This is a genomic window from Pseudomonas sp. PA-1-3F (assembly GCF_021609665.1).
GTDB lineage: Bacteria > Pseudomonadota > Gammaproteobacteria > Pseudomonadales > Pseudomonadaceae > Aquipseudomonas > Aquipseudomonas paracarnis.
Genome location: NZ_WJZD01000014.1, coordinates 110,788 through 152,286, shown reverse-complemented (window position 1 = coordinate 152,286; position 41,499 = coordinate 110,788). Strand labels below are relative to the sequence as shown.

At 54.9% G+C, this 41,499-nt stretch carries 42 protein-coding genes, 1 tRNA gene and 6 pseudogenes; 33 read left to right on the top strand and 16 right to left on the bottom strand.

Annotated features, from left to right (window positions below):
• Positions 1-100: 100 nt before the first annotated feature.
• Together GIV26_RS12575 and lldD are read right to left on the bottom strand one after the other, a co-directional pair.
• Complete coding sequence (locus GIV26_RS12575; RefSeq protein WP_014719251.1) at positions 101-1,027, bottom strand: GGDEF domain-containing protein; 927 nt, start codon at positions 1,025-1,027, stop codon at positions 101-103.
• 410 nt (positions 1,028-1,437) lie between these two features.
• Positions 1,438-2,568: an FMN-dependent L-lactate dehydrogenase LldD gene (lldD, locus tag GIV26_RS12570; RefSeq protein ID WP_236280876.1), complete on the bottom strand. Its 1,131-nt coding sequence runs from the start codon at positions 2,566-2,568 to the stop codon at positions 1,438-1,440.
• Positions 2,569-2,668: 100 nt separating this feature from the next.
• On the opposite strand from lldD, the gene GIV26_RS12565 reads away from it, so the two are divergent.
• The 4 genes from GIV26_RS12565 (at position 2,669) to GIV26_RS12550 (ending at position 4,926) form a co-directional block, all read left to right on the top strand.
• A complete protein-coding gene (locus GIV26_RS12565) occupies positions 2,669-3,592 on the top strand; it encodes a LysR family transcriptional regulator (protein ID WP_236280873.1) in 924 nt (307 codons plus the stop codon).
• 33 nt (positions 3,593-3,625) lie between these two features.
• Positions 3,626-3,701, top strand: a tRNA-Asn gene (locus GIV26_RS12560).
• 121 nt (positions 3,702-3,822) lie between these two features.
• The gene (locus GIV26_RS12555; protein WP_236280870.1) at positions 3,823-4,443 is read left to right on the top strand and encodes a ParA family protein; all 621 of its coding nucleotides are present in this window, start codon (positions 3,823-3,825) and stop codon (positions 4,441-4,443) included.
• Positions 4,444-4,536: 93 nt separating this feature from the next.
• The gene (locus GIV26_RS12550) at positions 4,537-4,926 is read left to right on the top strand and encodes a hypothetical protein (protein WP_236280887.1); all 390 of its coding nucleotides are present in this window, start codon (positions 4,537-4,539) and stop codon (positions 4,924-4,926) included.
• A gap of 38 nt (positions 4,927-4,964) precedes the next feature.
• Here the strand turns inward: GIV26_RS12550 and GIV26_RS12545 are convergent.
• A pseudogene (locus GIV26_RS12545) lies at positions 4,965-5,206 on the bottom strand (recombinase family protein); the annotation flags it as partial.
• Positions 5,207-5,293: 87 nt separating this feature from the next.
• Between GIV26_RS12545 and tnpA (GIV26_RS12540) the strand changes: the two are divergent.
• Both tnpA (GIV26_RS12540) and GIV26_RS12535 read left to right on the top strand, forming a co-directional pair.
• Positions 5,294-5,611, top strand: coding sequence for an IS66-like element accessory protein TnpA (tnpA, locus tag GIV26_RS12540; RefSeq protein WP_236280867.1), 318 nt, complete (start codon positions 5,294-5,296; stop codon positions 5,609-5,611).
• Positions 5,608-5,829 carry a hypothetical protein gene (locus tag GIV26_RS12535; protein ID WP_236280848.1) on the top strand — a complete coding sequence of 74 codons (222 nt, stop codon included), beginning with the start codon at positions 5,608-5,610 and terminating at the stop codon, positions 5,827-5,829. The genes tnpA (GIV26_RS12540) and GIV26_RS12535 overlap by 4 nt, the downstream gene beginning before the upstream one ends.
• A 409-nt stretch (positions 5,830-6,238) precedes the next feature.
• Here GIV26_RS12535 and GIV26_RS12530 read toward each other — a convergent pair whose 3' ends face one another.
• Positions 6,239-7,516 (bottom strand): outer membrane protein transport protein, encoded by a 1,278-nt coding sequence (locus GIV26_RS12530; protein ID WP_442962905.1) that lies wholly within the window; start codon positions 7,514-7,516, stop codon positions 6,239-6,241.
• A gap of 160 nt (positions 7,517-7,676) precedes the next feature.
• On the opposite strand from GIV26_RS12530, the gene GIV26_RS12525 reads away from it, so the two are divergent.
• Positions 7,677-8,042: a hypothetical protein gene (locus GIV26_RS12525; RefSeq protein ID WP_236280845.1), complete on the top strand. Its 366-nt coding sequence runs from the start codon at positions 7,677-7,679 to the stop codon at positions 8,040-8,042.
• A gap of 51 nt (positions 8,043-8,093) precedes the next feature.
• On the opposite strand, the pseudogene GIV26_RS12520 reads toward GIV26_RS12525, so the two are convergent.
• Positions 8,094-8,234 (bottom strand): annotated as a pseudogene (locus GIV26_RS12520) (IS3 family transposase); the annotation flags it as partial.
• Positions 8,235-9,372: 1,138 nt separating this feature from the next.
• Between GIV26_RS12520 and GIV26_RS12515 the strand changes: the two are divergent.
• Together GIV26_RS12515 and GIV26_RS12510 are read left to right on the top strand one after the other, a co-directional pair.
• Positions 9,373-9,612, top strand: a complete 240-nt coding sequence (locus GIV26_RS12515) for a hypothetical protein (RefSeq protein ID WP_236280843.1) — start codon at positions 9,373-9,375, stop codon at positions 9,610-9,612.
• A gap of 177 nt (positions 9,613-9,789) precedes the next feature.
• Positions 9,790-11,163, top strand: a complete 1,374-nt coding sequence (locus tag GIV26_RS12510; RefSeq protein WP_236280841.1) for a transposase — start codon at positions 9,790-9,792, stop codon at positions 11,161-11,163.
• Between the two features lie 250 nt (positions 11,164-11,413).
• Here the strand turns inward: GIV26_RS12510 and GIV26_RS12505 are convergent.
• The 3 genes and pseudogenes from GIV26_RS12505 to GIV26_RS12495 form a co-directional block, all read right to left on the bottom strand.
• Positions 11,414-12,328 (bottom strand): annotated as a pseudogene (locus GIV26_RS12505) (alpha/beta fold hydrolase).
• Positions 12,329-12,606: 278 nt separating this feature from the next.
• A complete protein-coding gene (locus GIV26_RS12500) occupies positions 12,607-12,918 on the bottom strand; it encodes a putative quinol monooxygenase (protein ID WP_236280839.1) in 312 nt (103 codons plus the stop codon).
• A gap of 124 nt (positions 12,919-13,042) precedes the next feature.
• Positions 13,043-13,549 carry a TetR/AcrR family transcriptional regulator gene (locus GIV26_RS12495; protein WP_329610235.1) on the bottom strand — a complete coding sequence of 169 codons (507 nt, stop codon included), beginning with the start codon at positions 13,547-13,549 and terminating at the stop codon, positions 13,043-13,045.
• Positions 13,550-13,786: 237 nt separating this feature from the next.
• On the opposite strand from GIV26_RS12495, the gene GIV26_RS12490 reads away from it, so the two are divergent.
• The 13 genes from GIV26_RS12490 (at position 13,787) to GIV26_RS12425 (ending at position 27,615) form a co-directional block, all read left to right on the top strand.
• Positions 13,787-14,479, top strand: coding sequence for a Crp/Fnr family transcriptional regulator (locus GIV26_RS12490; protein WP_236280835.1), 693 nt, complete (start codon positions 13,787-13,789; stop codon positions 14,477-14,479).
• 127 nt (positions 14,480-14,606) lie between these two features.
• Positions 14,607-16,172 (top strand): long-chain-fatty-acid--CoA ligase, encoded by a 1,566-nt coding sequence (locus GIV26_RS12485; protein ID WP_236280833.1) that lies wholly within the window; start codon positions 14,607-14,609, stop codon positions 16,170-16,172.
• Between the two features lie 72 nt (positions 16,173-16,244).
• Positions 16,245-17,033 (top strand): crotonase/enoyl-CoA hydratase family protein, encoded by a 789-nt coding sequence (locus GIV26_RS12480; protein WP_236280831.1) that lies wholly within the window; start codon positions 16,245-16,247, stop codon positions 17,031-17,033.
• Between the two features lie 82 nt (positions 17,034-17,115).
• Positions 17,116-17,904 carry an enoyl-CoA hydratase/isomerase family protein gene (locus tag GIV26_RS12475; protein ID WP_236280829.1) on the top strand — a complete coding sequence of 263 codons (789 nt, stop codon included), beginning with the start codon at positions 17,116-17,118 and terminating at the stop codon, positions 17,902-17,904.
• 10 nt (positions 17,905-17,914) lie between these two features.
• Positions 17,915-19,687, top strand: a complete 1,773-nt coding sequence (locus GIV26_RS12470; protein WP_236280827.1) for an acyl-CoA dehydrogenase — start codon at positions 17,915-17,917, stop codon at positions 19,685-19,687.
• An 11-nt stretch (positions 19,688-19,698) separates the two neighbouring features.
• Positions 19,699-20,478 carry an SDR family NAD(P)-dependent oxidoreductase gene (locus tag GIV26_RS12465; RefSeq protein ID WP_236280824.1) on the top strand — a complete coding sequence of 260 codons (780 nt, stop codon included), beginning with the start codon at positions 19,699-19,701 and terminating at the stop codon, positions 20,476-20,478.
• 11 nt (positions 20,479-20,489) lie between these two features.
• Entirely contained in the window at positions 20,490-20,951 is a 462-nt protein-coding gene (locus GIV26_RS12460) for a MaoC family dehydratase (protein ID WP_236280822.1), read from the top strand.
• 16 nt (positions 20,952-20,967) lie between these two features.
• Complete coding sequence (locus tag GIV26_RS12455; RefSeq protein WP_236280812.1) at positions 20,968-21,894, top strand: SDR family NAD(P)-dependent oxidoreductase; 927 nt, start codon at positions 20,968-20,970, stop codon at positions 21,892-21,894.
• A 17-nt stretch (positions 21,895-21,911) separates the two neighbouring features.
• Complete coding sequence (locus GIV26_RS12450; RefSeq protein ID WP_236280809.1) at positions 21,912-23,096, top strand: acetyl-CoA C-acyltransferase; 1,185 nt, start codon at positions 21,912-21,914, stop codon at positions 23,094-23,096.
• Between the two features lie 139 nt (positions 23,097-23,235).
• Entirely contained in the window at positions 23,236-24,621 is a 1,386-nt protein-coding gene (locus GIV26_RS12445) for a DUF1329 domain-containing protein (RefSeq protein WP_442962904.1), read from the top strand.
• A gap of 53 nt (positions 24,622-24,674) precedes the next feature.
• Entirely contained in the window at positions 24,675-25,478 is an 804-nt protein-coding gene (locus GIV26_RS12440; RefSeq protein WP_236280806.1) for a crotonase/enoyl-CoA hydratase family protein, read from the top strand.
• Between the two features lie 17 nt (positions 25,479-25,495).
• Positions 25,496-26,065, top strand: a complete 570-nt coding sequence (locus GIV26_RS12435; protein ID WP_236280803.1) for a TetR/AcrR family transcriptional regulator — start codon at positions 25,496-25,498, stop codon at positions 26,063-26,065.
• A 578-nt stretch (positions 26,066-26,643) separates the two neighbouring features.
• A complete protein-coding gene (locus GIV26_RS12425) occupies positions 26,644-27,615 on the top strand; it encodes an alpha/beta fold hydrolase (protein ID WP_236280800.1) in 972 nt (323 codons plus the stop codon).
• A gap of 211 nt (positions 27,616-27,826) precedes the next feature.
• On the opposite strand, the gene GIV26_RS12420 is transcribed toward GIV26_RS12425, so the two are convergent.
• Positions 27,827-28,075, bottom strand: a complete 249-nt coding sequence (locus GIV26_RS12420) for a GGDEF domain-containing protein (protein WP_236280798.1) — start codon at positions 28,073-28,075, stop codon at positions 27,827-27,829.
• A gap of 194 nt (positions 28,076-28,269) precedes the next feature.
• Between GIV26_RS12420 and tnpA (GIV26_RS12415) the strand changes: the two genes are divergently transcribed.
• The 5 genes and pseudogenes from tnpA (GIV26_RS12415) to GIV26_RS12395 all read left to right on the top strand — a co-directional run.
• Positions 28,270-28,602, top strand: coding sequence for an IS66-like element accessory protein TnpA (gene tnpA / locus GIV26_RS12415; RefSeq protein WP_236280782.1), 333 nt, complete (start codon positions 28,270-28,272; stop codon positions 28,600-28,602).
• A complete protein-coding gene (tnpB, locus tag GIV26_RS12410; protein ID WP_236280779.1) occupies positions 28,599-28,934 on the top strand; it encodes an IS66 family insertion sequence element accessory protein TnpB in 336 nt (111 codons plus the stop codon). The genes tnpA (GIV26_RS12415) and tnpB overlap by 4 nt, the downstream gene beginning before the upstream one ends.
• 83 nt (positions 28,935-29,017) lie before the next feature.
• Positions 29,018-30,366, top strand: a pseudogene (gene tnpC / locus GIV26_RS12405) (IS66 family transposase); the annotation flags it as partial.
• Between the two features lie 513 nt (positions 30,367-30,879).
• Entirely contained in the window at positions 30,880-32,109 is a 1,230-nt protein-coding gene (gene ltrA / locus GIV26_RS12400) for a group II intron reverse transcriptase/maturase (RefSeq protein WP_236280778.1), read from the top strand.
• Between the two features lie 82 nt (positions 32,110-32,191).
• Positions 32,192-32,365 (top strand): annotated as a pseudogene (locus GIV26_RS12395) (transposase domain-containing protein); the annotation flags it as partial.
• A gap of 80 nt (positions 32,366-32,445) precedes the next feature.
• Here GIV26_RS12395 and aac(6') read toward each other — a convergent pair.
• Entirely contained in the window at positions 32,446-32,883 is a 438-nt protein-coding gene (gene aac(6') / locus GIV26_RS12390) for an aminoglycoside 6'-N-acetyltransferase (protein WP_236280775.1), read from the bottom strand.
• Positions 32,884-33,109: 226 nt separating this feature from the next.
• Here aac(6') and GIV26_RS12385 point away from each other — a divergent pair, with 226 nt between their 5' ends.
• From GIV26_RS12385 to GIV26_RS12375, 3 genes are all read left to right on the top strand, one after another.
• On the top strand, positions 33,110-34,597 hold the full coding sequence (locus tag GIV26_RS12385) for a SulP family inorganic anion transporter (protein WP_236280773.1): 1,488 nt from the start codon (positions 33,110-33,112) through the stop codon (positions 34,595-34,597).
• Positions 34,598-34,608: 11 nt separating this feature from the next.
• Entirely contained in the window at positions 34,609-35,460 is an 852-nt protein-coding gene (locus GIV26_RS12380) for a universal stress protein (protein ID WP_236280771.1), read from the top strand.
• 92 nt (positions 35,461-35,552) lie between these two features.
• Positions 35,553-36,080 (top strand): NUDIX hydrolase, encoded by a 528-nt coding sequence (locus GIV26_RS12375; RefSeq protein ID WP_236280769.1) that lies wholly within the window; start codon positions 35,553-35,555, stop codon positions 36,078-36,080.
• Between the two features lie 51 nt (positions 36,081-36,131).
• On the opposite strand, the gene GIV26_RS12370 is transcribed toward GIV26_RS12375, so the two are convergent.
• The 5 genes from GIV26_RS12370 to GIV26_RS12350 all read right to left on the bottom strand — a co-directional run bounded on the left by GIV26_RS12370 (position 36,132) and on the right by GIV26_RS12350 (position 38,419).
• Entirely contained in the window at positions 36,132-36,869 is a 738-nt protein-coding gene (locus GIV26_RS12370; RefSeq protein ID WP_236280766.1) for a hypothetical protein, read from the bottom strand.
• 164 nt (positions 36,870-37,033) lie between these two features.
• The gene (locus GIV26_RS12365; protein WP_236280763.1) at positions 37,034-37,603 is read right to left on the bottom strand and encodes a type 1 glutamine amidotransferase family protein; all 570 of its coding nucleotides are present in this window, start codon (positions 37,601-37,603) and stop codon (positions 37,034-37,036) included.
• Between the two features lie 155 nt (positions 37,604-37,758).
• Complete coding sequence (locus GIV26_RS12360; protein ID WP_155290827.1) at positions 37,759-37,917, bottom strand: hypothetical protein; 159 nt, start codon at positions 37,915-37,917, stop codon at positions 37,759-37,761.
• Positions 37,918-38,265, bottom strand: coding sequence for a hypothetical protein (locus tag GIV26_RS12355; protein WP_054896305.1), 348 nt, complete (start codon positions 38,263-38,265; stop codon positions 37,918-37,920). It abuts the gene before it with no gap.
• Positions 38,246-38,419, bottom strand: coding sequence for a hypothetical protein (locus GIV26_RS12350; protein WP_167514240.1), 174 nt, complete (start codon positions 38,417-38,419; stop codon positions 38,246-38,248). The genes GIV26_RS12355 and GIV26_RS12350 overlap by 20 nt, the downstream gene beginning before the upstream one ends.
• A 135-nt stretch (positions 38,420-38,554) precedes the next feature.
• Between GIV26_RS12350 and GIV26_RS12345 the strand changes: the two genes are divergently transcribed.
• Together GIV26_RS12345 and GIV26_RS12340 are read left to right on the top strand one after the other, a co-directional pair.
• Positions 38,555-39,229: a response regulator transcription factor gene (locus tag GIV26_RS12345; RefSeq protein ID WP_034126172.1), complete on the top strand. Its 675-nt coding sequence runs from the start codon at positions 38,555-38,557 to the stop codon at positions 39,227-39,229.
• The gene (locus tag GIV26_RS12340; RefSeq protein WP_236280760.1) at positions 39,222-40,550 is read left to right on the top strand and encodes a sensor histidine kinase; all 1,329 of its coding nucleotides are present in this window, start codon (positions 39,222-39,224) and stop codon (positions 40,548-40,550) included. The genes GIV26_RS12345 and GIV26_RS12340 overlap by 8 nt, the downstream gene beginning before the upstream one ends.
• Before the next feature lie 10 nt (positions 40,551-40,560).
• Here the strand turns inward: GIV26_RS12340 and GIV26_RS12335 are convergent, their stop codons facing one another.
• Positions 40,561-40,935, bottom strand: coding sequence for a hotdog fold domain-containing protein (locus GIV26_RS12335; protein ID WP_236280758.1), 375 nt, complete (start codon positions 40,933-40,935; stop codon positions 40,561-40,563).
• Positions 40,936-40,954: 19 nt separating this feature from the next.
• On the opposite strand from GIV26_RS12335, the pseudogene GIV26_RS12330 reads away from it, so the two are divergent.
• Positions 40,955-41,170: pseudogene (locus tag GIV26_RS12330) on the top strand (TetR/AcrR family transcriptional regulator); the annotation flags it as partial.
• Between the last annotated feature and the right edge of the window lie 329 nt (positions 41,171-41,499).

Here is a 41,499-nt window from a genome sequence, read left to right as displayed (position 1 = left end):
CTTCCTCCCGTTGGACTGCGTAGCAGCCCCATTTTTTTAAAAAAAAAAAGGGGGCCGCTTCGCGCCCCGGGGGGAGAAAGCCCCCTCGCCACAACTGGCCTTATCCCGCCATCGCCAAGCGGTTGCGACCTTCGCGCTTGGCCACGTACAACGCATTGTCGGCCCGGCGCAGCAGGCTTTCAGCCGACTCGGCCGCCAGCAGCGTAGAACAGCCGAGGCTCACGGTCAGTTCGATTCGCGTGCCCTCCACCCAGTAGTCCTGGGCTTGCGCCGCCTGGCGCAGGCGTTCTCCCACCATTCTCGCGGCATCGCGACCGGTGTTGGAGAGCAGGATCAAAAACTCTTCCCCGCCAAACCGAAACACCATGTCCACGTTGCGCAGCTGGCGTTTGATCGCCCCGGCTACGGCACGCAGCACGCTGTCGCCCGCAGCATGCCCATGGGTGTCGTTGATTTTCTTGAAGTGGTCGATGTCCAGCATTAACAAAGAGAGCGGGTGCAAATGCCGGCGTGCCATGTCGATTTCTCGCTGCAGCGTCTGGTCCATGGCCACACGGTTGCCAGTTTCGGTCAACGGGTCACGCAGGGCGCTGCGGGTGGCGGCGCGGTAGAGCAGGGCGTTGCGCATCGGATAAAGCAGGGTCACCAGCAGGAGTTCGAGTTGGCTCAGTTCTTCTTCAAGCAACCGCTGGTTGCGACGAAAGACCAGTTCCCCCAGGTGTTCGCCTTCATGGCTCAGGGTGTAGCTGACGGAGTGATGACCCCGGTGGCCAAACTCCAGGCGCAGGTCGCTGGCGGCGTGACGGTATTGCAACGCGTCCAGCGGCACCAGGCGCTGAACCTCACGAAAGAACAGGCCCAGGATGCGCTCCGGCTCCAGGCTGGTCTGCAACTGCTGGTTCAGTTGCTGGCGAAGTTCGGCGAGGGTGGCGGGGCGGCGTGGGCGCAAGGATGGCTGGCCAAATCCCAGGCGTTGCAATTTGGCACTGTCAAAGTCAATTGCGTTGGTCTGGGTGGGGGTTTTCATAAGCGCGTGGCCTCTAAGCACTGGGCTGTCTTACAGGCGGGATGAGGGTGGCGAGTGCCAAGCGTCTTACTGATCCTTCAGTTCCGTAAAACATTGGAAACAGTTTAAACCGCTTTTCATTGGGTTATAACCCCATGGCACTGCCGCACGTCTTGTCATCGCCGAACCTGCTTGAACAGTACTAGAGCGAGATTCATGCCAAGTGTCTTTAGTTGGCAAAAATCCTTATAAATCAATTAACTAATTTTAAATAAGAAAAGTCCGTTAAAGCATGGCGCCAGTTATTTGGCTGATTTGGGCCAGCGTTGCCGCCGGCCCGGTTGACGTAACTGTTTCGGTGGGGCGAGTTGCTTGTCGCAAATAAACAACGCTTCGTTATTCGTGAACAAAGTACACCGCACCCATCACCACTAGACCAAGGTGGTACGGTCGATTTGCGCGATGGAGGTGACCCCGGTCAGGGTCATGGCCACGCGCATTTCCTTGGCGAAGATGTCCAGCAGATTCTCTACCCCATGCTGGCCCTCGGCGGCCAGCGCGTAGGCGGTGGCGCGCCCCAGCAGGCACGCCTTGGCGCCCAGGGCGAGCATGCGCACCACGTCGAGCCCCGAGCGAATGCCGGAGTCCACCAGCACGGTCAAGTCATCGCCCACCGCTTCGGCAATCGGCGGCAACGCCTTGGCCGTGGACAGCACCCCGTCGAGCTGGCGGCCGCCATGGTTGGAGACCACGATGCCGTCGGCACCGAAACTCACCGCGTCCTTGGCATCCTGGGGGTCGAGGATGCCCTTGATGATCATCGGGCCTTTCCAGAATTCGCGGATCCACTCCAGGTCTTTCCAACTGATGGACGGGTCGAAGTTGTTGGCCAGCCAACCAATGTAGTCCTCCAGGTGGGTGGGTTTGCCCAGGTACTTGGAAATATTTCCCAGGTCGTGAGGGCGGCCCATCAAGCCCACATCGAAGGCCCACTGCGGCTTGGTCACCGCCTGCAACATGCGTCGCTGCGCTGCGTAGGGGCCAGACATGCCCGAGTGCGCATCGCGGTAGCGTGCGCCGGGTGTGGGCATATCCACCGTGAACACCAGGGTGGTCACGCCAGCTGCCTGCGCCCGCTCCAGAGCGTTGCGCATGAAGCCGCGATCCTTGAGCACATACAGCTGGAACCAGATCGACTGCGGGCTTTGCGAGGCCACCTCCTCAATCGAACACACCGACACTGTCGACAGGCAGAAGGGGATGTGTTTGTTGGCCGCCGCCTTGGCTGCTTGCACTTCACCGCGTCGCGCATACATGCCGGTCAGCCCGACCGGGCTAATGATGACCGGCATCGCCAGTTCGGTGCCGAACAGCTGGGTGGTAAGACTCAGGTCGTCGACATTGCGCAGGATGCGTTGGCGCAGGCTGATCTCGGCCAGGTCCGAACTGTTGGCGCGCAGCGTGTGCTCGGCGTAGGCGCCGCCGTCGATGTAATCGAACAGAAAGCGCGGCAACTTGCGCTTGGCCGCAGCGCGGTAGTCGGAAGCGGACGAGATGATCATCGACGGTGTCTCCACAGGGCAAAGTGCTACACCCTAAGCAAAGTTATGCCATGATGAAAACAACTTTTATCACTGCCATCCAGTCGTTATAGGAATACTGATGAACCTACGAACACTGCGTGCGTTTGTCGAAGTGGTGCGCCAGGGCGGGTTCTCCCAGGCGGCCGAAGTGGTTGCCCTGACTCAGTCCACCGTCAGCAAAGCGGTCAAGACCCTTGAGGACGAATTAGGCATGCCGCTGCTCAATCGCCTTGGCCACAAGAACGAACTCACCGCCGCCGGCGAAATTGCCTACCGCCGCGCCTTGGTAATGCTCGCCGAACGCACCGACCTGATGGCTGAAATCAACGACCTGCGCGGCCTCCAGCGCGGCGTGCTGCGCATCGGCCTGCCGCCGGTAGGGTGCGGAGTCTTGTTTGCGGCGATGTTCGCCACTTACCGCAGCCGTTACCCGGGCATCGACATCGAACTGACGGAGTACGGCAGTAAAAGGCTGCGCGAATGCCTGGAAGCAGGGGAGGTGGACCTCGCCGCCTTGCTGCTGCCGGTTGATGAAGGTTTTGACTACCAACCGGTGCGCAACGAGCCATTGATCGCCGTATTGCCCATAGGTCACCCACTGGCCCAGCGCGAGCGCATCGACTTCACCGACCTGGCCGACTCACCCTTCATCCTGTTCGAGGCCGGCTTTGCTCTCAACGCCAAGATCCTCAGCGCCTGCGAACGCAAAGGCGTGACACCCAAAGTCACCGCTCGCAGTGGGCAAATAGACTTTATCGTCGACCTGGTCACCGCCGGGCTGGGCGTCGCCTTCCTGCCCCGGATGCTGGCGCACAAACACCAACACCCCGGCATCGCCTTGATCCCCCTGGACGAGCCTCATACCGATTGGCACATCGCCCTGGCCTGGCGCGCCAGCGCCCACTTGCCACCGGCAGCGCGGGCCTGGTTGGATCTGGCCAGGGAACCGTCGTATTCAAGCGAGCAGGGGGGCGATTTACAGAAAGTTTCCGAGAGCGCTTGACTTCTCCTTTTTAATCAGTAACATACGGCGCATTCCGCGATAGCTCAGTTGGTAGAGCAAATGACTGTTAATCATTGGGTCCCTGGTTCGAGTCCAGGTCGTGGAGCCAGATAGAGAAAAGCCTGTAGAGATACGGGCTTTTTTTTGCTTGGGATTTGACCCAGCAATCCAAACGCTTAGCGCGCTTAGCATGACGCCATCTCTAATCCTTCGATTCAGAGGTAAGGCCAATGAAAGTCGCTGCAGTCGTTTCAACCAAAGGCGGACCGGGGAAAACCACGGTTGGCGCCAATCTAGGCGCCTTCTGCGCCGACGCGGGTCTTCGGACCTTACTCATCGATCTCGATACCCAGCCGTCACTGTCCTCGTTCTATACGCTAACGCATGAGGCGCCGGGCGGGACCTACCAACTGATCGCCAATAACGAGACGCGTACCGATCAGGTCATTTCCAAGACCTGCATCCCTAATCTCTCACTGATCCATTCGAATGATCCGTTAAATCAGCTTGGAAGTTTGTTGCTTCATGCTGCTGATGGGCGCTTTCGCCTCAAAAATCTAATACCGGCGTTCGCTCAAGATTTCGATTTGATCCTTGTAGATACCCAGGGTGCACGCTCCATTGTCCTTGAAATGGCGTTGCTAGGCGCTCAGATGGCTATTTCTCCTATCACTCCCGATATGCTGACTGCGAGGGAGTTTCAGCGCGGAATGCTCCAGCTTTATAGAGATGTGGAGCCTCTGGCAGCGCTGGGCGCTACGACACCCTTGCTCAATATCGTGATCAATAAGCTTGATGCTACTAATGACGCAAATCTGATTTACCACACGCTAGCCGAGACCTTTTCTTAGCCCGTAGAAAGTGATTCCAGTGGAATCATGCTGACCGGTCGAAGAGGGTGATTCCACTGGAATCACTGAGATAACGAGAGGTGGGGCGATTCAGTGCAACCTATCAGCAGAGCTGAGGTAGTTACCCTCGCTGATGGCAGCGAGCAATTGCTGTACTTCTTTGACTACCTCGGGATTGATCCGCCGGCTGAAGTGCCTAAGTTAGACGCTTTGACTGTGTGTGCAATTCATATGGGGACCACAACAAACCTGGTGGATAGATTCTTTCGACAGTTTGAAAGTCAAATCCATCGGCCCGACGAGGATGTCACACTGTCTCTTTCTTGGGTGGGGGTTGTGACCGATAAATTAGTCAGTCAGGGCTATCCTCGCGAGCTTTTCGGCAATGCGGCTCTCATCAGCGCTGTTGAGGCTCACGCAGCTATTACTCCGCTTGAAAAGATTGCGGAGCTAATAAATAAGCACCCAAAACCGGTCAATTGACTAACTTCGCGTCTGCATTGGCGTGATCTCTTACTGTGTAGATCTCTTATGCGGAGTACTGTGGTAGTGGAGCAGTTCGCGTGGCGTGCAATCGCGCGAATGCCAAGGCCTCCCAGTAGCTCGATGACTCGTTTGTGAAGGTTGGTCTCATCGGCCGGCCTTGGTACTTGCCTGCGGCTTTGGCCTTTTTAATTCCTTGAGCCTGGCGATCACGGCGCTGCTGGTAGTCCTTGCGCGCGATGGCGGCCATCATTTCCACCAGCATCGAATTGATTGCTCCGTAACCGTCCGGGCAACACACCTTCCTGACATCGTCGCTTGAGGCGATGGTGCCCTCCTACGTTTAAGCGGACGCGATAGCACTCAAATGCGCCAACGTAGCTCTTACCCCAAGTCCTTCAAGGCCCAGGTTGTTCAGGAATGCCTGCAACCTGGCGTATCCATCTCCAGCGTTGCCATCAGCTACGGCATCAATGCCAACGTTATCCGCAAGTGGCTACTGCTTTACCACGATCAACCACCCGCACCGTTGCCGGCGTTTGTTCCGGTCAAAGTCGCGCCGAAGAGGCCGGCCGAGGGCTCCGTCATCATTGAGCTGCCATTTTGCGAGCAGGCCATCACGGTGAAATGGCCATCTTCCGATCCCGAGGGTTGCGCCCGGTTTGTACGTGAGTTAGCGCAATGACCCGTATCGACTTGATCTGGCTGGCCACTGAACCTATGGATATACGAACCGGCACCGAAGAAGCGCTCGCCCGAGTCGTCGACTCCATCTGGCTCGCCACCGGGCCCATGGACATGCGCGCCGCACTGAAACCGCGCTGGCGCGAGTTGTCGCGGTATTCGGTGCGGCGAAGCCGCACTGTCCTTATCTGTTTGCCAACCGTCGTGCCAATCGCATGAAAGTGCTGGTGCATGATAGCTTGAGGATGAGGCCTTCGATTTTAACTACTTTGCCTAGAAGACACTGTTGAGGTTTTCCGCAGCTCAAACGCCCTGAAATTCTGTCAATTTTTTATAAGATAGTTCACGGCGATGCTGTTGTGGCTGCGGCGTTGACAATATTATTTCCGAAAAATTAGCTTTCGTAGATGCGTCGGCACAGGCAAAAATAAGCACTATGAAGGGGCAATTCTGCTTTCGCTGGTTCTTAACGAAACGGCTTCCATCGGCAGAGTGAGTGATCGTTGGGTTGGCATCTCGGTATAGGTCGCATTGTTCATCCCAACAAAAGGGTCATGGCTAGTTTAATAGAAATACAGTCTTCCTATGCCGGATGGCGTTGATATTGCGCCATCCGCCATTAAGTTACCTAAAAACGGTGAGTAAGTTGAGCGCTAAGAGCATGACCACTATTGTCATAATTTGCACTGTAGGCTGGCTGGAGACCGGAACTATTTCCTTGATTGACTGAACTTTCATTTTCCCAAATGTAGGCATAGGCAATGTCAATCGTAATATCCTTATCCGGCGAATATGCCGCCCCTAGCGTGACTGACCTTCGGATGCCTACAGGGATGCGTACGTTTCGGTCTGCATTCGTGGTAGGGGAAGGGTCGTATGCAAATCCTGAGCGCAGTAACCATTTGGGGCTAAATTGGTAGGCCGCTCCAATGGCGACAGACCAAGTGTCCTCCCAGTTCAGGGGTTCTCCTATCTTGTTAAACCCCAATCGTTGCCCAAGCGGCGGCACACCACTGTTCTGGGCTTCGATCTTCTGCAGACGGCTCCAGCGTGTCCAAGTTGCCCCCAAGTAGCCTGTCCACCGCTCATTGAAGTGATGGGTAAAAGAGGTGTCTACTGTCTCCGGTAAAGTGATATCTAATTTTGTGTCATATTTTCCATTGAGCGCGAATACCGCAGGAGAGTTCTCTACCCGAGTATGCCCTTCCAATTTGTACTTGACTTTTGAGTGATAACTTAAGCCCCACGTTGTTGAAGGTGCTAAGTCTATTAAAACGCCCAAGTTGTAGCCCAGCGCAATGTCATCGCCTTTGATCGTTATGTGAGTGTCGCCGCGTCCATTATTAAGTGCCCCGGTAGATAGATCGTTTTGAAGCTTGCCGCTGATTCTATTAATTGTCGGGCCACCCCCGATGGCAATGGAGTCATTAATTCGATAACTGAACGTAGGCTGCAGAGTAACCACTTTTACCATGCTATAATCGCCGTGATAGCGGCCTTGGAAACCATCCTCATAGTCGTTGATAAGTCCATAAGGTGCGTATATTCCAGCGCCGACGCTCCAGAGATCGTCTAACGGAGTTGATAAATAACCAAATGGAACGACAGTAAAAGGGACGGAATCCCCTTTGTTTGTGCCCGTCGCGCTACTGGAGGGAGAGTGGATATCATCGCTTGCATCGATGACTGCAAAGCCTCCAGAAATCTCGGTTTGCTTAAGCTTTGATAAACCCGCGGGGTTCCCGTAAATCGTGCTTGCATCTAACGCCGAGGAAGCTCTGCCAGCGTATGCAGTTCCTGCGCTGCTAGCGCTTTGTTCGTTAATTGCGATTCCGTTAGCCAGTACCTCAATAGAAAGTGCACTCATCGCAATCGCAAATATCGAGTTCAATAATTTTTTTTTCATTTATACCTCGGTGAAGACATTTATTGTTTTAATAATCCGCATCCATAGGCTGGATGTCACGCTGCATCGTCAGGCACGGCAATGCTAGGAGGTCTAGTGCGCCAACAGTGTCGGATAGATTACGTTTGCGAAGATTTTTTGGTTGTATGGAAGAGAAACGTTGGGTCATTCACTCGTGCCGTTTCATTTGCCTTGGGGGGTGCCGGACCGTATAAAGGATGGCAGTGATAAGACGGTGAAGGACACTCTGCTTAACGTGGAGATCTTATACGCACACTGGCAAGCTTCGCTCATCTGGCATTGTTTAATGCGGTATGGGCCGGTAGTGACGAAACTAATCAGTGTCGAGGGGAGATATGGTTTTCTGCGTAAACGTGACATGGATGGTGATATCAGGGCCCTTGCTGAGACGCCAAAAAATCGTGAACAAGTCATTTTGAACGACGCTAAGGCATCCAGCCGTGGTGTGTTCGGTGTTCCATCATTTTTTATTGGGGACGAACTTTTTTTGGTAATGACCGCTTAGATTTTGTTCGCATTAAGTGGTACTACCGCTATAGGAGGCCGTGTGTAGTGGTCAGCTGATCCCGGACACGACGTTAAGTTTTTTCTCTGCCTGAGCGGGCGTTAGCCCGCCACTAAATATATAAGGCCGTATTCAGTTGTAGCGATGCGTCAAATAATGGCTGATGTCCCGTTGAGCCTGCTGCACCGACATATTGATAAGGCAGAAACGCATGAGAATATGTTGCGAGTCAAGTCAGCCATTGGGGCTGTCTCCTCGTAAACGCCTGATTATTGGTTGATTGGCGCTTTCCAAACCGATACTAGGAGACCTTCGATTTTAACAACGTCGCCTAGAAGACACTTTTGAGAGTTTTTCGCAGTTCAAACGCCCTGAAACTTTGTCAATTGTTTCTAAGGTAGTTCACGGCGATGCTGTTGTGGCCGCGGCGTTGGCAATATCCTTTGCGAAAAGCTAGCTTTCGTAGAGGCGTCGGCACAGGCAAAAAAAGAACTATGAAGGCGCAATTTAGCTTTCGCGGGTTCTTAACGAAACAGCTTCCATCGGCAGAGTGAGTGATCGTTGGGTTGGCATTTCGGTCTAGGTCGCATTGTTCATCCCAACAAAAGGGTCATGGCTAGTTTAATAGAAACACAGTCTTTCCTATGCCGGATGGCGTTGATATTGCGCCAACCGCCATTAAGTTACTTAAAAACGGTAAGTGAGTTGAGCACTAGGCCCATGAGCGCTATTGTCATAATTTGCGCTGCATGCTGGCTGGAGAGCGGAACTATTTCCTTGATTAACTGAGCTTTCATTGTCCCAAATTTAGCCATAGCCATAGGCATAGGCAATGTCAATCGTAATTTCTGGAAGTAACGGGACTCGCTAAAAAACCAGAGGCCATCCTCGCTTACAGCGCCATGGTTGGGGCAATTAGTTTATCTCGAGCAGTCGAGGAACCGGATTTTTCCGAAGCTATTTTGATAAATGTCCGTGATTATCTGATGAAGAATTTTTCTGCGAAAAACGCTACTCGTGATGTTAGCCTGATAAAAAGCTAACATGCTGACGCTATTAAAATAAGATAATACTTAGTTCTTTTGATCAGTGTGCTTGCATTGCATTCTGTTTTTTCACCGCCTTAGACTCTAAGGCGGATGTTGATGCTTTACGCCGTTCGACACCATTTACTTAGAACCAATAATTGAATTGCACTAACACAATGTCCAAAATGTTTTACACAGCCTCGGCTGATAGCTGCCTGCCGAGCAGGGGAGCTATCGGCCAAGAGTCGCCACTCCATCTGCTGTTCGGGCACCATATAGCCGGGTAAAAACGAGCTGTGAATATGAAACATGAACTTTGGCTGGAACCCGATGGTTGCCAGACTTTCTGCCTAGCGGGTGTTCACGGTGATGACGCGCGCAATCTTCCTTCAGCAAACTCCAAGCTGATCTGGATGGTCGAAGCTGACAGTCACTTCGAAGCGATGACCAAATACTATTCCTTCATGGCATGGGGTGAATGCCAGGCCGACTTCCCCGCACAAGACCAAATAACCTACGCAGAGCTGGGATGGGGTGAGTAACGGATGCCAAGCGAAAGGATGAGCAGTCCTGCGTTTTGAGTTCTAGACCCATCGTGCGCTTTGGGCTGACAGCGGTCGTTCGTGAGTGGCAGCTATCGGCCGATTCTGTTGAAAAAGTAGCTCCCCTGTCTGGCCTGCGGCAAAATCTCGGCATTGGCCAGCAGGGAAACACGCAGCATGATGGGACAGTTATCGAGTGGGCAGGAGCGGCTGTTTTACTCGTTCAACCTTGAAGATCACATTCCAGCCAATCACCTTCTGCGCAGCATTGATCGGTGTCTCGATCTGAGCGACCTGCGCCATTACCTCACCGATTTCTATAGCCCGATTGGGCGTCTGTCGATTGATCCTGAACTGATGATCCGCATGCTGATCGTGGGCTGTTGCTACGGCATTCGCTCAGATCGGCGATTGTGCGAAGAGGCCCATTTGAACCTGGCGTATCGTTGGTTTTGCCGGTTGAGCCTTGAAGATGAAGTACCCAATCACTCGACGTTTTCCAAAAATCGACATGGCCGTTTTCGGGACAGCGATCTGTTTCGCTGGTTGTTTAATGAAGTGCTGCGTCGCTGCATGGACGCAGGTCTGGTCAAGGGCGTAGGCTTTGCCGTGGACGCCAGCATTATCAAAGCGGATGCGAGTCGGCATCGCGGCGTACCGGGAGATGAACAGGTCAACTGGAGCGATACGTTTCTGAGCACCCGCGCCGTGCGTGAGTACCTTGAGGCACTCGATGAAGAGGCTCTGGCCGAAACGCTACCGAAGCGCCTATCGCTGACTGATCCTCAAGCCCGCTGGACCGCTGCTCCAGGAGGCCCAGCGTTCTTCGCCTATTCCACGAACTATCTGATCGATACCGAGCACGGCGTAATCGTGGATGTGGAACCCACACCAGCTCATCGAACGGCGGAGGTCGAGAGCACCAAGACAATGGTTGATCGTGTCGAAGAGCAGTTCGACATCAAGCCGGAACGCCTCATTGGCGACACCGCTTACGGTACAGCGCCGATGCTGGTTTGGATGGTGGAGGAAAAAGACATCGAGCCGCATGTGCCGGTATGGGACAAAACCGAGCGCAAGAACGACAGTTTCTCGAGCAACGATTTTCGCTGGAATGAAGAGGCTGAGGAATACCGCTGCCCGGCCGGCAACGCATTGCGCAGCGAATGGCGAGCCTTCAAGAATGAACGTTCGCACGTCACCAAAGCCAACACCATCATCTTCCGATCCAGGCAGACCGACTGCGTAACGTGCCCGATGAAAGCCAAGTGCTGCCCGAACACTGCGTTCCGCAAGATTGCTCGCAGCGTCCATGAAGCCGATCGCGATGTGGCTCGGCGCATTGCAGCAACGCCTGCGTATCAGCGCTCTCGCCATGAGCGTAAGAAGGTCGAAATGTTGTTTGCCCACCTCAAGCGCATCCTGAAATTGGATCGCTTGCGACTACGTGGCATGAGTGGCGCGACCGATGAATTCACGCTGGCCGCTGCGGTGCAGAACCTGCGGCGGCTGGCCAAATTTACATCTCAAGGGCCACCAGCTACGGGATAGGTGCGCCTGCACTAAGCAAAAACCTCAAACTAACCCAATAACAGAGCAGTAAAGGTCAACGAAGGGCCGGGTAACCACTCAATGTGGTGAGGAGGTTCTCCGCTGATGGCCGTGCCTGAGTTCAGGTGATCTGAAAATCCCACTTTTTCAACAGAATCGGCCAAAAACTGACGGTCGGTGACCTGCAAGCACAGCAACGAATCCTATGCCCTTTAACGGCAATTCATCACTCTAGCAAACCCGCTGTCGCTCACGGGTTCAGATACTTGATGACAGCACCGGCAAACAATTCTGGCTGATCAAGCATGATGAAGTGAAAACTGCCGTCAATGCGCCTGAAGCTGATGTTTGGGGTTGAGGCATAGGCGTTACGAAACATTGCATCAACCTGGGACGCCTCTACGCCGTAATGCGAGTCGTAGGCATAAACGACCTCGACAGGCACCTTGATGCGTCCAAGCTCAGGCCGGAGATCGGTAACCATCAGTTCATACATGGCATCGGCCATAGTCTTTCGGTCCGAGTTTATCCCCGCTGCCACCAGGCCTGGTCTGGCCGCTTCGGTTTTGGCAAGACGGGCGATGGAGGCATGCTGCATTAGCTTCCACCTGTTCAGGCGTTGCCGCTAACATTGCATCGCGCATCGCGCATCGCGCATCGCAGCAGCATGCGGCCCCGCTGTTTCACTGGTCGCTGAGGGGTCAAACAGCAACGTATAAAAGGGCATCGCATCGACAATCATAAGGCGTCCCACTTGATCGGGATGACGAGCACCTAACATCAGCGCCACCTCACCACCCAAGGAATGACCGATGATGACAGGCGCCTCGATGCGCTGGCTGCGGATGTATTCAGAGATAGCCTCGACCGTCGACGCGACTACCCGACCGTCTGGATTGGTTACAGCAGGCGAGCCGGCAAAACCAGCTACCTGTACGAGATGGAGGCGGTGGCTCTGCCGTAATCTAGAGGCCAAATCAGCCCATACTTCGTAGGACGACGCAAACCCGGGGATCAAGATGATATCTGTTCCCGAGCCTTGTGCCAGAACCGAGATGCCATGTTGGTTGACGGTGACTGGCGGCAAAGGTGCAGGCTGGGCTGGCGATGCAGACAGCAGCGCCAGCGTGGTGCCAATCCCGGCAAGGATCATTCCTGCACGCATGGCGCTCCCCTTTTCGTGCAATGCGAAGTGGCATTTACGATCTCGAGATCGCCAATTGCACCGATGGGCAGGCCGTTTAACGGGGTCATAGCCATTCCTTTGACCGAAAAATTACTGCCACTATACGACGGCGCACAAAAGCGTCAGGAAACTACCCCACCTGCAATATTCCTTGGTCCGCTTTGGGTCGATTTCTGCCTGTCACAACAAGCAGGAACGGCCAAAAGCGGCCGTTACCGCTTTAAAAGGGACTTCCGACAGCTTCTCAAAAGCTCAAATCAAACAGATTTGAGCTGCATAACCACAGGAGCAACAGCCAAGTACTCACCCATCTTGCGTCCAATCTGGCGAAAGTGATCGGTACGGCGATGGGCATCGGCAGCAGCACTGTCCACATAGCGCTCGATAAATGCGTACGACCCTTCGCTTTCACCTTCTACACGCCATAGATCATAGGCAAGGCAACCAGGCTCCTCGCGCGAATGCAGTGCTAGATCATTTGCAAGCAGTTCAAAGTCGGCTTCTGTACCGGTCTTCACTTGGATTCTGGCAATGATACCTACCGCGGAAATGTTAGTTGTCTCGGTCATAGATGTAGCTCCTAGGCGCTAAGTTGTTGTTTTAGGTGCGACGCTTTCGGAGGGGATCTTAGCTAGGTGTCCGGTTACGAAACGTCGGACAGATGACAGTGTGTTCGGGTTTGCTCCGGTTTAGCTACGCGACAAGGTTCATGGATCTTTCAGCAACACGGTCGAAAAAGCTCATGTCTTTGTAGATTCTCGACAAAAGGATCGCCCCCTCGTAGTCAGCCACAGTCTGACGCGCTGCCGCCGATGCGTGAGGTTCATCCATATGGGCTGCAAAGATAAACGCTAAGGCGTTGCTCCAGTCATCCATAAAGTCGCGGATTTGTGGCACTAGGCTGGCGACTGAATAGGTGGCGTCGATGGCGATAACGCCCATAAGGCAACCGATGGATCCTTCCTGAAACAGCTTCTTGGATTTGCGTGACATCAGCGCAAGCCGCTCGGCGGCGGGAAGCTTTTCGTCGTATGCAATGCTGAATAGCGCCTGACCTATACGCTCATGACTCCACTTGAGGATATCGCTCATCAGTGACACCTTGTTGGAGTAGTGGTGGTAGAAAGTGGCCTTGTTCAGTTCGCACTCCGCAGCCAGGGCATCCATGGTTGTGCCATGATATCCGAAGCGCTTAAACACTTTTGAGCAGCGGCCTAGGAGCTCGTCACGCGGGATTTTGGGTGATCGCACTGTAGAACCTGAAGGTGGAAAGTGAATTATATGATGGTCGTTTGACTATATGTCGACGGATTGTTTAGAGTCAGATACCTACCAACCATTTGGTTGGATACTGTGCCCTTGGCACGCCTGTATCGCAAGCGTCTCAAGCGAGCTGATTTTGTAGATTGCTTGGCGTGCCTGAGGAGAACAATAACAATGAGTGGCTTCAACTGGGTTGAAGATCTGTCTTCCGGAGTACGAAAAGCTCTGATGGAAAAGGCTCGCATAAAGGCTTTCCAGGATGGCGCAACCATCTATGCACAAGGCGATTCTGTTACAGACGTTTTCCAGATCATTAGCGGCGAGATTCGTCAGTGCATACTCACTGAGGATGGTCAGGAGGTTCTGATGTATATCTACCGCCCTGGCGACCTGGTAGGTGATAGCTCAGTTGTCGACGGCGACCCGTACTCGGTCACCATACTGTCCAGAGGCGAGGTAAAGACTAGGGCTTGGTCCATCAAAGACTTCGCTGTACTTCGGTCAACATATCCGGAAATTGAAGCGGCTATCTCTGCCCAGAGCAGTCGGCGTTTGCGTAGCTCCCTCAAGTTGTTAGAGGAGCTTCTTACCCAACCTGTCGCTGCTCGTGTTGCCTCTCGTTTCTTTAGGCTAGCAGAGATGATCGGTGCGTCGGGGGACGGCATAGGTTTGCCATTGTCCCAAGCGGATATTGGCCTGATGGTGGGGTCTACGCGGCAGAGCGTAAATCGAGTAATTACGGAGCTGCGCAAGCTGAAGCTGATAGAAACTAACTACGGCAAGGTGTTCGTGAAAGATCCTGAAGGCCTCAAGCGATACATCAGCGAGCATCAACGGCATGGTCGTATCGACACCTCGGATCATTGAAGGTGAGTCAAAGATAAAATTTTAAAAACACTGTCTTCTGGAAGACGTTGTTCATTTTGGATGTCACATAGGATCAGTCTCGAAAGCGCCACCCAATAACAATCAGGGCGCTTCTGGAGACTATTCAATGGCTGAGTTGACTCTGGCCGATGTTGCTCGCGCAACGGCCAACACCCGCCCCGGTCAGACCGCCCTGGTATTCGGCGATAGAAAGACCACTGTCCATGAACTGGACACTCGGGCCAACAGAGTTGCCAACGGTTTGCTGTCGTTGGGAGCGACTGATCAAGAGCGCGTGGCGATCCTGGATCATAACAGCGATCATTTCTACGAGATCTGGCTAGGTGCGGCACGCACCAATCTGGTGATAACGCCCCTTAACAGCCGTCTATCAGCACCTGAAGTTCTTCAGATTCTTTCTGATTGCCATCCTCGCGTTCTCTTTGTGGGCCCTACGTTTGAAGCTTTGATCGAAGAGATCAAGCCGAAGCTATCGTTCGTTGAGCACTTCATTGTCACCGGCGATGCTTACTGCGCATGGAGAGACCAGCAGTCTGCGATTCCGGCGGGGTCGAATATGCTGGCCTCTGACGACTGCCTTCAAATATACACCAGCGGCACCACTGGAGAGCCGAAGGGCGTTCGCCTGACCAGCGAAAACCTATTCCTCGGTCCTATGTCTTCGCTTTCTACCGGTGAGCGCAGCCCCTGCGGTGATATCAGCGCTGACGACGTTGTTCTTCTGTGCCTTCCTCATGCCCACGTTGCGGGAGCGATGCTGGGTATCTATGGCCTGGCTATGGGGGCTCGGGTCATTGTTACCAGCGAGTTCGTGCCAGTGGAAATCGCGGCGACGATCGAGCGAGAACAGGTCACATTGACGCTGATGGTGCCGGTAATGGTTCGTGGCTTGCTTGCTGCGATGGAAAAAGCAGGCCTGACTTGTAAGAGCCTAAAAACCATTCTTTACGGTGCTGCGCCCATGGCCACGAGCCTCTTGCAGCACGCCATGACGATGCTTCCAAACAGCGGTTTCGGTCAGCTCTACGGCCTAACAGAAACCTCGGGGCCTATTACCTACCTTTCTCCAGAGGATCATCATTCCATAGTATCCGGCAACGCCGATTTTGCGTTGTCCTGTGGAGCAGCGACAGCGTCTGTCGAGATTCGTGTGGTTGATAGCTACGGTCAGGCACTGCCTCCAGGCGATATCGGCGAAATCACATGTCGTTCCCCTCAAGTAATGAAGGGCTACTGGAACCGCCAAGAAGACACGCTGGCCGTTATCCAAGATGGCTGGTTCCATACTGGGGACATGGGCTACTTGGACGCCCACGGCTATCTGTACATCTACGACCGTAAGCGGGACATGATCATTACAGGTGGTGAAAACGTTTACCCCGCAGAAGTAGAAAATGTGTTGTATAGCCATCCCGCGATTGCCGACGTGGCGGTTATCGGTGTGCCTGACCAACACTGGGGAGAGGCCGTCAAGGCCGTTGTTGTGTTGAAGCCTGGTGCCTCCCTTACCATTGAAGAACTAACCGCCCACGCCCGCGGCCATGTGGCCGGCTTCAAAATACCCAAGTCGATCGACTTCGTCTCAGACCTGCCGCGTAACGCTACGGGCAAAGTGCTGCGACGCCTACTTCGCGAGCCCTACTGGAGCCAACAAACGCGCGGCGTGGCCTGAGGCCAGCCGCGGCTGTGCAGGAACGCGTGCAGGCCTAGTTCGATATCGCATACACACAAGCAAGGAAAAATCATGAGCGAAGATAGGAAAGCCGGTGAAGTACGCATGGTGGTCAACGACCATATAGCGGTCATTTCCGTCGATAACGTGGCAAAGCTCAACTCGTTCTCTCCAGAGATGATTGAGCAATTGGCTGGACATCTCACTGCTATCAACAATGATCCTGACATTTGGGTGGCAGTGCTCTGCCCTGAGGGGGAGCACACCACTGCAGGGCTGGACATGCCGAAGTTCTTCGGCCCCAGTGCCACCGTCAAACCACTGCCCGAAGGCTGGGTAGATCCGTTCGGTCTCTACAACCGTTGCACCAAGCCAGTCATCTCTGTGGTGCACGGTAAGACCTACACCGTCGGCATCGAAATGATGCTCGCTGGCGACATTGTCATCGCTGCCGATACCGCAACATTTTGTCAAATGGAGTCCAAGCGCGGCATAGCCCCGCTCGGTGGTGCTCACTTTCGCTACCTTACCCGTACAGGGTGGGGAAGTGCGATGTACCACCTGTTCCTATGCGACGAGTTCAACGCGCAAAGGGCGTTGGAGATCGGTTTTGTTCAGGAAGTGCACCCGTTCGGGAAGCACAAGGAGCGCGCCATGGAGATCGCTGGGCTGATCTGCAAAAACGCCCCCATTGGTTTGCGCGCTGCGAAAGCCGCTGCACTTAAGTACCTCCAGGAAGGCGAGCAGGCCGCCATCGACTGCATTCCTGAAATTCAGAAAACCGTATTCGCCACTGAAGACTTCAAGGAGGGCCTGCGCTCGTTTGCTGAACGTCGTCCTGCTGAGTTCAAGGGTCGCTGATTTTTCACTGATAAAAAACTCCGCTGCAACAGGCGGGGGCGCCATCGGCTCGCCCGATGAAACTAGAGAAAGGAGATAGAGCATGACTGTTAAATTCGAAATGGATGGTCCACTGGCAATCGCGACCTTTAGTGACGGGCCAATGAACCTCCTGACATTTCAGTCGTTTCGCGGGCTGATGGACGCTGTGGACCAGGCTATCGAAAACAAAGCGCGTGCGTTCCTGACTCTGGCGGAAGGGGACCATTTCTGCGCCGGTGCTCATATCACCGAAAACTTTGTGGGTCAGGACGCGAATTTCGCCCGTCGAATGCTGAACCGTTCGATTCCGGAAATGCAGCGTTTCGAAAACCTTCCTTTCCCGACTGTTGTAGCGGTGCGTGGCATGTGCCTGGGTGGCGGCTGCGAGATGGCCCAAATCCACGACATCATTTTCGCCGGTGAAGGCGCCAGCTTTGGTCAGGTTGAGGCACGTATTGGTACCACAACATTGCTCGGCGGTGCTCAACGCTTGGTAGCCCGCGTAGGGCTGGCTCGTGCCAAGGAAATGGTCTTCTCCGCCGGTGTCTACGATGCCAAAACCGTGCTCGACTGGGGACTTATCAATCGCATCGTTCCTGACGTGGACGTCGAAGCGAAAGCTTGCGCTTACGCGATGAAGCTCGCCAATGGCCCAACCGTGGCCTATGCGGCTTCCAAGCACCTGATCAACACCGCAGTTGGCTTTGGGCAGTCTGCGGCTGATCAGCGTGTTATCGAGTCAGGGCCGTCTACGTTCGCCACGCAAGACATGATCAATGCGGTTAACACTTTTGCCACTGAAGGAGCGGAATCACTGATCAAAGGCACTCTCAAGTTTACGGGCGAGTGAGGTTGGTCCTATGACTACTTATAAAGCTCCCGTCGGGGAGTACCAGTTCCTGGCCGGCCATGTGCTGGCCAAGGAGTACGCCACGATAGGCGGGGAAGAGGCTTCGGCCGAAACCCTCGCCACTGTTCTCGATACACTCGGGCGATTCGTAACGGATCGGCTTGTTCCACTGAGCGAGTCAGCGGATCAAGAGGGATGCACGGTTACCTCAGACGGTGTGAAGGCGCCCAAGGGGTACCACGCTGTTTACAATAGCTTTGTCGAAGATGGTTGGGGTGCGTTACATACAGCCATTGAAGACGGGGGCCAAGGACTTCCTCTTCCGTTCGGTTTTGCGTGTGACGAGCTGCTCAGCGCCGGATCCATGTCGTTCGCGTTGTATGCGTCGATCCGTCTCGGCGTTTACTCCGTTCTTAAATCAATCGGCTCCGATTACCTGAAAGAAACCTACCTTCAGAAAATCGGTAGCGGTGAGTGGAACGGAACCATGTGCCTGACAGAGCCGCAATGTGGTACTGATCTCTCACTGATCCGCACCACCGCTACCGAAGGTGAAGGCGGAACCTATCGACTCTCAGGCACCAAGATTTTCATCACTGGTGGCGATCACGATCTGACCGACAACATCATTCACCTGGTGCTGGCTCGAATTCAGGGCGCACCTGCGGGGTTAGGTGGTTTGGGTCTATTCATCGTGCCCAAGTTCAAGGCCTCTGATGATGGCGCCTGGACAACACGTAACGGGGTGACCTGCCCACGTGTTGAGCACAAGCTGGGCATCCACGCCTCAGCCACCGCAGAGCTGTTGTTCGAGAACGCGCAAGGGTGGATCGTTGGAGCTCCGGGCACAGGCCTGATGGGCATGTTTGGCATGATGAAGCTGGCCCGAATCGGAACATCATTTCAGGCCATCGGCGTAGCTGAAATTGCCAGCCAGAAGGCAATTGCTTATGCCTTGGAACGGGTACAGGGACGCGACCTTGTCGGCGGCACCAAAGGCTCGCTGCCGATCTTCGAACACCCCAATATTCGTCGAGAAATCGTGCGTATGCGCATGCTTATTTCATCGGCGCGGATGCTGGCTTTCTCAGCTTCGTTGGTGAACGAACAGACCAACGATGGCGTCGATGCCGGCACTCGTATGCGGGCGCAGGTGATGCTGCCAGTGCTGATGTCTGCTTCAAAGGCGATTTGCAGCGAAGTCGGTGTGGATGTGGCGACCGCTGCCATGCAAACCCACGGTGGTCACGGTTACATCCGGGATACCGGTGTCGAAGTGTTGCTGCGTGACGTGCAGATTCTGCCGATCTATGAAGGCACCAACGACGTCCAGTCGCTTGACCTGATTCTGCGTCGCCTCGATGACGGTAGACATCAAGCTGTAGACGCGACGTTAGATTGGCTACGTGAACAGATATCTGATTTGCCTGTTGTCGGTTGCCACGCTCAATACGTGGAGAAGACGCTCAACTTGTTGAGCCGTACCGAGGCAGTTGTAGAGGCGCTCAAAACAGACCTTTCCCGTTCACCATTTGCAGCACTGCAATGTGCTCGTGAATTCCTGTGGCTGATTGGCCACGGCGTTATCGCCACGTTGTGGTTAAGGGTAATTGCGGCGCTGGAAGCCAGCGATCTTCCCGTCGACAAGGTCGCGAAACTTGCCCAAGGGCAATTCTATTTCGCCTATCAACTGCCCGACGCTGAGCTTCGGATCAGCCGCCTGGAAGCAGCAGCTGAGATTGAACAGGCACTTAAGGCCTACCCCGTAAGCCTCAACTTTTGATTGGAATCACCATGACCGCTAAAAAAGATCTGTTTGACGTGAGTGGCAAAATCGCCCTAGTAACCGGCGGTACCCGTGGCATTGGTTTCATGATCGCTAAGGGCCTGGTGCAAGCCGGCGTTAAGACTTATGTGGTTTCTCGCAAGGCGGACGCCTGTGCAGCCGCCGAGGAGGAGCTGAGGAAGTACGGCGATGCTGTTGGTATTGCGGCAGATCTGGGTGATCAGGAGCAACTGAACAAACTGGCCGATGAGATTCTTCGTCGCGAACCCAAGCTGCATATTCTGGTGAATAACGCAGGCGCTAGCTGGGGTGCAAGTTTCGGTGAGTTCCCGGAGAGCGGTTGGGACAAGGTGATGGACTTAAACCTGAAGTCCATCTTCTTCCTCACCCAGAAACTGGGCAGTGCACTCCAGGCGGCGGGTACCGATGAAGATCCAGCGCGCGTGATCAACATTGGTTCCGTCGATGGGCTGACCAGTCCTGATTATGGCAATTACTCCTACTCGGCAAGCAAGGCGGCAGTTCACCACCTGACTCGCCACCTTGCGGCTCATCTGTCGCGCGCGGATATCAACGTTAATGCCATCGCCCCCGGCCCGTTCGCAACCAAAATGACGGAGCAGATGCTCAAGGCTAAGGGCGACGAGATTCTCAAAGTGATTCCTCGCCGTCGTACCGGTCTGGAATCCGATGCTGCGGGTACCGCGATATTCCTGTCTTCAGCTGCTTCTTCTTATATCACTGGCGCCGTCATACCCCTTGATGGCGGCTTCTCCACCACCCGTTGATGAGTACCGTCATGCACAACCGTACTGTTACAGCCGAAGAGCTCCGCGCTCTTGTCGGCAAAGACCTTGAGCCGTCGCCTTGGCTGCTGCTGGATCAGGAGCGAATCAGCGCGTTTGCTGAGGTCACCGAAGACCGTCAATTCATCCATGTGGATGCGGAGAAAGCGAAAGCGTCGCCATTCGGCGGCACCATCGCCCATGGGCTGCTGACGCTATCGATGCTGCCCTCGCTGATTGAAAAAACCCTTCCAGCCTTGGAAGGAATGAAGGCCAGTGTGAACTACGGCTACAACAAGATTCGCTTCCTGGCGCCTGTGCGCAGTGGCAAGCGAGTGCAGGCAAAATTTGTGATCGCTGAATTCAGTGAAACGGGTCCTGGACGTTACCAGATCATCACCAATATCACCGTCGAGATCGAAGGTGAGGACAAGCCAGCGCTGATCGCCGAGTGGATCAGCATGGTTCTGGTTTAGGCACGAGGGGAAGAAAATGAGTATTCGATTCGACGGCCGGGTGGCGATTGTCACTGGTGCAGGTAACGGTTTGGGCCGTTCACATGCCTTAGGTTTGGCTGCACGAGGTGCCAAGGTTGTAATCAATGACCTCGGTGGCTCTCGTGACGGAAGCGGCGCTAGTTCTGCTGCTGCAGAAGCGGTTGTAGAAGAGATTCGCGCAGCGGGTGGTGAAGCATTTGCCAATGGTGCCAACGTCGCTAACTTCGACGAAGTTCAGGCGATGGTCGAGCAAACGCACGAGAAGTGGGGACGTGTAGACATCCTGATCAATAACGCCGGCATTCTGCGCGATGCCAGCTTTACCAAGGGCTCGCTTGATGATTTCTGGAAAGTTGTCGATGTGCATCTGCGCGGTACGGTGAACTGCACTAAAGCGGTGTGGGATCTGATGCGCGAGCAGAACTATGGCCGCATCGTTCTCACCTCCTCAGCCTCCGGTTTATACGGCAACTTTGGCCAGGCCAGTTACGGAGCTGCGAAGGCCGCGATGTTGGGTCTGATGAATGTGCTGCACCTCGAAGGTCAAAAAAACGATATCCGGGTGAATGTACTGGCTCCAACCGCAGCGACACGGATGACTGAAGACTTGATCCCGCCAGCTGTGTTGGCACTACTGGCACCTGAAACCATCACGCCTGGCCTGCTATTCCTCGCAAGTGAATCCGCGCCATCCAAAGTGATCCTTGGTGCGGGTGCTGGAGTGTTCGCGTGCAGCAATCTTTATGAAACGGAAGGTCTGTTTTTGCATGAGCAGGAGCGGACCCCGGAAGTGATTGCGCAACGATTCAATGAGATTGCCGCAACGCAAGGCCAGAAAGCGCTTGAAGGAGCTTTTGACCAGACCATGCGTTTCGTTCGAAAAGCTGCTGATGCCTTGGGCGTCAAGCTACCCACCGCCTAAATCACGAGGATTTCACCATGCGTGAAGCTGTCATCGTATCTACCGCCCGTACGCCAATTGGTCGGGCGTTCCGTGGGGCGTACAACGACACCAAGTCCCCTACGCTTATGGCACATGCTATCCGCCACGCTGTTGAGCGCTCAGGTCTCGAGGGCGAGATTTTCGAAGACGCGGTAATCGGCACAGTGCTGTCTGCGGGCACTGCCGGGGGCAACCTGGCGCGCAATGCGGTATTCGCTGCTGGCTTGCCGGTAACTGTCCCGGCACAGACGATGGATCGCCAGTGTTCCTCGGGCTTGATGGCGATTGCCACTGCGGCCAAGCAGATCACCTTTGATGGTATGGACGCCACGATTGCGGGAGGGCAGGACAACATCTCGGCTGTGCAGAACAATTACTTCACCTGGGTTGGCCAGGAGGCAGATCCGAATGTAATCGCTCACGTTCAGACCGCCTACATGCCCATGCTGCAAACCGCTGAGTTAGTGGCGAAGAAGTATGGCATCTCACGTGAGGAGCAGGATCGCTACTCGCTCGAATCGCAGCTCCGTACTGCTAGAGCTCAGGATCTGGGTCTTTTCAACGAAGAGATCGTCCCGTTCCAGGCGCGCATGAAGCTGCAGGACAAGGAAACTGGTGTTATCAGTTTCCGCGACCTTCTCTTGAGCAAAGATGAGGGCAACCGTCCGGACACAACTTACGACGGTCTCTCTCAACTCAAGCCCGTCGTTGATGGGGGCGTAATAACGGGTGGTAACGCCAGCCAGCTATCAGACGGTGCTTCGGCATGCGTGTTGACTGAAGCCCGTTTTGCTGAGCGCCGCGGTCTGGCTCCCCTGGGAATCTATCGCGGTATGACTGTAGCTGGGTGCGCTCCTGAAGAGATGGGCATCGGTCCCGTCTACGCTATTCCGAAGCTACTTAAGCAGCACGGCCTAAAAGTGTCCGATATCGGCTTGTGGGAGCTCAATGAAGCCTTTGCCTGTCAGGTGCTGTATTGCCGCGACAAGTTGGGAATTGATCCTGAGCTGTACAACGTTAATGGCGGCAGCATTTCCGTTGGCCATCCATATGGCATGACCGGAGCTCGTCTAGTAGGGCATGCACTGATTGAAGGCAAGCGCCGTGGGGCGAAGTTTGTGGTTGTCGCAATGTGTATCGGCGGTGGTATGGGCGCTGCGGGGTTATTTGAAGTCGTGTGAATGATTTTTCCGGTGAGGCCAGTTTTTTGACCCGCTCACAGGAGTTTTTGGGTTGACTAGGTGCCACGGTCGCTTGGTCGCCCGCTTTTTTTCATCACGCCTTTGAACAATAAAAACAAAAGCCAGGAGTGTGTCGAAGATGAAAGCATCACTTGATTTTACCGAATCGTTGAGCAAGACAATGCGTCTGTTTTTGACTCCAGCAGTCCTTATGGCTGCATTGAATTGTCCGCAGACTCTTTCTGCTGTAACACCTGAAAAGGCGAACCAGCTAGGTGGGATTCTGACCCCGATTGGTGCCGAAAAAGCTGCCGACACGGCTCTCGGTATTCCTGAGTGGCAAGGCGGCCTGGCGAAAAGTGCCGGCGCCGTGGATTCAAAAGGATTTCTGGCAGATCCATTTGCCAACGAGAAGCCCCTCTTTGTTATTACTGCTGCAACGGTTGATCGGTACAAGGAGCATCTGACTCCAGGTCAGCAAGCGCTTTTTAAGCGATATCCAGATACCTACAAGATGCCAGTTTACCCAACGCATCGGACGGTGAATTTTCCCAGCCAGTGGCTGGAGATGACTCGCGCGAACGCGACCAAGGTAAAACTGGTGGAAGGGGGAAATGGCCTTGAAAGCTACGCAGGCGGAGTGCCGTTCCCCGTACCTGAAAATGGCCAGGAAGTAATCTGGAATCACCTCACTAGCTACAAGGGTCAGGGCTTCAGTCGATTTGTTGTACAAGCCACTCCCCAGGTAAACGGTGGCTTCGTTCCAGTTCATTTCGAAGACCAGGTTTTACCGTTTTATGCGATGAGCAAATCTAGTGGTGAGCTTCAATACTACAAACAAGTCGTCACCGCTCCCTCGCGTCTAGCTGGGAGCGTGATGCTGGTCCACGACTTCTTGAACCAAGTAGCCAGTCCTCGCCAAGCGTGGATTTACAACGCAGGCCAGCGCCGAGTACGCAGGGCACCTCAAGTCGCATATGACGGTCCCGGTACCGCGTCAGATGGCATGCGTACCGCAGACAACTTGGACATGTTTAACGGTGCGCTGGATCGTTACGACTGGAAGCTTGAAGGGAAGAAAACCATCTACATTCCCGCTAACAGCTATCGGCTCGATTCGCCGACCTTGAAGTACGAGGACATCATCAAGGCTGGGCATATCAACCAGGATTTGGCTCGTTATGAGCTGCGTCGGGTATGGCATGTGATCGCTACCTTGAAACCAGGTGCTCGACACATTTACGCCAAGAGAGACTTTTTTATCGATGAAGACAGTTGGCTGATCGCGACCGTCGACCACTACGACGGCCGAGATGCGCTGTGGCGAGTGGCAGAAGGGCATTCGCAGTTCTACTACCACCAACAACTGCCGTCTTACACCATGGACGCGCTTTACGACCTGCAATCAGGTCGCTATTTGGTGATGGGCATGAAGAATGAAGAAAAGCATGCTTGGAATTTTGATGCCAAGCCGCAAGACAGCGATTTCACCACTGCCGCGTTGAGGCAGTCGGGTGTTCGATGAACAGTCAACACGCTGGTGTTCCCGGGCGTTTCAGAAACCTATGGGGTTATTGTGTGAACTGGAAACATGTTGAGTTGAATTACAGCGGTGCAATAGCAACTGTCCGTCTCAACCGCCCTGATAAGCACAACTCGCTAAATTCGCAGATGCTTCGGGACTTGATCGGTTGTGCAGAGCACCTGAAGCAGAACCCGGATATCCGCGCAGTAATCGTGACGGGAAACGGCCCATCGTTCTGTTCTGGGATGGATCTCAAAGAGATCATGACCGGAGGACCGCTAAAAAAACTGATGGCGTTTCTCCCGCTCTGGAAGCCGACTATGAACCGATACCAGAAGGTTTCACTGGTATGGCGGTCGTTAAGTGTTCCCGTCATTACTGCAATCCATGGAAATTGTTTCGGCGCGGGTCTTCAAATTGCTCTGGGCGCTGACATCCGTATAGCAGCACCGTCGTCACAGTTATCAATCATGGAGTCCAATTGGGGGTTAGTGCCAGACATGGGAGGCACGGTACTTCTGAGGGAACTGTTGCCCAAAGATGTAGCAATGGAACTCACTTTTTCGGGAAGGACTCTATGCGCACAAGAAGCCAACCACTTAGGTGTGGTCACGCATCTCTCGGACGACCCTTTGGGCTCAGCTGTTGAGCTTTGTCACGAGTTTTCAAAGCAGTCACCCGATGCAATCGCGGCAGGAAAGAAACTCCTGATAGGCGCATGGAGTGGAAGCGAGTCTTCCGCTCTCAGCCTTGAGCGATTGTGGCAACGGCGGGTCATCGGTAAGACGAATCAGAGCATCGCGGTGGCACGAAGGCTTAAAAAATCAGAGCAAGGTTATATCAACCGTACCTGGTAAACCCCAGGAGGCCTCGGATGAAGAGATACACATGCAAAAAAGCGGAGACCACCCGCCTGGGGATTTTGAAGGCGGCCTCCGTGCTATTTCGTAAGCACGGCGTGAATGACGTCGGCATCTCGAAAATTATGGCGGAACTCGATCTGACCTGCGGCGGATTTTACAAATACTTCGACTCTAAGGAAAACCTCGCAGTTGAGGTATGTGATCAGAGCTTCCGCTGTGCATTACAAACGTGGGAGGGGATGTTGAGCGAGACACAGCAGGCTTCGCACGCCCCCCTGCAATCTTTTATAACCCAATATTTGCACCTCGCCGAAAGTGGCCAGTGTCCGATAGTCACTTTGGGCCAGGACGCGTCAAACGCGTCCCATGATCCGCCGTTTTCACAAGCCTACCGCGATGGCACCAAGACGCTGCTCGACACGATGGTCGACGTGGTTCAGAACCAAGGTTCTGGAACGACGCGGGAACAGGCTCTGGTTCAGTTTTCAGCCATGCTCGGAGCGGGTTTCCTTTCCCGTGCAGCTGGCTCGGAATCATGGGTCAAGGAAATTCAGCAAGCACTGTTAACACAGGCGGGCTGAGACAAATCTTTCGTCGAGTAGCCGAGCACCGGTCACTCGTTTCCACCGAATGTCTTGAGAGATTACCTATGGCCACATCAGGCTTGGAATACCCTTTCCCGAAACCGGAGCAAGGATCAGTCACGGAAGTTGCTCCTGGAGTGCTTTGGGTTCGCATGCCACTTCCCTTCAGGCTTGATCATGTCAATCTCTGGCTCATCCGGGATGGCTCCGGCTGGGCATTGATTGGTATAGCGCCACCGTTGTTTAGCCTTTCGTTCGCAGGGCGGAATGGCTCAATTATTTCGCCCACAAGTCTCCCGATAGGTATCAGCACAAATTCCATTCGTCTTGGGTAATGGACGGCCATGCCGATCGTCATTTTTTGCTTAGCGATTTCTATCTGCCCGGGCCTAGTGCGCTTTTACGCATTGCAAAACGGTGGAGTTTCTTATTACCACAATACTGTCATCTGGGCGACCATCCGCATTTATACGCTGTTCTAGCATCGGATAACTCGTGCTCGACTAGAAACAAGAGCCTGCTCTGAAGCAGTCCGGTCAACCGCCCCTGAACAGGTTCATCTGGAGATCAGTGTCATGTCTACCTTGAAGCATTATTTTGTATACACCAATGGCGTACGAATGCACTACGTGGAGCAGGGGACCGGACCCGTCGTTGTGCTTCTGCATGGCTGGCCGGAGTCCTGGTATTCCTGGAGACACCAGATCTCTTTTTTAGCGAAAGCAGGCTATCGAGTTATTGCTCCCGATCAGCGTGGATACGGCGACACCGAGGTTCCTGTCGAAGTAGCAAGTTATAATATTCTCAACCTCGTAGGCGACGTGGTCGGACTGCTGAATGCCCTTAAAATCAAAAGTGCGGTGCTGGTGGGGCATGACTGGGGATCAATGGTTGCAGCGGCTGCTGCGCTACTTCGACCGGATATGTTCCGCCGCCTATGCTTATTGAGTGTTCCATACGTTCCCCGTCGAAACGTCAGTCCAAAGGCTCGCTTCCAACTTGCGGCTCAGAATAAACATTTTTATCAAGATTATTTTCAGCGGGTTGGCATCGTAGAAGCAGAATTGAACAAGGACATCCGCCGTAGCCTCTTAGGCGTGCTGTATTCCGGCTCGGGAGAGGCCCGAAAGCACCCCGACCATAGCCGCTCAAGCTTCATCATATTCGATAAAAACACTCGATTTGTGGACAACCTGGTCGTTCCAGATATGCTTCCCTCTTGGCTCACAGAGGAGGACCTTAATGTATTCGTGGGGCAGTTTGAGCGCTCCGGCTTCTCCGGTGGCATCAACTGGTATCGAAATCTGGATAGAAACTGGGAGCTGACACCGTTCTGGAACGGTGCGGTACTCACGCAACCCGTCCTCTTCGTTGCTGGCGTACTGGATGGCGTTTTGACTATAACTGGGGATGAATATCAAGCCCTAGATATCAACGCGCCGGCGCTGGTGGGAAAACAACTAATCAACAACGCGGGGCATTGGGTACAGCAGGAGCGGCCGAACGAGATTAATCAACTGCTAGTGAATTTTTTAGTAAGCATCTAGAGGAGTAGTGCACCCAAGTCTGTCGAAAACAGACACTCTGTGATGCCCGCTTTTGGCCTGCCGATTGGTGCCATTACTGGCGGCAGCTTGGGGCGGCAACAGTCTGTTGTGAATTAATGGGTGAATGTGAGGTAGGGGTTTTTCTGGTACGTATGCTTCTCGGAGTTGGACAAGAGACATTGGTCGAAAAGCAATACTTCTTCCTGTGACTTCAGTCCGTAGCTGTGTGATCTCGGTCCCATCCGTTCTGTTTTGCGGCATAGAGCATTTTCTCAGCAGAAGTGATTAAAAGGGCAGACGTGACGTTCTGCTCAGATGGGCGACAATCCGCGATGCCCGCGTTGGCAGTTATGTGCCCTAGCGGATGAGCTATATGTTCGATACCTAATGATCGAATAGCCTCCAGTATGTCCTTAGCTACTAATGTTGCCCCGTGCCTATCAGTATTCGGGAGTAGCACGGCAAATTCCTCCCCGCCATATCTAACTGCTAGATCCCCGGGGTCTTCTCACCGCTTGTCATATCGCCGCTACCACAGCGCTCAAACAATCGTGACCGTCCGGGCAACACACCTTCCTGACACCGTCGCTTGAGGCGATGGTGTCCACCTAAATTGAACTGACACCATTTTTAGCCTTTTTTAAGCGGACGCCTATGCCACAAGATCGCCGTTCCTACTCCAAGTCCTTCAAGGCCCATGTCATCGCCGAATGCGCGCAGCCTGACACCTCGATCGCCAATGTCGCGTTGACCCACAATCTCAACACCAACCTCGTCCATAAATGGATACGCGTGCATGCGCAGAAAAACCTGACACTTCAATCCGCCTTCATCCCGGTCAAGACATCGCCGCCGGTGCCGATGCATCAGGCCCTTCCTGCCACGATCCGAATCGAAGTGCCGTATTCAAAAGGCGTAGTCGCGGTGAATTGGCCGGCTGAAAACGCAGCGGCGTGTTCTGCTTTCCTGCGAGACCTGCTGCGATGATCCGCATCGACTCCATCTGGCTCGCCACCGAGCCAATGGACATGCGCGCAGGCACTGAAACTGCGCTGGCGCGGGTCGTGGCGGTGTTCGGTGCGGCGAAGCCGCACTGTGCTTATCTGTTTGCCAACCGTCGTGCCAATCGAATGAAAGTGTTGGTGCATGATCGCTTGGGGATTGGGCTTGCTGCCCGGCGCTTGAATAAAGGGCGCTTCTTTTGGCCGGGCGTGCGGCACGGCTCTGAAGTCGATTTGGATGCAGAGCAACTTCAAGCCTTGGTGCTAGGTTTACCTTGGCAACGCGTCGGTTCCGGAGGAACCATCACAGTGCTCTAACTCGCCTGCCATGGCGCGCTCGCCAGCGCAATTGGCCCATCCGTCTATCGCCGCCACTAGCCCTCTCTGGCTAAATCGGTGGCATGACTTCGCATCCGAATCTCGATCAATTAAACCCTGAAGAACTGCGCGCCTTGGCAGCGCAGTTGATCCAGCGCGTCGAGACGATGGACAAGCAAATCACTCATCACAAGTCGGTCAACGAGATACTGGCCCACGAGATCGCATTGCTCAAACCCTTCAAGTTTGCCAAACGCAGCGAGCAGTTGAGCCCGGATCAAGCCAGCCTGCTCGACGACTTGATCGATACGGATATCGCCGCTATCGAAGCCGAACTTGAGGCGCTGCAACCGGCACCTGTCGAAGCCAAAGTGCGCCAGCAACCCAAGCGCGCACCGCTGCCACCGCAGTTTCCTCGTACGCTGATCCATCACGAACCGGACAACAGCCACTGCCAGTGCGGTTGCGCCCTCAAGCGCATCGGCGAAGATGCCGGCGAAAAGCTCGACTACACGCCCGGCGTGTTCACCGTCGAGCGACACATCCGTGGAAAGTGGGCCTGCGCACAATGCGAAACGTTGATCCAGGCTCCAGTACCGGCGCACGTCATAGATAAAGGCATCCCTACAGCGGGCCTGCTGGTTCACATCATGGTGGCCAAGTTCGCCGACCATCTGCAGCTGTATCGCCAAGTGAAAATCTTCGGCCGGGCCGGGCTGCCCATCGCCCGTTCGACCTTGGCGCAGTGGGTGGGCGACTGCGGCGTGCAATTACAGCCGCTAGTTGATGCGCTGCGCGAAGCAGTGCTGACGCATGGCGTCGTTCACGCCGACGAGACGCCGGTACAAATGCTGACGCCTGGCGCGAAAAAACTCATCGCGCTTACGTCTGGGCCTATGCCACCAGTCAGTTTTCCAACCTGGCGGCGGTCGTTTACGACTTCAGCCCGAGCCGCGCTGGCGAACATGCCCGAGCCTTCTTGGGCAGTTGGAACGGCAAGCTGGTCTGCGATGACTTTGCCGGCTACAAAGCAGGCTTTGAACTGGGCGTTACGGAGATCGGCTGCATGGCCCATGCCCGCCGGAAGTTCTTCGACTTGCACGCGACCAACAAGAGCCAGGTCGCCGAAAAAGCGCTTCACTACATCGCGGCCTTGTACGAAGTTGAGCGAGAAGCCCGAAAGGTGGTGCCGGGTGATCGGCAGCGAATACGGCAGGAAAAAGCAGCGCCAATCGCCGACGCACTTCATACCTAGATGATCGCCCAAAGGCAGCTTGTGCCTGAGAGGTCGGCCATCGCCAAGGCGCTGGATTACAGCCTCAAACGCTGGATAGCGCTGACGCGCTATCTCGATGACGGTGCTGTGCCCATCGATAATAACTGGTGCGAGAATCAAATCCAGCCGTGGGCTCTTGGGCGCTCGAACTGGCTATGTGTGTCACGAAGGAGTCGTCATGACGACGAGATGAAAGCGGCGGCATGACACTCCATGTTCCAAGATGGATGGAGGTAGGCCCTCCGATCAGGGCGTGCAGGCGCACTGATCAAACGACCCGATGCTGCGAGCATGTTCAGCATGTTGGTGGTGAGCGACTCGGGAAAAGGCAGAGTAATTACTGTCACGTAAGGCTCAGGTAGTTGAACGAAAGTGAACTGACTGATGAAGCGACGAAATCTCCACTGGTGTCAAAACGGGCTTGTATAGCCGGGCCCCGAGAAGTGCAGAGGACACCTGTCTACCGACTGCACGGCACCCGTTGTTAAGGCAGCAAGAACCTGAGCTAGGCCATTTTGGGGAACGTGAGAACCTATCCTCGGCACGTATCGTGGGGATAGGGACGGACCCATCCGTAGTAGTGATGAAAGACCTGTAATGGGGCTGGAGCGAAGGGGTGGGGATCACTTTCGTTGTGCGGGACACAACTCAAACGAGGATGACGTTTTAGTGCAGCGAAAAGCATTCGAGATACCGAAGTCGCTGGTGTGGATGGCGTATCAGGATGTACGCCGCAATCGTGGCGCGCCTGGCTGTGATGGTCAGACGCTCACGGACTTTGATCGGCAACGCGATCATAACCTCTACCGCATCTGGAACCGGTTGTGTTCAGGGTCGTATTTCCCGCCACCTGTACGGGAAAAGCGCATTCCAAAAGACAACGGCAAGGAGCGCATTCTTGGCATTCCTACGGTCTCTGACCGGGTAGCCCAAGGCGCAGTGAAAAGATATGTGGAGGCTGTGATCGATCCGATTTTCCATCCTGACTCGTATGGGTACAGGCCCGGAAGGTCGGCCCACGATGCTTTGCGTCAATGTTCCATTCGGTGCCGTCGTAAGAACTGGGTACTGGAAGTGGATATCAGCGCGTTCTTCGACCACGTTGGGCACGACCTGATCATCAAGGCTCTGGAGCATCATCAGATGCCGAAATGGGTGATCTTGTACTGTCGACGCTGGTTGCGAGCGCCGATGCAGAGTGAGACGGGGTTGCTTCAGGAGCGGGGACGAGGGACACCTCAAGGGGGTGTGATCTCGCCCTTGTTAGCCAATTTATTCCTGCATTACGCCTTTGATCGTTGGATGGACAGGACGCATCGCGGCGTGCCGTTTGAACGGTATGCCGACGATATTGTTATTCACTGCGCAAGGATGAGCGAGGCTGTTCGAATCAGGGAGAGCCTGACGCGACGGATGAGTGAAGTGGGTCTGACCATCAACGAAGAAAAGTCGAAGATTGTCTACATCGACACATTCGAGCGGGACAATGTCGCGACGAGCTTCACCTTCCTTGGATATGACTTCAAGGTGCGAACCCTGAGGAACTCCAAGGGCGAACTCTTTCGTAAGTGCATGCCGGGAGCGTCGATGAAGGCGATGCGCAGGATGGTAGACACGATCAAACACTGGCGCATCCATCGATCCACGACGGATGACCTGAGGGATTTTTCTCGCAGGTACAACGCTGTGATTCGAGGATGGATCGAATACTACGGTAAATTCTGGTACAGAAACTTCAGCTATCGATTGTGGAGCGCGTTGCAATCGCGCCTGCTCAAATGGATGAAGAGCAAGTACCGAATCTCTATACGTCAGGCGGAGCATCGGCTGCGTCTTGTTCGAAGAGAGAATCCGGAGCTATTCGCGCATTGGTATTTACTACGTGCATCGAATGTGTGATCAAGAGCCGTATGACGGGAGACTGTCACGTACGGTTCTGTGAGCAGCCGAGGGGTGAAACTCCCTTCGGCTGACTCGACTTGCAGGGTCGTTACGCAGCGGCAAACGGGCGGCAGCGATCATGAGCTTGATACAGTCTGCGCGGCTCAATGGGCATGATCCGTATGCGTATTTGAAGGACGTCCTCACACTATTGCCGACGCAGCGTGCGAGTGAAATTACCCAACTACTGCCGCATCGGTGGGCGCCTGTTTAATCTGGCAACGTATGTTCGGCGAATGTGCCTTGATTTTCGCCTAGATTACCGCTGGCAATCGAATGCTGATCATGTGCCCACTACAACGTCTTGATAGCCCCCAAAGGCTTCAAAAAATAAACTACTCGCTCGGTCTCTCTGAAGCCCAACGCCTCATGCATAGTGTGGCTTCCTTGGTTATTCAGTAGCGCATCCGAAGCCAGTTCGGTGCAGCCCATTTCTTCGGCCCACTGTTGGATTTCCGCCACGAGTTGCCGCGCTATGCCTTGGCTCCGACTAGCGGGTCGGACATACAGACCTTCGAGAAAGGCCACGGGCGATGAGCTGGTACCGTTGACATAGTCCACCCGGATCGACGCCTCGGCAAAACCTAGAGCATTGCCATGTTCATTAACGAAGATAAGTACCACATAGCGCTCTGGTGCGTTCAGTATTGTCCGTTTGTCATTCTCATTGTTCGAGGAGGAATCAGGCCATAGAGCAACACGGAGGGGCAGCCAACCATCATGGTCGAGCATAGTGCAGCGTTTTATCATTGAGGAAATACTCGGAGGAATAACTGACCAAGATCATAGGTCATCCTCGGTCAGTCTTGGAAGACCAGCTCGCGCTTTCAAGGATAGTGTTACGCGTGAGTAGAGCCGCATCCATTTTGCGGGTGAAAATTTAACGTTAATACTGTGGCATAGCGGTCGCATAGAAACTCCGCTTGAAAGGCCAGGAATGACGGGCCAGTAAGGTGTATTGCCCGGACGGATACGACAAACGTGGTTTTCCAACGTCCGTGGCGACGTGCTCGCGGGGGTAGTGGTCGCACTCGCGCTTATCCCGGAAGCCATCGCCTTTTCCATCATCGCCGGCGTTGACCCAAAGGTCGGGCTTTACGCCTCTTTCTGTATCTGTGCTGTCATTGCCTTCGTGGGTGGTCGCCCTGGGATGATCTCGGCAGCTACCGGTGCGATGGCATTGTTGATGGTCACCTTGGTAAAAGATCACGGGCTTCAGTATCTGCTGGCGGCCACGCTGCTCTGTGGGGTACTCCAAATTCTCGCCGGATTCCTGAAGCTTGGTTCGCTGATGCGCTTCGTCTCTCGCTCTGTGGTCACTGGTTTTGTGAACGCATTGGCCATTCTGATTTTCATGGCGCAGCTGCCTGAATTGACCAATGTCACCTGGCACGTCTACGCCATGACCGCAGCAGGTCTCGGAATCATCTACCTGTTTCCATACGTGCCTAAGATCGGCAAGCTGATTCCCTCACCACTGGTGTGCATCCTGACCCTGACTGCTATCGCGATTTACCTGGGGCTGGATATCCGCACCGTAGGTGACATGGGTCAACTGCCTGATACGCTTCCGATCTTCCTCTGGCCTGAAGTTCCGCTGAATTTTGAAACCCTGCGCATCATTTTCCCGTACTCGGCTGCGTTGGCAGTAGTGGGTCTACTCGAATCAATGATGACCGCGACCATCGTCGACGACCTTACCGATACCACCAGCAACAAAAATCGCGAGTGCAAAGGCCCGGGGGTGGCCAACATCGCTGCCGGTATGCTTGGTGGCATGGCCGGTTGCGCCATGATCGGCCAGTCGATCATCAACGTGAAATCTGGTGGCCGCACCCGTCTCTCGACATTGTGTGCCGGCGTTTTCCTGCTGCTGATGGTGGTATTTCTTGGCGAATGGCTCTCCAAAATCCCTATGGCGGCACTCGTGGCTGTGATGATCATGGTGTCCATCGGCACCTTTAGCTGGGATTCTTTGCGTAATCTGAAAGAGCATCCGCTGTCGACCAACCTTGTCATGGTGGCGACCGTCGTGGTCGTCGTAGCCACTCACAACCTGGCCTATGGCGTACTGGTAGGTGTGTTGCTGGCTTCGCTGTTCTTTGCCAATAAGGTTGGGCACTACCTGGATATCAAGAGCACTCTGGAAGAGACGGAATCGCATCGGACTTACCACGTCGTGGGCCAGGTGTTCTTTAGCTCTGCGGACAAGTTCACTGAAGTCTTTGACTTCAAGGAAGCTCTCAACAAAGTCACCATCGATCTCACACAGGCGCATTTCTGGGATATCACTGCCGTCGCAGCGCTGGATAAGGTCGTGATCAAGTTCCGCCGTGAAGGCGCTGAGGTTGAAGTGCTCGGTCTCAATGAAGCCAGCGCAACAATCGTTGACCGCTTCGGCGTGCATGACAAACCCGGTGCCATCGACAAGCTCATGAGCCACTAAGGAGAACGACAATGAACCACGTAATGGCATGCATTGATAACTCACAATCCTCATTGGCGGTCTGCGATTACGCAGCATGGGCTTCGCAACGACTCAGCGCTCCCCTGACCTTGCTTCATGTGCTGGATAAGGAAAAATATCCTGCATCCGCTGACCTCAGCGGCAATATCGGTCTCGGTAGCAGAGAACATCTACTGGAAGAGTTGGCCACGCTGGATGCGCAGCGGGCAAAACTGGCCTTGGAGCATGGGCAGCACATGCTTGAAAAAGCTCGCGAGCGAACAGTCATCTCTGGCGCAATGTCACCTGATCTGAAGCAGCGCCATGGCCATCTCGTCGAGAGCCTGAGCGATCTCCAAGACGATATTCGATTACTGGTGATTGGAAGAGTCGGTGAGGACAGCACGCACAGTGCCCAAAGTCTTGGCAGCCAGATTGAAGCGGTAGTCCGAACTATCCACCGCCCCATCCTGATTACAACCAGCCATTTCAGGAAACCTGAAACGGTCATGGTGGCATTTGACGGCAGCGCTACAGGCCACAAGACCATACAGATGCTTGCTTCAAGCCCGCTGTGCGAAGGCCTGCCAATTCATATCGTCATGGTTGGTACGGACTCTGAAGAAAACCAGAACGAGCTGGAGAAAGCACTAGCCACACTCGCCAGTTCTGGCCCGCGAGTGCATGCCGAGATCCGCCCGGGCGAAGTAGAGTCGGTACTTCATGCGTATCAGGCAGAGCACGGCATTGACCTCTTGGTCATGGGGGCGTACGGGCACTCACGCATCAGGCAGTTTCTGGTAGGCAGCACGACCACGACGATGCTGCGAACATCCACTTTACCCGTATTGCTGCTTCGCTGAGCCAGTTCCACTGGCCACAGTATTTCCAGAACTGCGGAAATGCCGTGGCCACCCTGGACGATGACTAACTGATCTTGCCGTAACGAGACCACATGCAACTCATAACTGAAATTGTTCACCCCGAGCTGAAATCCAAACAGGGCAGAGTATTCCGTCGACATGCAGCACGGGGCATCGTAATGCGGGATGAACAGATCCTATTGCTGTTCACCGAGCGCTATAACGACTTCAGCTTTCCTGGAGGCGGCATTGATGGTGACGAGGACATTGTCACAGGCCTGAAGCGTGAGCTTGAGGAAGAGACTGGTGCCCGTGAAATACAGGTGCTCCAGCACTACGGTTACATCGAGGAGTACCGGCCCTACTGGAAGCCACAGTACGATCTGATGCACATGACCTCGCATTTTTATCAATGCGAAGTAGCGCCCCAACTAGAGCCCGTGAGAATGGAAAGCCACGAAATCGCTAATGGTATGCGGCCTGTCTGGATCAACCTGCATGAAGCCATCACGCACAATGAAGCCGTTATGCAGCGTCAGGAGTCATCGATGGGGCAGTCCATTCAGCGCGAAACCGTTATGCTAAAAAACGTTGCTTCAGCGTTGATTGCTAAGCGCTGAGAGACGACGCGGTTAGTTGGGTATGACGCGGAGCTGTCAATAGCTGCAGGCTCATCCACTGGTTGTCACCCAAGTCGATGCGAGTGCCTTTGCTGCGTGAGTTCCAGGCGTTGAACAACTGGGGGGAACGGCAGTTCGAAACCGGCGGTACGTGTAGACATGCCCTCGGGATACAACGCTGCCGGTTCGATGTGCTGCCGCGTTGTGGCATTGATCACCGCCCGTTGCACCCGCTTGACCACTAAAGTCACTGGTGGCCAACGACTGGGCGACTGGGGCGACACAGCCGAACTCGATGGAGGTCACCAGCATCGCCGTAAGCATTCCCAGCCAGTAGCTGTGCAGGGGTACACCGAAGGCAAACAAAGCGAAACCCAGAGCCGAAGTTGCCAGGCCGATCACGGTGGCGGCCTGGGAATTCCAGCGCTGCATGACCAACTGCGAAAGGAAGATCCCAGGGAAGAAACCCAGGCAGAAGGGCAGCCACGCCAGGCCCGTCTGCATCGGCGTCAGGCCGAGATAGTCTTGCAGCAACAGCACACCCAGATAGAACAGGGCACCGGAGGTCGCTGCGAGAATAGCGACGATGGCGTAACCAGCCACGCGCGGAGAGCGCGTCATCAGGCGTGCTGGAATAATGCCGTTTTCCGAGCGCTTGCAACGACGCAGTACCACCGCGATGCTCAAAACACCCAGCAGCAGAAGCGCCATGCGCTGGCCAGGAACATGCTCAATGCCAGAACCCATCACAGCCATGACGGTCGCGGCGACGGCCACGATCAGGATCAATGCGTTGCCCAGATCCAGAGAGGTGGAACTGCGGTTCAGCAGTGGAGAGTCAACAGGGGGCAGTTGTCGGCGCAGTATTGGAGGAGCGGTTCAACGGTGAAGCGCGCTACGGCCCGGTAACAGGCCGCAGCGCCGAGGTGAGGGGAGAGGTAGAGGGAAAGGGTTCAGCCGTGAATATGTTCAGCCGCATGCATGGCCAGGTAGGCATCCAGCTTCTTGTCTTTCAAACCCAAGGTGTCGAGAATTTGCGCCATGAAACTGACCGGCGCGCTGCCAGGAGCCGTGACCACACCCTGGTCGGCAACGGCGTACGGTACGTCCTGGTAATAATCTGCTCCGCGATAATGCACCTGCTTGAGGTTGTCAGCGGAATTGGAGGTGTGCTGCAAGTGATCCAGCACTCCAGCCTTGGCCAGTACGCGGGTACCGTCACAGATCCCCGCCACGACAATGTTCCTGGCGTGAGCCTCACGGACCAGCGCCTCGATGGCGGGTGCCTTGTCTGTTTTCCAGATCGGGCCTCCTGGCACAATCAGCAAGTCGACATCGTCCAGCCGAATGGCCTCGATGGCCAGGTCGGGAATGATGGTCATGCCACCGGATGATGTCACTTGCTTGCCACCGGGAGCGGCAAAACAAGTCTCGAAGCCATAGTAGGCACGGCCCGTGGAATTGATCAGCGCGGGCTCCCAGTCAGAAAAATTCTCGGTGAGGATAGTAACGGCACGTACCATTTGAGTGTCCTTCTCAAGTTTCCATGATAATCAGCAGCAACCTGCCCAGCAGGGTTGTCCTGGTGGGCATTGCTGTCGAGTGTACTCGCCAGCGGGGCTGATGAATGGTGTGGTGGAGTATTGGCAGTATGTGTTTCAACTGGCAATGACAGTGATCAACGCGGCGGCATGTTCAGGCGTGAAACGTTGAGAGGGTGTTCTGGTGCGCTGCGCAGCTCGCCGTTGGCGACCTGGCCTGGCAGCAAGTCTGCCTCCAGCGCAGCGGCTTTAGAGCGGCCCGGCGCCTGCACTGGGTAAGCATAAAGGCTGTGCATCTAAAACGTGCGCGGTGATTGAGCCGCTGGCGGGATGGAGTCGAACCGTTGCGCAAGGCTCCAGCCTGATAGCCGCTGCAGCTCATCGACATCCATCGACTCATCTTCCTGCGCGGTGTAGCACTCGTCACCACTGCGCCTGTCATCGGGATAGACCATAAAACCACCACGGCCGTCAGGGCAGTCGGGCAGATACACCGAGGTCAGGTTGCGTTGCTCATCGAGGTGCGCATTCAAGCGCGCGATATAGACACCCATCGAAACCGCCACACCAATAACCAGCACCACGCAGGCGACCAACTGGCTGGCATAGCTGGCGCCCAGCTCATCACGACGCACGGGTGACATGACACGACCCTGTCTGCTCAACATTCTGGCCAATCAGAAACCAGCCACTGCCTCCCATGCGTACCAACTGAGTTTGCTGTGGAAGGATGCCCACCATCAGCGCGAGGAAAATCACGGCTAACAGCACCCCTTTGATCATCGAATACAGGTTCATGACGGTGACGAGCTCTGGATAAGAAGAGCCTTAGCCTAAGCAGCACGGGGTTAACACCAGGTAAACATCGCAGGAAACGGCCCGACTTCCGCTATCCTTCACACCGCTGAGCACCATCTGCCCGAGGGTTTTTCCGTGCATATTCATCTGCTGCTGGTCGAGGACAACCTGGACCTGGCCACCACTGTCATCGAGTACCTGGAGATCAGCGGTATCGTCTGCGATCACGCCAGCAATGGCCAGGCCGGGCTCAACCTGGCGCTCAACCAGCATTACGACGTCATTCTGCTGGACATCATGCTGCCGCGACTGAACGGCCAGCAGTTGTGCGCAGGGTTACGCCAGCAAGGCATCCAGACCCCCATCCTGATGCTGACCTCGCTGGATGCGTTGCCCGACAAGCTCGCCAGTTTTGCTGCGGGAGCCGACGACTACCTGGTCAAGCCGTTCGAGCTTGCCGAGCTGGTGGCGCGGATTCGCGCCTTGAGCCTGCGGCGCAGCGGCCAGACCAGCCGCCTGCAAGTGGACGACTTGGTCATGGAGCTGACCACCCGTAAAGTCAGCCGGGCAGGGCAGGAGCTGCATCTGTCACCCATTTGCTGGGCCTTGCTGGAGCACTTGATGCGCGCCAGCCCCGAGCCTGTTCCCAGGGAGCGGTTGGAAAGCAAAATCTGGGGCGATGAGCCGCCTGACAGTAATACGCTCAAAGTGCATATGCATCGGCTGCGCAAGACGGTAGACAAACCTTTTGGCCGGCCATTGATCCATACCCTGGCGGGTGTCGGCATCCAGGTAAAGGCCCATGCGTAGCGGCCTGAGCCTGAAGTGGGTAATCAGCGGCAGTTTCCTGTGTCTGATTGCGGTGGTGCTGGTGATCTATAGCAGGCTGCTACCTGAATTCACCGTGCGCGGCCTGTTCTACACCGCCAGCGCGATGATGGAGGAGGAAGCCCTGTATTTTCTCCGGCACTACAAACAGGACCCGACCACGCCGACGCCGCACAATTACTACTACACCAGCGTCATCGGCAAGGAGGCGTTGCCGCAGGACGTGCGCGAGTTGCTGAATGCACCGCCGAGCCTGTCCTTTGGTGCGGTGAATATCTTCGGCGATCTCTATTCCGATGACGACGAGGCGCCGTTCCATATAGTTCTCGAACAACCTCTGGGCGACGGCAAAACCCTCTACATGTATGACATCGACCACGATAAGGAGGTAGGGGGTGAGGTGGAGACGCCATTGTCCGACGCCTACTTTGACCAGGTACTGGAAAGCGTCCAGCTCATCAGCCTGGCCGTATTCGTGCCGGCGCTGATTATCATCGCGCTGTTGGTGTGGTGGTTGGTGCGTCCGCTGGGACGTCTGATCCAATGGTCCAGCACCCTGAACAATCCTGACGCCCTGGCCAGCGAGCGGCCGGGTTTCAACTTCAAGGAGTTCAATATGTTGGCCGATGCCCTGGCCAAAAGTGTTGAACAAGTGCAGGCCGCCAGCCAGCGTGAAGGCCGCTTGTTGCGCTACACCAGCCATGAACTGCGCACGCCGCTGGCGGTGCTCAAGGCCAATATCGAATTGTTGGCCCTGCAATCGGGTGGTGTGCTACCACCCTCGTTGCAGCGCGTAGAACGCTCGGTGCTCAATATGCAGCTCATCGCCGAGACATTGCTGTGGATGAGCCGCGAACGTCCAGAGTCGTTGCCCGAGGAAGACGTTAATCTGAGCGAGGTAGTTGGCGAACTGATTGAAAGGCACCGCTACCTGATCGGTCACCGGGATATTGAGCTAAGCATCGACATCCACAACGAACCTTGCCGGCTGCCCCCTACGGCGTGCCGTATCGTGATCGGTAACTTCCTGCGCAATGCGCTGCAATACGCGGAAGAGGGCACGGTAGATATCAGTTTCAAATACCCCCGGCTGGTGATTGCCAATTACATCAGTGAGGTCAAGCCGCGGCAGGAGTCCGATGATTTTGGATATGGGCTTGGGTTGCAGTTGATGCGGCAGTTGTGCGCAAAGCTGGGCTGGCAGATTGAGGTGATCCGCGAGCAACAGCGGTTTACGGTCGTTCTTGATTTTACGAATGTACGGGACACGCCGCCGGCAGACGGCGCACCTGGAGTCTGTTGAACGATTGTGCCTAAGCGAGCTTCACATTCATGGTGATGTGGGCGGTGAAGACCTTGACGCCGCCCGCATCGAAGATCTCCACCGGCACGATCTTGTCTCCGGCGGTTTGCCAATCGATAGCGCTGCCATCGGCAACAGCGCGGATATCGGTTTTCGCCTTGGCCAGATATTCAACAGTCATGCCTTTGGGAATCCAGCGTGCGCCTGCGGGGATCGACGCGTCGGTCATCATGCCGCCGGCCAGTTCGGCGGCGTTGCACAGTGCGATGGCATGCGCCGAGGCCAGGTGACTGGTGATTTCCTTGCGAAACGGCACGGTGACCACCGCATGGTTGGGTTTGAGCTCCGCGATCTCGGGAGTGATGGTGCTGAAGTAGGGCGCCATTTGGCACGCCAGGCTGCTGAATAAACAGCGCAACCAACAGTTGAAGGAGTGGATGAGCGGGGAAGGGCGCAAGGAGCATTTCAGTCACTTGCCTGCCGAGCTGATCCCTTCGCTGATCATTGGCGCGGCGGAAAGTTATTCGCGTGCGTGGTTGTCGGCGAAGGTCAAAAAGAGCCCATTTGAATACCGCGAACTGCTGGCTGAAGCAGCGTGGACGTCGATCAGCCTGGGTTAGTCAGTCCTCCATCCCCTGTGGGAGCTGTCGAGCTTTAGCGAGGCTGCGAAAGCGGTAGTTCAGGCGATGAAGAGGTTGCCTGTGCCGCCGCCTTCGCAGCCTCGCTAAAGCTCGACAGCTCCCACATTTGGGCGGTGTTATTGTCGAGAATTGTGTTTGGCGCGATGGTCCTGCAAAGCGTGATTCCACATACACAGCCGATCCCCTGTGGGAGCTGTCGAGCTTTAGCGAGGCTGCGAAAGCGGTGGTTCAAACGATGATCCTTTCGGTAATGGCCCACCTGATCAAATTCCTTCTGAGGCTATACTTGCCTCCTTCCAATCAATCGA

What these genes read in the sequence shown, in the direction of transcription:
- GIV26_RS12555 (WP_236280870.1), top strand. Translation starts at nt 3,823, where the DNA reads ATGAAAGTCGCTGCAGTCGTTTCAACCAAAGGCGGACCGGGGAAAACC.
- GIV26_RS12450 (WP_236280809.1), top strand. Translation starts at nt 21,912, where the DNA reads ATGCGTGAAGCTGTCATCGTATCTACCGCCCGTACGCCAATTGGTCGG.
- GIV26_RS12530 (WP_442962905.1), bottom strand. Translation starts at nt 7,516, where the DNA reads ATGAAAAAAAAATTATTGAACTCGATATTTGCGATTGCGATGAGTGCA.
- GIV26_RS12535 (WP_236280848.1), top strand. Translation starts at nt 5,608, where the DNA reads ATGACCCGTATCGACTTGATCTGGCTGGCCACTGAACCTATGGATATA.
- GIV26_RS12425 (WP_236280800.1), top strand. Translation starts at nt 26,644, where the DNA reads ATGTCTACCTTGAAGCATTATTTTGTATACACCAATGGCGTACGAATG.
- GIV26_RS12500 (WP_236280839.1), bottom strand. Translation starts at nt 12,918, where the DNA reads ATGACCGAGACAACTAACATTTCCGCGGTAGGTATCATTGCCAGAATC.
- GIV26_RS12455 (WP_236280812.1), top strand. Translation starts at nt 20,968, where the DNA reads ATGAGTATTCGATTCGACGGCCGGGTGGCGATTGTCACTGGTGCAGGT.
- GIV26_RS12375 (WP_236280769.1), top strand. Translation starts at nt 35,553, where the DNA reads ATGCAACTCATAACTGAAATTGTTCACCCCGAGCTGAAATCCAAACAG.
- GIV26_RS12435 (WP_236280803.1), top strand. Translation starts at nt 25,496, where the DNA reads ATGAAGAGATACACATGCAAAAAAGCGGAGACCACCCGCCTGGGGATT.
- lldD (WP_236280876.1), bottom strand. Translation starts at nt 2,568, where the DNA reads ATGATCATCTCGTCCGCTTCCGACTACCGCGCTGCGGCCAAGCGCAAG.
- GIV26_RS12485 (WP_236280833.1), top strand. Translation starts at nt 14,607, where the DNA reads ATGGCTGAGTTGACTCTGGCCGATGTTGCTCGCGCAACGGCCAACACC.
- tnpB (WP_236280779.1), top strand. Translation starts at nt 28,599, where the DNA reads ATGATCCGCATCGACTCCATCTGGCTCGCCACCGAGCCAATGGACATG.
- GIV26_RS12365 (WP_236280763.1), bottom strand. Translation starts at nt 37,603, where the DNA reads ATGGTACGTGCCGTTACTATCCTCACCGAGAATTTTTCTGACTGGGAG.
- GIV26_RS12480 (WP_236280831.1), top strand. Translation starts at nt 16,245, where the DNA reads ATGAGCGAAGATAGGAAAGCCGGTGAAGTACGCATGGTGGTCAACGAC.
- GIV26_RS12465 (WP_236280824.1), top strand. Translation starts at nt 19,699, where the DNA reads ATGACCGCTAAAAAAGATCTGTTTGACGTGAGTGGCAAAATCGCCCTA.
- GIV26_RS12490 (WP_236280835.1), top strand. Translation starts at nt 13,787, where the DNA reads ATGAGTGGCTTCAACTGGGTTGAAGATCTGTCTTCCGGAGTACGAAAA.
- GIV26_RS12350 (WP_167514240.1), bottom strand. Translation starts at nt 38,419, where the DNA reads ATGAACCTGTATTCGATGATCAAAGGGGTGCTGTTAGCCGTGATTTTC.
- GIV26_RS12360 (WP_155290827.1), bottom strand. Translation starts at nt 37,917, where the DNA reads ATGCACAGCCTTTATGCTTACCCAGTGCAGGCGCCGGGCCGCTCTAAA.
- tnpA (WP_236280867.1), top strand. Translation starts at nt 5,294, where the DNA reads ATGCGCCAACGTAGCTCTTACCCCAAGTCCTTCAAGGCCCAGGTTGTT.
- tnpA (WP_236280782.1), top strand. Translation starts at nt 28,270, where the DNA reads ATGCCACAAGATCGCCGTTCCTACTCCAAGTCCTTCAAGGCCCATGTC.
- GIV26_RS12575 (WP_014719251.1), bottom strand. Translation starts at nt 1,027, where the DNA reads ATGAAAACCCCCACCCAGACCAACGCAATTGACTTTGACAGTGCCAAA.
- GIV26_RS12380 (WP_236280771.1), top strand. Translation starts at nt 34,609, where the DNA reads ATGAACCACGTAATGGCATGCATTGATAACTCACAATCCTCATTGGCG.
- GIV26_RS12445 (WP_442962904.1), top strand. Translation starts at nt 23,236, where the DNA reads ATGAAAGCATCACTTGATTTTACCGAATCGTTGAGCAAGACAATGCGT.
- GIV26_RS12475 (WP_236280829.1), top strand. Translation starts at nt 17,116, where the DNA reads ATGACTGTTAAATTCGAAATGGATGGTCCACTGGCAATCGCGACCTTT.
- GIV26_RS12565 (WP_236280873.1), top strand. Translation starts at nt 2,669, where the DNA reads ATGAACCTACGAACACTGCGTGCGTTTGTCGAAGTGGTGCGCCAGGGC.
- GIV26_RS12340 (WP_236280760.1), top strand. Translation starts at nt 39,222, where the DNA reads ATGCGTAGCGGCCTGAGCCTGAAGTGGGTAATCAGCGGCAGTTTCCTG.
- GIV26_RS12470 (WP_236280827.1), top strand. Translation starts at nt 17,915, where the DNA reads ATGACTACTTATAAAGCTCCCGTCGGGGAGTACCAGTTCCTGGCCGGC.
- GIV26_RS12510 (WP_236280841.1), top strand. Translation starts at nt 9,790, where the DNA reads ATGATGGGACAGTTATCGAGTGGGCAGGAGCGGCTGTTTTACTCGTTC.
- GIV26_RS12460 (WP_236280822.1), top strand. Translation starts at nt 20,490, where the DNA reads ATGCACAACCGTACTGTTACAGCCGAAGAGCTCCGCGCTCTTGTCGGC.
- GIV26_RS12355 (WP_054896305.1), bottom strand. Translation starts at nt 38,265, where the DNA reads ATGTCACCCGTGCGTCGTGATGAGCTGGGCGCCAGCTATGCCAGCCAG.
- GIV26_RS12335 (WP_236280758.1), bottom strand. Translation starts at nt 40,935, where the DNA reads ATGGCGCCCTACTTCAGCACCATCACTCCCGAGATCGCGGAGCTCAAA.
- GIV26_RS12515 (WP_236280843.1), top strand. Translation starts at nt 9,373, where the DNA reads ATGAAACATGAACTTTGGCTGGAACCCGATGGTTGCCAGACTTTCTGC.